Origin of the sequence: Sphingomonas sp. HMP9, assembly GCF_013374115.1 — a bacterium.
Lineage (GTDB): Bacteria > Pseudomonadota > Alphaproteobacteria > Sphingomonadales > Sphingomonadaceae > Sphingomonas.
The window spans coordinates 3,679,794-3,735,878 of sequence record NZ_AP022673.1; the positions used below are offsets into that span (position 1 = coordinate 3,679,794).

General features: G+C 64.4%; 60 protein-coding genes (2 of these 60 running past the window's edge). 34 read left to right on the forward strand and 26 right to left on the reverse strand.

Going from position 1 to position 56,085, the window contains the following annotated elements; genetic code table 11:
• Together HMP09_RS16620 and HMP09_RS16625 are read right to left on the reverse strand one after the other, a co-directional pair.
• Positions 1–63, reverse strand: the beginning of a protein-coding gene (locus HMP09_RS16620) for a methyl-accepting chemotaxis protein (RefSeq protein ID WP_232090440.1). 1,305 nt of this gene lie to the left of the window's left edge; only the first 63 of its 1,368 coding nucleotides appear in the window; its start codon is at positions 61–63; its stop codon lies off the left edge, out of view.
• Between the two features lie 11 nt (positions 64–74).
• Entirely contained in the window at positions 75–1,418 is a 1,344-nt protein-coding gene (locus HMP09_RS16625) for a methyl-accepting chemotaxis protein (RefSeq protein ID WP_176501855.1), read from the reverse strand.
• 320 nt (positions 1,419–1,738) lie between these two features.
• On the opposite strand from HMP09_RS16625, the gene sdhC reads away from it, so the two are divergent.
• From sdhC to HMP09_RS16645, 4 genes are read left to right on the forward strand one after another with little or no spacing between them, the layout of a single operon-like run.
• Complete coding sequence (sdhC, locus tag HMP09_RS16630; RefSeq protein ID WP_232090901.1) at positions 1,739–2,083, forward strand: succinate dehydrogenase, cytochrome b556 subunit; 345 nt, start codon at positions 1,739–1,741, stop codon at positions 2,081–2,083.
• Positions 2,083–2,469, forward strand: a complete 387-nt coding sequence (gene sdhD, locus HMP09_RS16635; RefSeq protein ID WP_176501263.1) for a succinate dehydrogenase, hydrophobic membrane anchor protein — start codon at positions 2,083–2,085, stop codon at positions 2,467–2,469. Before sdhC ends, sdhD begins: the two co-directional genes overlap by 1 nt.
• The gene (sdhA, locus tag HMP09_RS16640) at positions 2,469–4,271 is read left to right on the forward strand and encodes a succinate dehydrogenase flavoprotein subunit (protein ID WP_176501264.1); all 1,803 of its coding nucleotides are present in this window, start codon (positions 2,469–2,471) and stop codon (positions 4,269–4,271) included. The genes sdhD and sdhA overlap by 1 nt, the downstream gene beginning before the upstream one ends.
• A 16-nt stretch (positions 4,272–4,287) precedes the next feature.
• Entirely contained in the window at positions 4,288–4,563 is a 276-nt protein-coding gene (locus HMP09_RS16645) for a hypothetical protein (protein ID WP_176501265.1), read from the forward strand.
• 101 nt (positions 4,564–4,664) lie between these two features.
• On the opposite strand, the gene HMP09_RS16650 is transcribed toward HMP09_RS16645, so the two are convergent.
• Genes HMP09_RS16650 through HMP09_RS16660 form a run of 3 tightly spaced genes read right to left on the reverse strand, consistent with a single transcriptional unit; the run spans position 4,665 to position 5,546 of the window.
• Positions 4,665–4,958: a type II toxin-antitoxin system RelE family toxin gene (locus HMP09_RS16650; RefSeq protein WP_232090442.1), complete on the reverse strand. Its 294-nt coding sequence runs from the start codon at positions 4,956–4,958 to the stop codon at positions 4,665–4,667.
• 41 nt (positions 4,959–4,999) lie between these two features.
• Positions 5,000–5,293: a type II toxin-antitoxin system BrnA family antitoxin gene (gene brnA, locus HMP09_RS16655; RefSeq protein ID WP_197942442.1), complete on the reverse strand. Its 294-nt coding sequence runs from the start codon at positions 5,291–5,293 to the stop codon at positions 5,000–5,002.
• Positions 5,271–5,546, reverse strand: coding sequence for a BrnT family toxin (locus HMP09_RS16660; protein WP_176501267.1), 276 nt, complete (start codon positions 5,544–5,546; stop codon positions 5,271–5,273). The genes brnA and HMP09_RS16660 overlap by 23 nt, the downstream gene beginning before the upstream one ends.
• A gap of 97 nt (positions 5,547–5,643) precedes the next feature.
• Between HMP09_RS16660 and HMP09_RS16665 the strand changes: the two genes are divergently transcribed.
• The 13 genes from HMP09_RS16665 to HMP09_RS16725 all read left to right on the forward strand — a co-directional run bounded on the left by HMP09_RS16665 (position 5,644) and on the right by HMP09_RS16725 (position 20,413).
• A complete protein-coding gene (locus tag HMP09_RS16665) occupies positions 5,644–6,225 on the forward strand; it encodes a ClpP family protease (RefSeq protein ID WP_176501268.1) in 582 nt (193 codons plus the stop codon).
• Positions 6,226–6,387: 162 nt separating this feature from the next.
• Positions 6,388–7,170, forward strand: a complete 783-nt coding sequence (locus HMP09_RS16670; RefSeq protein WP_176501269.1) for a succinate dehydrogenase iron-sulfur subunit — start codon at positions 6,388–6,390, stop codon at positions 7,168–7,170.
• 151 nt (positions 7,171–7,321) lie between these two features.
• Positions 7,322–7,777 carry a PaaI family thioesterase gene (locus HMP09_RS16675; RefSeq protein WP_176501270.1) on the forward strand — a complete coding sequence of 152 codons (456 nt, stop codon included), beginning with the start codon at positions 7,322–7,324 and terminating at the stop codon, positions 7,775–7,777.
• 129 nt (positions 7,778–7,906) lie between these two features.
• Complete coding sequence (gene zapE / locus HMP09_RS16680) at positions 7,907–9,001, forward strand: cell division protein ZapE (protein WP_176501271.1); 1,095 nt, start codon at positions 7,907–7,909, stop codon at positions 8,999–9,001.
• Between the two features lie 249 nt (positions 9,002–9,250).
• On the forward strand, positions 9,251–10,213 hold the full coding sequence (mdh, locus tag HMP09_RS16685; protein WP_176501272.1) for a malate dehydrogenase: 963 nt from the start codon (positions 9,251–9,253) through the stop codon (positions 10,211–10,213).
• A 66-nt stretch (positions 10,214–10,279) separates the two neighbouring features.
• Positions 10,280–10,576, forward strand: a complete 297-nt coding sequence (locus HMP09_RS16690; protein WP_176501273.1) for a GIY-YIG nuclease family protein — start codon at positions 10,280–10,282, stop codon at positions 10,574–10,576.
• 54 nt (positions 10,577–10,630) lie between these two features.
• Entirely contained in the window at positions 10,631–11,515 is an 885-nt protein-coding gene (sucD, locus tag HMP09_RS16695; RefSeq protein ID WP_176501274.1) for a succinate--CoA ligase subunit alpha, read from the forward strand.
• 116 nt (positions 11,516–11,631) lie between these two features.
• Complete coding sequence (locus tag HMP09_RS16700) at positions 11,632–14,568, forward strand: 2-oxoglutarate dehydrogenase E1 component (protein ID WP_176501275.1); 2,937 nt, start codon at positions 11,632–11,634, stop codon at positions 14,566–14,568.
• Positions 14,569–14,731: 163 nt separating this feature from the next.
• Positions 14,732–15,979 (forward strand): 2-oxoglutarate dehydrogenase complex dihydrolipoyllysine-residue succinyltransferase, encoded by a 1,248-nt coding sequence (gene odhB, locus HMP09_RS16705; protein WP_176501276.1) that lies wholly within the window; start codon positions 14,732–14,734, stop codon positions 15,977–15,979.
• 118 nt (positions 15,980–16,097) lie between these two features.
• On the forward strand, positions 16,098–16,361 hold the full coding sequence (locus tag HMP09_RS16710) for a GIY-YIG nuclease family protein (protein WP_176501857.1): 264 nt from the start codon (positions 16,098–16,100) through the stop codon (positions 16,359–16,361).
• Positions 16,362–16,456: 95 nt separating this feature from the next.
• A complete protein-coding gene (lpdA, locus tag HMP09_RS16715; protein WP_176501277.1) occupies positions 16,457–17,851 on the forward strand; it encodes a dihydrolipoyl dehydrogenase in 1,395 nt (464 codons plus the stop codon).
• A gap of 685 nt (positions 17,852–18,536) precedes the next feature.
• Positions 18,537–19,481, forward strand: coding sequence for a retron St85 family effector protein (locus HMP09_RS16720; protein WP_176501278.1), 945 nt, complete (start codon positions 18,537–18,539; stop codon positions 19,479–19,481).
• Positions 19,478–20,413, forward strand: coding sequence for a retron St85 family RNA-directed DNA polymerase (locus tag HMP09_RS16725; protein WP_176501279.1), 936 nt, complete (start codon positions 19,478–19,480; stop codon positions 20,411–20,413). The genes HMP09_RS16720 and HMP09_RS16725 overlap by 4 nt, the downstream gene beginning before the upstream one ends.
• Before the next feature lie 522 nt (positions 20,414–20,935).
• Here the strand turns inward: HMP09_RS16725 and HMP09_RS16730 are convergent.
• On the reverse strand, positions 20,936–21,379 hold the full coding sequence (locus tag HMP09_RS16730) for a hypothetical protein (RefSeq protein WP_176501280.1): 444 nt from the start codon (positions 21,377–21,379) through the stop codon (positions 20,936–20,938).
• Between the two features lie 155 nt (positions 21,380–21,534).
• Between HMP09_RS16730 and uvrA the strand changes: the two genes are divergently transcribed.
• Positions 21,535–24,522: an excinuclease ABC subunit UvrA gene (uvrA, locus tag HMP09_RS16735; RefSeq protein ID WP_176501281.1), complete on the forward strand. Its 2,988-nt coding sequence runs from the start codon at positions 21,535–21,537 to the stop codon at positions 24,520–24,522.
• 543 nt (positions 24,523–25,065) lie between these two features.
• Here the strand turns inward: uvrA and HMP09_RS16740 are convergent.
• Positions 25,066–25,725 (reverse strand): hypothetical protein, encoded by a 660-nt coding sequence (locus tag HMP09_RS16740; protein WP_176501282.1) that lies wholly within the window; start codon positions 25,723–25,725, stop codon positions 25,066–25,068.
• A gap of 175 nt (positions 25,726–25,900) precedes the next feature.
• Here HMP09_RS16740 and relB point away from each other — a divergent pair, with 175 nt between their 5' ends.
• On the forward strand, positions 25,901–26,077 hold the full coding sequence (gene relB, locus HMP09_RS16745) for a type II toxin-antitoxin system RelB family antitoxin (RefSeq protein ID WP_176501283.1): 177 nt from the start codon (positions 25,901–25,903) through the stop codon (positions 26,075–26,077).
• A complete protein-coding gene (locus HMP09_RS16750) occupies positions 26,074–26,349 on the forward strand; it encodes a type II toxin-antitoxin system RelE/ParE family toxin (protein WP_176501284.1) in 276 nt (91 codons plus the stop codon). The genes relB and HMP09_RS16750 overlap by 4 nt, the downstream gene beginning before the upstream one ends.
• Here the strand turns inward: HMP09_RS16750 and HMP09_RS16755 are convergent.
• A complete protein-coding gene (locus HMP09_RS16755) occupies positions 26,340–26,609 on the reverse strand; it encodes a BrnA antitoxin family protein (RefSeq protein ID WP_232090443.1) in 270 nt (89 codons plus the stop codon). The genes HMP09_RS16750 and HMP09_RS16755 overlap by 10 nt on opposite strands.
• Complete coding sequence (locus HMP09_RS16760) at positions 26,602–26,874, reverse strand: BrnT family toxin (RefSeq protein ID WP_176501286.1); 273 nt, start codon at positions 26,872–26,874, stop codon at positions 26,602–26,604. The genes HMP09_RS16755 and HMP09_RS16760 overlap by 8 nt, the downstream gene beginning before the upstream one ends.
• A 165-nt stretch (positions 26,875–27,039) precedes the next feature.
• Here HMP09_RS16760 and HMP09_RS16765 point away from each other — a divergent pair, with 165 nt between their 5' ends.
• From HMP09_RS16765 to HMP09_RS16795, 7 genes are all read left to right on the forward strand, one after another.
• Positions 27,040–27,372, forward strand: coding sequence for a hypothetical protein (locus HMP09_RS16765; protein ID WP_176498641.1), 333 nt, complete (start codon positions 27,040–27,042; stop codon positions 27,370–27,372).
• A gap of 288 nt (positions 27,373–27,660) precedes the next feature.
• Positions 27,661–27,948 (forward strand): hypothetical protein, encoded by a 288-nt coding sequence (locus HMP09_RS16770; RefSeq protein WP_176501287.1) that lies wholly within the window; start codon positions 27,661–27,663, stop codon positions 27,946–27,948.
• The gene (locus tag HMP09_RS16775) at positions 27,945–29,429 is read left to right on the forward strand and encodes a hypothetical protein (RefSeq protein ID WP_176501288.1); all 1,485 of its coding nucleotides are present in this window, start codon (positions 27,945–27,947) and stop codon (positions 29,427–29,429) included. Before HMP09_RS16770 ends, HMP09_RS16775 begins: the two co-directional genes overlap by 4 nt.
• Positions 29,389–29,829, forward strand: coding sequence for a DUF3597 domain-containing protein (locus HMP09_RS16780; protein ID WP_176501289.1), 441 nt, complete (start codon positions 29,389–29,391; stop codon positions 29,827–29,829). Before HMP09_RS16775 ends, HMP09_RS16780 begins: the two co-directional genes overlap by 41 nt.
• A gap of 77 nt (positions 29,830–29,906) precedes the next feature.
• On the forward strand, positions 29,907–30,320 hold the full coding sequence (locus HMP09_RS16785; RefSeq protein WP_176501290.1) for a glycine zipper 2TM domain-containing protein: 414 nt from the start codon (positions 29,907–29,909) through the stop codon (positions 30,318–30,320).
• Positions 30,321–30,598: 278 nt separating this feature from the next.
• Positions 30,599–30,811 (forward strand): cold-shock protein, encoded by a 213-nt coding sequence (locus HMP09_RS16790; RefSeq protein WP_031394996.1) that lies wholly within the window; start codon positions 30,599–30,601, stop codon positions 30,809–30,811.
• A 102-nt stretch (positions 30,812–30,913) separates the two neighbouring features.
• Complete coding sequence (locus HMP09_RS16795; protein ID WP_176501291.1) at positions 30,914–31,144, forward strand: hypothetical protein; 231 nt, start codon at positions 30,914–30,916, stop codon at positions 31,142–31,144.
• Positions 31,145–31,267: 123 nt separating this feature from the next.
• On the opposite strand, the gene HMP09_RS16800 is transcribed toward HMP09_RS16795, so the two are convergent.
• From HMP09_RS16800 to HMP09_RS16865, 14 genes are all read right to left on the reverse strand, one after another.
• Positions 31,268–32,242: a cell wall hydrolase gene (locus HMP09_RS16800; protein ID WP_176501292.1), complete on the reverse strand. Its 975-nt coding sequence runs from the start codon at positions 32,240–32,242 to the stop codon at positions 31,268–31,270.
• Between the two features lie 156 nt (positions 32,243–32,398).
• Entirely contained in the window at positions 32,399–35,242 is a 2,844-nt protein-coding gene (locus HMP09_RS16805; protein ID WP_176501293.1) for a M16 family metallopeptidase, read from the reverse strand.
• A gap of 8 nt (positions 35,243–35,250) precedes the next feature.
• Positions 35,251–35,448 carry a hypothetical protein gene (locus HMP09_RS16810; RefSeq protein WP_197978314.1) on the reverse strand — a complete coding sequence of 66 codons (198 nt, stop codon included), beginning with the start codon at positions 35,446–35,448 and terminating at the stop codon, positions 35,251–35,253.
• Entirely contained in the window at positions 35,445–36,608 is a 1,164-nt protein-coding gene (gene tgt / locus HMP09_RS16815) for a tRNA guanosine(34) transglycosylase Tgt (protein WP_232090444.1), read from the reverse strand. Before tgt ends, HMP09_RS16810 begins: the two co-directional genes overlap by 4 nt.
• Before the next feature lie 3 nt (positions 36,609–36,611).
• Positions 36,612–37,067 carry an EF-hand domain-containing protein gene (locus HMP09_RS16820; protein WP_176501294.1) on the reverse strand — a complete coding sequence of 152 codons (456 nt, stop codon included), beginning with the start codon at positions 37,065–37,067 and terminating at the stop codon, positions 36,612–36,614.
• Positions 37,068–37,075: 8 nt separating this feature from the next.
• Positions 37,076–38,101 carry a tRNA preQ1(34) S-adenosylmethionine ribosyltransferase-isomerase QueA gene (gene queA, locus HMP09_RS16825; protein WP_176501295.1) on the reverse strand — a complete coding sequence of 342 codons (1,026 nt, stop codon included), beginning with the start codon at positions 38,099–38,101 and terminating at the stop codon, positions 37,076–37,078.
• A gap of 7 nt (positions 38,102–38,108) precedes the next feature.
• Positions 38,109–38,834, reverse strand: coding sequence for a peptidylprolyl isomerase (locus HMP09_RS16830; protein WP_176501296.1), 726 nt, complete (start codon positions 38,832–38,834; stop codon positions 38,109–38,111).
• Positions 38,835–38,980: 146 nt separating this feature from the next.
• Positions 38,981–39,487, reverse strand: coding sequence for a pantetheine-phosphate adenylyltransferase (coaD, locus tag HMP09_RS16835; RefSeq protein WP_176501297.1), 507 nt, complete (start codon positions 39,485–39,487; stop codon positions 38,981–38,983).
• Between the two features lie 9 nt (positions 39,488–39,496).
• On the reverse strand, positions 39,497–40,387 hold the full coding sequence (locus HMP09_RS16840; protein ID WP_176501298.1) for a polyprenyl synthetase family protein: 891 nt from the start codon (positions 40,385–40,387) through the stop codon (positions 39,497–39,499).
• 13 nt (positions 40,388–40,400) lie between these two features.
• Positions 40,401–40,640: an exodeoxyribonuclease VII small subunit gene (locus HMP09_RS16845; RefSeq protein WP_056060585.1), complete on the reverse strand. Its 240-nt coding sequence runs from the start codon at positions 40,638–40,640 to the stop codon at positions 40,401–40,403.
• Between the two features lie 73 nt (positions 40,641–40,713).
• Positions 40,714–40,911: a hypothetical protein gene (locus HMP09_RS16850; RefSeq protein WP_176501299.1), complete on the reverse strand. Its 198-nt coding sequence runs from the start codon at positions 40,909–40,911 to the stop codon at positions 40,714–40,716.
• A 77-nt stretch (positions 40,912–40,988) separates the two neighbouring features.
• Positions 40,989–42,674 carry a GGDEF domain-containing protein gene (locus HMP09_RS16855; RefSeq protein ID WP_176501300.1) on the reverse strand — a complete coding sequence of 562 codons (1,686 nt, stop codon included), beginning with the start codon at positions 42,672–42,674 and terminating at the stop codon, positions 40,989–40,991.
• Between the two features lie 334 nt (positions 42,675–43,008).
• Positions 43,009–45,327: an ATP-dependent Clp protease ATP-binding subunit ClpA gene (gene clpA, locus HMP09_RS16860; protein WP_176501301.1), complete on the reverse strand. Its 2,319-nt coding sequence runs from the start codon at positions 45,325–45,327 to the stop codon at positions 43,009–43,011.
• Positions 45,328–45,470: 143 nt separating this feature from the next.
• Complete coding sequence (locus HMP09_RS16865) at positions 45,471–45,665, reverse strand: DUF1192 domain-containing protein (RefSeq protein ID WP_176501302.1); 195 nt, start codon at positions 45,663–45,665, stop codon at positions 45,471–45,473.
• A 123-nt stretch (positions 45,666–45,788) separates the two neighbouring features.
• Here HMP09_RS16865 and HMP09_RS16870 point away from each other — a divergent pair, with 123 nt between their 5' ends.
• The 7 genes from HMP09_RS16870 (at position 45,789) to HMP09_RS16900 (ending at position 53,026) form a co-directional block, all read left to right on the forward strand.
• Entirely contained in the window at positions 45,789–46,769 is a 981-nt protein-coding gene (locus HMP09_RS16870; protein WP_176501303.1) for an NAD(P)H-quinone oxidoreductase, read from the forward strand.
• A gap of 302 nt (positions 46,770–47,071) precedes the next feature.
• On the forward strand, positions 47,072–47,956 hold the full coding sequence (locus HMP09_RS16875) for a UDP-2,3-diacylglucosamine diphosphatase (RefSeq protein WP_176501304.1): 885 nt from the start codon (positions 47,072–47,074) through the stop codon (positions 47,954–47,956).
• A 162-nt stretch (positions 47,957–48,118) separates the two neighbouring features.
• Positions 48,119–49,141: a glycosyltransferase family 4 protein gene (locus HMP09_RS16880; RefSeq protein ID WP_176501305.1), complete on the forward strand. Its 1,023-nt coding sequence runs from the start codon at positions 48,119–48,121 to the stop codon at positions 49,139–49,141.
• Positions 49,142–49,240: 99 nt separating this feature from the next.
• Positions 49,241–49,918 carry a DUF1013 domain-containing protein gene (locus HMP09_RS16885; RefSeq protein ID WP_055873545.1) on the forward strand — a complete coding sequence of 226 codons (678 nt, stop codon included), beginning with the start codon at positions 49,241–49,243 and terminating at the stop codon, positions 49,916–49,918.
• 330 nt (positions 49,919–50,248) lie between these two features.
• Positions 50,249–51,313 carry an MBL fold metallo-hydrolase gene (locus tag HMP09_RS16890; protein ID WP_176501306.1) on the forward strand — a complete coding sequence of 355 codons (1,065 nt, stop codon included), beginning with the start codon at positions 50,249–50,251 and terminating at the stop codon, positions 51,311–51,313.
• 34 nt (positions 51,314–51,347) lie between these two features.
• Positions 51,348–52,217, forward strand: a complete 870-nt coding sequence (locus HMP09_RS16895) for a dienelactone hydrolase family protein (protein ID WP_176501307.1) — start codon at positions 51,348–51,350, stop codon at positions 52,215–52,217.
• Positions 52,218–52,411: 194 nt separating this feature from the next.
• Complete coding sequence (locus HMP09_RS16900) at positions 52,412–53,026, forward strand: glutathione S-transferase family protein (RefSeq protein WP_176501308.1); 615 nt, start codon at positions 52,412–52,414, stop codon at positions 53,024–53,026.
• A 454-nt stretch (positions 53,027–53,480) separates the two neighbouring features.
• Here HMP09_RS16900 and HMP09_RS16905 read toward each other — a convergent pair whose 3' ends face one another.
• From HMP09_RS16905 to HMP09_RS16915, 3 genes are all read right to left on the reverse strand, one after another.
• Positions 53,481–54,005, reverse strand: coding sequence for a thioredoxin family protein (locus HMP09_RS16905; protein ID WP_176501859.1), 525 nt, complete (start codon positions 54,003–54,005; stop codon positions 53,481–53,483).
• Entirely contained in the window at positions 54,005–55,648 is a 1,644-nt protein-coding gene (locus HMP09_RS16910; RefSeq protein ID WP_176501309.1) for a DEAD/DEAH box helicase, read from the reverse strand. Before HMP09_RS16910 ends, HMP09_RS16905 begins: the two co-directional genes overlap by 1 nt.
• Positions 55,649–55,917: 269 nt before the next feature.
• Positions 55,918–56,085, reverse strand: partial view of a hypothetical protein gene (locus HMP09_RS16915; RefSeq protein WP_176501310.1) — the 3' end only. Its footprint extends 300 nt past the window's final position; 168 of the gene's 468 nt are visible here — the last part of the coding sequence; its start codon lies off the right edge, out of view; it ends in the stop codon at positions 55,918–55,920.

The following is a 56,085-nucleotide window of genomic DNA, read 5'->3' on the forward strand; positions in this document are numbered from 1 at the left end:
GCGGTCGCGCAACGATCGCTCCGCTCGTGCCGGCATGACCGGGACGTCCGTAAAACCCGTCATCCGTCGCGCGCTTACGCAGCGACTTTGGCAACGAAGTCGCCCGCGCTGGTCTTCAGATTGCCCAGGCGCGTGTCGAGCACGTCGAACCCGCGGCCGACGCCGTCGATCTCGGTCGCAACCGTTTCGGTATCCTCGCGGATCGCCGCGATCGTGGTCGACATCGAATCCGCCGCCAGCGCGGTCTCGTCGACCGCTGCGGTGATCGCGGTCACAGTCTGCGCCTGCGCCTCCATCGCATAGCGGATCCGGTCGGCGCTCTCCTGCACTTCGGCCACCGTCGACTTGATCGACGCATTGGTATCGACGGTCGAGCGCGTCGCCGACTGGATCGCGGCGATCTTCGCGGCGATGTCGTCGGTCGCCCGCGCGGTCTGGTTGGCCAGACTCTTCACCTCCTGCGCCACGACGGCGAAGCCGCGCCCGGCATCCCCCGCGCGCGCCGCCTCGATCGTGGCGTTCAGCGCCAACAGGTTGGTCTGCCCGGCAATATCGCGGATCAGGCCGAGGATCGACTCGATCGACTTCGCATGATCGCTCAGCGTCTCCGACATGCCGACTGCCTGGCTGGCCTGAGTCGAGGCGCGATTGGCGATCTCGGCGGCGGCCTCCACTTCGGTGCGCGCATCCTCGATCGCGCGGATCAGCCCGGCGGCGGTCTGCGCGGCCTCCCGCATCGCCACGGCGGATTGCTCGGCGGCGGCGGCGACTTCGCTCGCCTTGCCCAGCACCGCGCGCGTCGACGCCGAACTCCGCAGCGCCTGTTCGCGCAGCATATGCCCCTCGTCCGTCGCGGTCTCGACCATCGCCGCTATGCCGTCGCGGAACTCGGCCGCCAGCGTATCGCGCGCGATCCGAGCCGAGTGCGTCCGGTACGAATTATAGATCGCGACGGTGATCTCGCCCTCCAGCGCGGACAGGCGCATCAGCGTGTCGATGAAGACCGGCAGCTTGGGATCGGACCGGTCCACGCGCCGCATCAGCACCTCGAGCGCCGCACGATCGCTGGCGCTGATCATCGACAGCAGCGCCATCGGCGAGACGTCCGCGACATACGCTGCCGCCACGGACCGTTCGACCGACTCGATCCACGCCCGTCCGCTCGTGTCGAGGAAGCGATTGCGCAGGAACGTGCAGCCGACTTCGATCATCTGGTCGGTCTCGTGCGGCGCCCAGATCCGTTCGTCGGAAAAGCACCGCAGCCACTGTTCCCAATAGGCCTTAGACACATGCGTGATCTCGGGTGCGAGCGCCGTCCAGACTTCGCGGCTCGCGCCGGTCAGCGATCCGTCGAAGTCGAACACGCGCAGCCGTGCCATCAGGTCGACAGAGGCCGCGATCGCGCCGGGGGCCGGCAGGTCGGTGGTGGTCAAGACGGTGGACTCCGGATCGAATGTGCCAGGCCGACGCTACACCCCATGTCTTAAAGGCTGGTTAGGGATCGACGGCACGCGACGTGCGTGATCGATCGCGTCGCGCCCGGTGTCATGGGTTACCGGACCGGCCCCAATGGGTTGCATCGCAGCACGCGGTGGCTAATAGGTCGCCCGATCTCTATATTGTGGACCAAGATCATTTTGGTCCGTCATCTTCTGGTTCGAGGACTCCGCCCTTGGCATCGCGCAACCCGGCACGCCCGCTTTCTCCCCATCTGCAGGTCTATAAATGGGGCCCGCACATGCTGGTCTCGATCCTGCACCGCGCGACCGGCAGCGGGATGGCGACCGTCGGCAGCCTGCTGCTCGTCTGGTGGCTCGCCGCCATCGCGTCGGGCGATCAGGCCTATGCCACTTTCGTCGACGTGTTCACCACCGACGCGGGCGGCCTCAACATCCTCGGCTATATCATCGCGGTCGGCCTGACGCTGTCGCTGTTCCAGCACATGATGACCGGCATCCGTCACATGGTGCTCGATATCGGCGCGGGCTACGAACTGAAGCGGAACAAGATGGGCGCGATCGCGACGATGGTCGCCTCGGTCGCGCTGACGATCGTGTTCTGGCTCTACATGGGGATCAAGTAATGGGTAGCGGTACGGCAGTCGGTCGCGTCCGCGGCCTTGGCAGCGCCAAGCACGGCACGCTTCACTGGTGGCGGCAGCGGCTGACCGCGGGCTCGAACCTGTTCCTGATGCTCTGGCTGATGATCTCGGTCGCGCGGATGCCGGGCTATGATTACGCTGCGGTCCATCTGTGGCTGCAATCGGCCTGGGTCGCGGTGCCAATGGCATTGCTGATCGCATCGGTCTTCTATCATTTCCGTCTCGGTCTTCAGGTCGTGATCGAGGATTACCAGCATGGCGAAAGCCGTGTCGTGGCGATGATCCTCCTCAACCTGTTCACCTTCACGCTGGGCGGCATCGCCCTCTTCGCGATCCTGAAGGTCGCCTTCACTGGAGCCCCGGCATAATGTCTGCTGCCTATAAGATCATCGATCATACCTATGATGCGGTCGTCGTCGGTGCCGGCGGCTCGGGCCTCCGCGCCACGATGGGCATCGCCGAGAGCGGCCTGAAGACCGCGTGCATCACCAAGGTCTTCCCGACCCGGTCGCACACCGTCGCAGCCCAGGGCGGCATCGCCGCGTCGCTCGGCAACAACTCGCCGGATCACTGGACCTGGCACATGTTCGACACCGTCAAGGGTTCCGACTGGCTCGGCGACCAGGACGCGATCGAGTATCTCTGCCGCGAAGCGCCGCAGGCGGTCTACGAGCTCGAACATGCCGGTATGCCGTTCAGCCGTAACGAGAACGGCACGATCTATCAGCGTCCGTTCGGCGGCCACATGCAGAACATGGGCGAGGGGCCTCCGGTCCAGCGCACTGCCGCCGCCGCCGATCGTACCGGTCACGCGATGCTCCACGCGCTGTATCAGCAGAGCCTGAAGTACAACACGGACTTCTTCGTCGAGTATTTCGCGCTCGACCTGATCATGGAAAACGGTGTCTGCCGCGGCGTCATCGCTTTGTGCATGGAAGACGGTTCGATCCACCGCTTCCGCAGCCACCAGACCGTGCTCGCCACCGGCGGTTACGGCCGCGTCTATTATTCGGCGACCTCGGCGCACACCTGCACCGGCGACGGCAACGCGATGGTGCTCCGCGCCGGCCTGCCGCTGCAGGACATGGAGTTCGTCCAGTTCCACCCGACCGGCATCTACGGTGCGGGCGTGCTCATCACCGAGGGCGCACGCGGTGAAGGCGGCTATTTGACCAACTCCGAGGGCGAGCGCTTCATGGAGCGCTATGCCCCGTCGGCCAAGGACCTCGCCTCGCGCGACGTCGTCAGCCGCTCGATGGCGCTCGAAATGCGCGAAGGCCGTGGTGTCGGGAAGAACGGCGACCACATCTTCCTGCACCTCGATCACATCGATCCCAAGGTGCTCGCCGAGCGCCTGCCCGGCATCACCGAGACCGGCAAGGTCTTCGCCGGCGTCGATCTCACGCGCCAGCCTTTGCCCGTCACGCCGACCGTGCATTACAACATGGGCGGTATCCCGACCAACTTCCACGGCGAGGTCGTCAACCTCGTCGCCGGCAACCCCGACACGGTCGTCCCCGGCCTGTTCGCGGTCGGTGAAGCGGCGTGCGTGTCGGTCCACGGCGCCAACCGCCTGGGTTCGAACAGCCTGATCGATCTCGTGGTGTTCGGCCGCGCGACCGGCCTGCGCATCAAGGACACGCTGAAGCCCGGCACGGCGCACGCGCCGCTGCCCAAGGGTTCGGAAGACCTCGCGCTCACGCGTCTCGATCACTTCCGCAACGCGAGCGGCGGGTCGCCGACCGCGCAGATCCGTCTCGACATGCAGCAGACCATGCAGAAGCATTGCGCCGTCTTCCGCGACACCGAATTGCTCAACCAGGGCGTCGAGAAGATGGCCGGGATCTACAACCGGATGACCGACGTCGGCGTGAAGGATCGCAGCATGATCTGGAACACCGATCTGGTCGAGACGATGGAGCTCGACAATCTGATCGGCCAGGCGGTCGTGACGATGAACTCGGCCGCCAACCGCACCGAGTCGCGCGGCGCGCACATGCACGAGGATTTCCCCGAGCGTGACGATGCCAACTGGATGAAGCACACCATCACCACCTTCGACGGCTGGGGCGGCAAGGGCGGCGAGACCAAGATCGATTTCCGCCCGGTGCACGACTACACGCTCACCGACGACGTCGACTACATCAAGCCCAAGAAGCGGGTATATTGATGAAGCGGGTAAGCTGATGATTTGGGCCATCATCGCGATCGGGTTCCTCGTGCCCGTCGCGGTGGGGCTTCTCACGCGCTTCCCGCCGATGATCGCCGGCTTTCTCTGGCCGGCGGTCGTCGCGATCCTGACCGCGATCTACGTGTTCGGGATAGAAACCCCCGGCGTCGGCGAAGAGCCGCAAAAGATCGCGATCACCTTCTACGCGCTCTTCTCGCTCGTCGGCGGTGTCCCCGGCGGCCTGGTAGGCTGGATCCTCCAGCACAAACGCACGAACAAGCACCCAGGCTAATCCGTTCTCCTGCGAACGCAGGAGCCCAGGATCCCAAACGCCGCGTCCCGTGACCCTGGCCTCCTGCGTTCGCAGGAGAACCGCCGGCTGCGACGCGATGCCTACCGCTCCAACCGCCCCGCCGCGATCTTGTACACCAGATTGCGATCCCGCCGCCCGACGGGAACGAAGACGACCGTCACCAGCCCATCGTCGACCCGGTACACCAACCGATAGCCGGCTGCCCGCAGCTTGATCTTGTAGCATCCAGGCATGCCGCTCAGCCGAGCGCCCGCAATGTGCGGTTCGTTCAACCGCTCGACCAACTGAGGCTTGAACTGCTCCCGGACGTTGGCGCCGAGTTTCTCCCAGTCCTTGAGAGCGCTCGGCAGGAAAGCGAGGCTATAGGTCGCCAAGCGACACCGCGACCGGCACCTCATCGGCGCGCGCGCACCAGTTAGGACAGTTCGACGTCCTCGAGCCGATCCCCCGCCGCTTCCAGCCGATCCGCCAGCCACATCTTGATAAGTGCCTGACGCGTCACGCCGCGCTTGCGGGCTTGGACGTCGAGGCTCCGCACCATCCATACGGGAAAATCGACGTTTACGCGCTTGGCCTCCAGCGCAGCCTTGCGGGGCGTAGACCAGTCGAAATAGCCACTGACGTCTTCGCCGTCATCGAACCGACGATCAAGTTCCTCGGAAGAGATAGCTTCGGGCAATTCTGCCTTAACGGATGCGGGCGCGTTCATAAGCCAACTCCTCATAATCCCTCGCGCGACGGACCGATATGATCCGGGTCGCCATGCCGCGGTGAGTGATGATCGCCGTCCAAAGACGATCGTCGATCCGACCGATCACCAATTGCCGGTCTTCGCCCACATGGCGTTGCGCCGACTCTATGACAATTCGCTCATCGTCTCGCCACAACGCTTGAGCATCGACGAAATCGATACCGTGCTTTGCCGCGTTGGCGGCGCTCTTGCCCGGATCGAAGTCGAACATGGGGGACTATAGCGCAAAAATGGTATAAAACCTATACCGGCGACAATCCGCGGACGAGCACTCGGAACCCACGGGCACCTCGTCGGTTTGCCCGCGCATGACCGACACATCCCCCGCTTCGAACGCCCGCAACTACCCGTTGCTCGCCGCTCCGCACGTCCACCTCCACGGCCCGGTCGACGACGCGATGTACGACAATTTCAAATCGCAGCTCGCCGCCGCGCCCGCCGAAGGCCCGCTCGTCGTGTCGATCACCACGCTCGGCGGCGATCCCGAGGTCGCGCGCGCGATGGGCGACAACATCCGCCTGCTCCGCGAATATACCGGCCGCGAGACGCTGTTCCTCGGCAAGGTCGCGGTCTATTCGGCGGGTGCGACGTTCATGTCCGCCTTCCCCGTCGACAGCCGCTTCCTCACCCGCGGCAGCCGCATCATGATCCACGAGCGCCAGATGCAGAGCACGATCCAGCTCAACGGCCCGCTCAACACGCTGCGCTACGCGCTCGAGGCCAAGCTCAACGAGATCGAGGATTCGATCAACATCCAGGAGGAGGGATTCCGCGCGCTGGTCGAGGGATCGAAGGTCGAGATCGAGGCCCTCAAGGCCAAGGCGCCGTCCAACTGGTATATCGAAGCCGAAGAGGCGCGCGATCTCGGGCTGATCCTCGACATCATCTGACCCGCCCGATCTGACCCGCCCGATCTGAGCCGTCCGCTCTCCGGCCAGGTGCCGCATACGTAAACGCATGTTGCACCCGCGAAGCTAAGCATTTGCGGGCGGGGCCACTGTCATGTATCGGCTCTGACAACCTATCATCACACCACGGACGGACCGCTCGCAATGGCCGAATTCTCGCTCCCGAAAAACAGCGTCGTCGAGAAGGGCGTCAAGCATGCGTCCGCGAGCGGGGGCAAGCGTCTGAAATCGTTCAAGGTCTATCGCTACGATCCGGACTCGGGCGAGAACCCGCGCTACGACACGTTCGCGCTTGATCTCGACGAGACCGGCCCGATGGTGCTCGACGCGCTGATCAAGATGAAGAGCGAGCAAGATTCCTCGCTCACCTTCCGCCGTTCGTGCCGCGAGGGGATTTGCGGCTCCTGCTCGATGAACATCAACGGCAAGAACGGCTTGGCCTGCACGACCGCGATCGAGGATTGCAAGGGCGAGGTCCAGATCACCCCGCTGCCGCACATGGACGTGATCAAGGACCTGGTACCTGATTTCACGCATTTCTACGCGCAATATTCGTCGATCAAGCCCTGGCTTCAAACCGTCACCCCGCCGCCCTCGGGCAAGGAGCGTCTCCAGTCGCCCGCGGACCGCTCGAAGCTCGACGGCCTGTACGAGTGCATCCTGTGCGCGTGTTGCTCGACGTCCTGCCCGAGCTATTGGTGGAACAGCGACAAGTTCCTCGGCCCGGCGATCCTGTTGCAGGCCTATCGCTGGCTCGCCGACAGCCGTGACGAGATGACCGGCGAGCGGCTCGACGAGCTCGAGGATCCGTTCCGCCTCTATCGCTGCCACACGATCATGAACTGCGCGAACGCGTGCCCCAAGGGTCTCAACCCTGCCAAGGCGATCGCCGAGATCAAGAAGATGGAAGCCGAACGGGTCGTCTGATCCTGGGGAACACGGGGGTTGGCATGAGCCCTCTCCCCACTCCGTTCGTCCCGAGTAGCCATCGAGCTTGTCGAGATGGCGTATCGAAGGACATGTACCTCGATACGAGCCCTCCACTTCGCTCGGTCTCTACTCGGCACGAACGGCAATCATGACTGACAAACCCCACTTCATCGAAGCCGAAGACCCCGCCAACCCAGGCTGGCGCAGCTGGTCACTCTCCGACCCGACCCGCTTCAACACGCTCCTCGGCCCCATGCTCTACCGCGTCGACGGCCACATCGTCCGCGTCCGCATTACCCCCGAGCATCGCCACTCGAACCTCCAGAACAACGTCCACGGCGGCGCGCTCCTGGCCTTCATCGACGTCGCCTTGTTCGCGGCCGCGCGAGGCTTCGGCCTGATCACCGCCGGCACCGCGGTCACGCTCGATCTCAGCACGCAGTTCATCGGCGGCGGAAAGGTCGGCGCCCCGATCGAGGCGCAGGTCGAAGTGCTCAAGGAAACCGGCCGCCTCTTGTTCCTGCGGGGCCTCGTGGTGCAAGGCGACGACGAAGCCAAGATCGCCGCCTTCTCTGCGACGATCCGCAAGCCGTCCAAGGGCTGATACCGCCCGCACCCACCACCCCGGCGAAGGCCGGGGCCCAATTGGGACACGAACATTGTCGAAGCGCACCGCCCCGTCACTGATGCCTTGCCAATTGGGCCCCGGCCTCCGCCGGGGTGGTAAAGCGCAATGACCGTCATCAAAGCCTATGACGCGCTGATCGCCTCGGGCGAGCTCCGCCCCGACCCCGAACAGGCCGCCGCCGCCTTGCGCCTGAACGCGCTCGCCACCGAACTCGCCGCCCCCAAGGCGACCGGCTTCTTCGCCCGCCTCACCGGCAAAAAGCCCGATCCCCGCGGCGTCTATCTCTGGGGCGGCGTCGGTCGCGGCAAGTCGATGCTGATGGACCTGTTCTACGAGAACGCCGCGGTCGAGAAGAAGCGCCGCGTCCATTTCGGCGAGTTCATGCTCGAGGTTCACGCGCGCATCGCCGCCGAACGCCGCAAGGAGATCGGCGACCCGATCGCCCCCGTCGCCGCCGCGATCGCCGACGAAACGCGCCTGCTCGCGTTCGACGAGATGATGGTCACCAACAGCCCCGACGCGATGATCCTGTCGCGGCTCGTCACGTCGCTGCTCGACGCCGGTGTGACGATCGTCACCACCTCGAACCGCCCGCCGTCCGATCTCTACAAGAACGGCCTCAACCGCGAGCATTTCCTCCCCTTCATCGCGACGATCGAACAGCGTCTCGACGTGCTGCCCCTCAACGGCCCGGTCGATTACCGCCGCGACCGGCTCGGCCAGCAGGACACCTGGCTCGTCCCCAACGGTCCCGAGGCGACCGCGCAATTGTCCGCCGCGTTCTTCCGCCTCACCGATTTCTCGACCGACGACAGCGAGCACGTCCCCGCCGAGGACCTGATCGTCCAGGGGCGCACGCTCCGCGTCCCCAAGTCGCTCAAGGGCGTCGCGGTCTTCAGTTTCAAGAAGCTGTGCGGGGAGGCGAGGGGGGTGGCCGATTACCTCGCCATCGCGCGCAAATTCCACACGATCATCCTCGTCGGCATCCCCAAGCTCGGCCCCGACAGCCGCAACGAGGCCGCAAGGTTCGTGGCGCTGATCGACGCGCTGTACGAGCACAAGGTGAAGCTGCTCGCGGCGGCGGATGCCGAGCCCGGCGACCTCTACGAGACCGGCGACGGCCGCTTCGAATTCGACCGCACGATCAGTCGGCTGGAAGAGATGCGCTCCGAGGACTATCTGGCGGAAGGGCATATCTGAGCCGAACTCGGCACGATCAAACCCCCTCCGTCATCCTGACGAAAGTCAGGATCCAGAGCCACAAAGGGCAACGCGCGTTACTCTGGATCCTGACTTTCGTCAGGATGACGAACTAGCGAGCCGTTATTGCACATGCGAACGAGTTGCAATAAGCACGTCGCTTTTCCCGATTAACGGTTGCCGCGAGCCCATAATGCGCGTAGTCGGCGTCACCAATCACCCCGCACATACAGACGGAGACGGATTGGAATGGCTCGCAAGAAGATCGCGCTGATCGGCGCCGGTAACATCGGCGGCACGCTCGCGCACCTCGCAGCACTCAAGGGCCTGGGCGATATCGTCCTGTTCGACGTCGCCGAGGGCATCCCCCAGGGCAAGGCGCTCGATCTGTCGCAGTGCAGCCCGGTCGAAGGCTTCGACTCGACGATCACCGGTTCGAACGATTACGCGGACATCGCCGGCGCGGACGTCATCATCGTGACGGCGGGCGTCGCGCGGAAACCCGGCATGAGCCGCGACGACCTGCTCGGCATCAACCTGAAGGTCATGAAGGCGGTCGGCGAGGGCATCAAGGCCAACGCACCGAACGCGTTCGTGATCTGCATCACCAACCCGCTCGACGCGATGGTGTGGGCGCTCCGTGAGTTCTCGGGTCTGCCGCACCACATGGTCGTCGGCATGGCCGGCGTGCTCGATTCGTCGCGCTTCAGCCATTTCCTCGCCGACGAGTTCAAGGTCTCGGTCAAGGACGTCACCAGCTTCGTGCTCGGCGGCCACGGCGACACGATGGTCCCGGTCATCTCCTATTCGACGGTGTCGGGCATCCCGGTCCCCGATCTCATCGCGATGGGCATGTCCACGCAGGAGAAGATCGACGCGATCGTCAAGCGCACGCGCGGCGGCGGCGGCGAGATCGTCGCGCTGCTGAAGACCGGCTCGGCCTATTACGCGCCTGCCACCAGCGGCATCGCGATGGCCGAAGCGTATCTGTACGACCAGAAGCGCGTCCTCCCGGCGGCGGCCTACGTCTCGGGCGAATACGGCCTGACCGACCTGTACGTCGGCGTGCCGGTGATGATCGGTGCCGGCGGCGTCGAGAAGATCGTCGAGATCAAGCTTGACGACGAAGCCAAGGGCAACCTCCAGGTCTCGGTCGACGCGGTCAAGGAACTGATCGTGGCCTGCAAGGGTATCGATGGTTCGCTGAACTGATTTGAGGTGAGGTAACGATCGTACCACCCTGGCGAAGGCCGGGGCCCAATTGGGAAGGCCCCCGTGATGGAAGACCAAGCGTGCGTCTACATCATGGCCAGCGGGTTTAACGGTACGCTCTATCTCGGTTCGACGGTGAATTTGGCCAAACGCGTGTGGGAACACCGCAACGTTGTGGTCGCCGGGTTCACGAAGAAATACGACTGCAAGCTCCTCGTCTGGTACGAGTTGTCAGGCAGTTGGGAAGCCGCCCGGCAGCGAGAGCTGCAGATGAAGGAGTGGAAGCGGGACTGGAAATTGCGAGAGATCAACGGTTTCAATCCCGCGTGGGACGACCTTTACGATCGCATCGCACTGCCATGACCGCTTTCCCAATTGGGCCCCGGCCTTCGCCGGGGTGGTAAGGAACGAGACAAGATGAGCATCCTCGTCGACAAGAACACCAAGGTCATCACGCAAGGCATGACCGGCGAAACCGGCAGTTTCCACACCAAGATGGCGCTGGAATACGGAACGCAGATGGTCGGCGGCGTCACGCCTGGCAAGGGCGGCACGACGCATCTCGACCTCCCCGTCTACAACACCGTCGCCGAAGCCAAGGCGATGACCGGCGCGACCGCGTCGGTCATCTACGTGCCGCCCCCCTTCGCTGCGGATTCGATCCTCGAGGCGATCGACGCGAACATCGAGCTGATCGTCGCGATCACCGAGGGCATTCCGGTGCTCGACATGGTCAAGGTCAAGCGCGCGCTGTCGGGCTCCAAGTCGCGCCTCATCGGCCCGAACTGCCCGGGCGTGCTGACCCCCGGCGAGTGCAAGATCGGCATCATGCCCGGTTCGATCTTCAAGAAGGGCTCGGTCGGCGTTGTCAGCCGTTCAGGCACGCTCACCTATGAGGCGGTCTTCCAGACGTCGAACGCAGGCCTTGGTCAGACGACCGCGGTCGGCATCGGTGGCGATCCGGTCAACGGCACGAACTTCATCGACGTGCTCGAGCTGTTCCTCGCCGACGACGCGACCCAGTCGATCATCATGATCGGCGAAATCGGCGGCGACGCCGAGGAGCAGGCCGCGCAGTTCCTGATCGACGAGGCCAAGCGTGGCCGCAAGAAGCCGATGGCCGGCTTCATCGCGGGCCGCACCGCGCCTCCGGGTCGTCGCATGGGCCATGCCGGTGCGATCGTCTCGGGCGGCAAGGGCGATGCCGAGAGCAAGATCGCGGCGATGGAAGCTGCCGGGATCCGCGTTTCGGAGAGCCCCAGCCTGCTCGGCGAGACGCTGCTGAGCGTGTTGAAGGGTTGAACATATCGTCATCCCGGGCTTGACCCGGGATCCAGGGTCGCCAGCGCGCCGCCCGTAACTCTGGGTCCCGGGTCGAGCCCGGGATGACGAAATTCTTAGCGGCTAGGACGAGAACGATGGGCTACGAAGGCCAGGATTTCAGCGATATCGCAGCCGGCGTCAGCCCGGCGTTCGTGGAGACGCTCTATGCGAAGTTCGCGAGCGACCCGTCCTCGGTCGAGGCCGGGTGGCGTGAGTTCTTCGAGGGTCTCGAAGGCTCTGCACAGGGCCCGAGCTGGGAAAGCGCGCGCTGGCCGCTGACCACCACCGACGACCTGACCTCGGCACTCGATCCGACCCAGATGGAGCCTGCGCCCAAGCCCGCGAAAGGCGGCAAGCCCGCTCCCGCCGCGGCAGCCCCCGCCGCGCCCTCCAAGGAAGACATCGCCAAGGCCGCTGCCGACGCGATCCGCGCGCAGCTGCTCGTCCGCACCTACCGCGTCCGTGGCCATCTCGCCGCCAATCTCGATCCTCTCGGCCTGTCCAAGCGCGAGATGCCCGAGGATCTGAAGACCGAATATCACGGCTTCTCCGACTCCGATATCGACCGCAAGGTGTACCTCGGCGGCACGATGGGGTTCGAATGGGTTTCGATCCGCGAGCTCGTCGACACGTTGCGCAAGAATTATTGCGGCAATGTCGGCCTCGAATACATGCACATCGTCGATGTCGAGGAGCGCCGCTTCCTCCAGGAGCGCATGGAGGGCCAGGACAAGGCGATCGAATTCTCCACCGACGGCAAGAAGGCGATCCTCACCAAGGTGATCCAGGCCGAGCAGTGGGAGAAGTTCCTCGGCAAGAAGTATGTCGGCACGAAGAGGTTTGGCCTCGACGGCGGTGAATCGATGATCCCCGCGCTCGAGAGCGTGATCAAATACGGCGGCCAGATGGGCGTGCGCGAGCTCGTCATCGGCATGGCGCATCGCGGTCGCTTGAACGTGCTCGCCAACGTGATGGCCAAGCCCTTGCGCGTGATCTTCCACGAATTCGCGGGCGGCTCGGCCAACCCCGACGACATCGGCGGGTCGGGCGACGTGAAATATCACCTCGGCACCAGCACCGATCGTGAGTTCGACGGCCACAAGGTCCACATGAGCCTCGTCGCCAACCCGTCGCATCTCGAGGCCGCCGATCCGGTCGTGCTCGGCAAGACCCGCGCGATCCAGACCATCGCCGGCGATCTCAAGGACCATGTCGCCTCGCTCCCCGTGCTGATCCACGGCGATGCGGCGTTCGCAGGGCAGGGGATCGTCTGGGAGTGCCTCGGCTTCTCCGGCATCCGCGGCTACAACACCGGCGGCTGCGTCCACTTCATCATCAACAACCAGGTCGGCTTCACGACCTCGCCGCAGTTCGCGCGCTCGTCGCCCTACCCGTCGGACGTCGCCAAGGGCGTCCAGGCGCCGGTCTTCCACGTCAACGGCGACGATCCCGAGGCGGTCACCTTCGCGACCAAGATGGCGATGGAATTCCGCCAGAAATTCCACCGCGACATCGTCATCGACATGTGGTGCTATCGCCGCTTCGGCCACAACGAGGGCGACGAGCCGTCCTTCACGCAGCCGCTGATGTACGACATCATCCGCAAGCACCCCGGCGTCTCGTCGGTGTATGGCGATCGCCTGATCAAGGAAGGCGTGATCGATCAGCCCTGGATCGACGAGAATGTGAAGGAGTTCACGCTCCGTCTCGAAGGCGAGTTCGAGGCCGGCGCATCGTACAAGCCGAACAAGGCCGACTGGTTCGGCGGTCGCTGGAAGGGGCTCAGCGCACCGACCGACGGCGGCTCGGCGCGGCGCAACGTCGAGACGGGTCTGACGACGAAGCTGTTCGACTCGCTCGGCCGCACGCTGACCACGGTCCCGGACAGCGTGAAGATCCACAAGACGCTCGCGCGCGTGATCGATGCCAAGCGCGAGATGTTCAAGTCGGGCAAGAATTTCGACTGGGCGACCGGCGAAGCGCTCGCGTTCGGCGGCCTGCTCTCGGAAGGATACGGCGTCCGCCTCTCGGGGCAGGATTCGGGCCGCGGCACTTTCTCGCAGCGTCATGCCGTCTGGGTCGACCAGACCGACGAGCATAAGTACGTGCCGCTCCAGGAAATCGAGCACGGCAATTTCGAGGTGCTCGACAGCCCGCTGTCCGAGTACGGCGTGCTCGGCTTCGAATATGGCTATGCGCTCGCCGACCCGAAGACTCTGGTCCTCTGGGAGGCGCAGTTCGGCGATTTCGTCAACGGCGCGCAGATCATGATCGATCAGTTCATCACGTCGGGCGAGTCGAAGTGGCTCCGCGCCAACGGCCTCGTGATGCTGCTCCCGCACGGCTATGAAGGGCAGGGGCCTGAGCATAGCTCGGCACGTCCCGAGCGCTTCCTCCAGTCGTGCGCCGACGACAATATCCAGGTCGCGAACTGCACCAGCCCGGCGAACTATTTCCACCTGCTCCGCCGGCAGATGCATCGCAACTTCCGCAAGCCCCTGATCGTGATGACGCCCAAGTCGTTGCTGCGCCACAAGCTCGCGGTGTCGAGCGCCGAGGATTTCCAGGCCGACAGCCACTTCCGCCGTCTCCTGTCGGATACCAATCCGGCCGCCGATATCGATACGAAGCGGCTCGTGCTCTGCACCGGGAAGGTCGCGTACGACCTGATCGAGGCGCGCGATGCGCACGGCGACACCGACACGCAGATCGTCCGCGTCGAACAGCTTTATCCCTTCCCCGGCGATCCGATCGCCGAGCGCGTCGCCAAGATGCCGAACCTGGAAGAGATCGTCTGGGCGCAGGAAGAGCCGAAGAACAACGGCTATTGGTTCTTCGTCGAGCCGCTGATCGAGGAGGCGCTGGCGACGGTCGACTCCAAGGTGAAGCGCGCGCGCTACGCCGGGCGGTCCGCCTCGGCCTCGCCCGCGACCGGCCTGATGAAGCGTCACCAGGCCGAGCAGGGCGCACTCGTCGCCGATGCGCTCGGCCACAGCGTCCGCGACGAAATCCGCCGCACCCGCGCGAATTGAACCTTTTCTACCACCCCGGCGGAGGGGCACCCATCAAAGTAATACTTTGATGGGACCCACGCCGGGGCCCAGTTGGGATGGTAGATGTAATTGAGCGAAACGCCGGCCAATCAGCGTTTCGTAACTGGACCCCGGCCTACGCCGGGGTGGAGGAACCGAGAAAATGGCAACCGAAGTCACCGTCCCCGTCCTGGGTGAATCGATCACCGAAGCCACCCTCGGCGAGTGGCTGAAGCAGCCCGGCGAGCCCGTCGCGGTCGACGAGCCGATCGCCAGCCTCGAAACCGACAAGGTCTCGGTCGAGGTCCCGTCGCCGGTCGCCGGTGTCATGGGCCAGCACGCGGTCGCGGTCGGCGACACCGTCCAGGTCGGCGCGATGCTCGCCACGATCGACGCCGGTGACGGCTCGGCAGCCGCTCCCGCCAAGGCCCCCGAGCCCGCCGCGACGGCAACGCCCGCCGCACCCGCCAAGGACGAGTCCGGCGCAGGCTATGGCGACCAGCCCGGCGCAGGCACCAGCGACTCCCCCGCCGCGCTCTCGCCGTCGGTTCGCCGCGCGGTGCTCGAGCACGGCGTCGACCCGGCGACCGTCAAGGGCACCGGCCGCGACGGTCGCATCACCAAGGAAGACGTGACCGCCGCCGCCTCAAGCAAGCCCGCTCCCGCAGTGGCACCTGCGCCTGCACCGGCCGCCGCGCCGGCCGCCTCAGGCCGCGGCGAAGAGCGCGTCCGCATGACGCGCTTGCGCCAGACGATCGCCAAGCGCCTCAAGGAAGCGCAGAACACCGCCGCGATGCTCACGACGTTCAACGACGTCGACATGACCGCGGTGATCGCGGCGCGCGCCAAGTACAAGGACCTGTTCGAGAAGAAGCACGGTGTCCGCCTGGGCTTCATGGGCTTCTTCGTGAAGGCCGCCACCATGGCGCTGCGCGATATCCCGTCGGTCAACGCGTCGATCGACGGCGACGACATCGTCTATCACGATTACGCCGACATCTCGGTCGCGGTCTCGTCGCCGGGCGGCCTCGTCGTCCCCGTGATCCGCGATGCCGACCAGATGTCGGTCGCGACGATCGAGAAGACGATCGGCGACTTCGGCAAGCGCGCCAAGGAAGGCGCGCTCAAGATGGACGAGATGAAGGGCGGCACGTTCACCATCTCGAACGGCGGCGTGTTCGGCTCGCTGATGTCGACCCCGATCATCAACCCGCCACAGTCGGCGGTCCTCGGCCTCCACCGCATCGAGGAGCGCCCGGTCGTCGTGAACGGCGAGATCGTCATCCGCCCGATGATGTACCTCGCGCTCAGCTACGACCACCGCCTGATCGACGGCCGCGAAGCCGTGACGTTCCTCGTCGCGCTCAAGAACGCGATCGAAGACCCGACCCGTATCCTGATCGACCTCTGACCCACCGGAGCGCCTCGTTCTCCTGCGAAAGCAGGAGCCCAGGGTCACAAGCACCGCGCTCCGTGACCCTGGATTCCTGCGTACGCAGGAAAACATGAGGCCTGGTTTCGTCTACCTGATGGCGAGCAGCCGCAACGGAACGCTCTATCTCGGCGTCACCAGCGACCTGCTCGCCCGAGCCTACCAACACCGCAACCGCCTGATAGACGGCTTCTCCAAGGAGCATGGTTGCGCCCTCCTTGTGTGGTTCGAAGCCAGTGACGACATACAGTCTGCACGACAGCGCAAGCCGCAGATGAAGAAATGGAAGCGGGCCTGGAAGATCGACCTGATCGAACAGACCAACCCGCACTGGAAGGAATTGTACGAGACGCTCGTCTAACCCGTTCTCCTGCGAACGCAGGAGTCCAGGGCCACGAACGGCGCCTCCCGTAACCCTGGGCTCCTGCGTTCGCAGGAGAACGACGGAGATGAAGAATGGCTGACTACGACTATGACGTCCTCGTGATCGGTGCGGGCCCCGGCGGTTACGTCGCGGCGATCCGCGCCGCGCAGCTCGGCCTGCGCACCGCTTGCGCCGAGTCCCGCGAGACGCTTGGCGGCACCTGCCTCAACGTAGGCTGCATCCCGTCCAAGGCGCTGCTGCATTCGTCCGAGCTGTACGAAGAGGCCAAGGGCGGTCACATGACCAAGTTCGGCGTCGAGTTCACCGGCGTCACGCTGAACCTCGACCAGATGCACGCCGAGAAGGCCAAGGCCGTCAAGGAACTGACCGGCGGCGTCGAATTCCTGTTCAAGAAGAACAAGGTCACCTGGCTCAAGGGCAAGGCCGCGTTCCGGGACGCGCACACCGTCGACGTGAACGGCCAGACGGTCACCGCGAGGAACATCGTCATCGCCACCGGCTCCAGCGTCATGCCGCTCCCCGGCGTCACGGTCGACCAGAAGACCGTCGTCGACAGCACCGGCGCGCTCGAAATCCCCAAGGTCCCCGAGCACATGGTCGTCATCGGCGGCGGCGTGATCGGCCTCGAACTGGGCAGCGTCTGGCGTCGTCTCGGCGCCAAGGTCACGGTCGTCGAATTCGTCGACCAGATCCTCCCCGGCTTCGACGGCGAAGTACGCCGCGAGAGCGCCAAGCTCTTCAAGAAGCAGGGCATGGAGCTCAAGCTCTCGACCAAGGTCACCGGCGTGACCGTCGACAACGGCGTCGCGACCGTCACCGTCGAGCCCGCCGCCGGTGGCGCGTCCGAGACGATGACCGCCGACGCGGTGCTCGTCTCGATCGGGCGGAAAGCGAACGTCGACGGCCTCAACCTGGAGGCGATCGGCCTCGACCTCAACAAGCGCGGCCAGATCGAAACCGATCACAGCTTCCGTACCAAGGTCGATGGCGTCTGGGCGATCGGCGACTGCGTCCCCGGCCTGATGCTCGCGCACAAGGCGGAGGACGAGGGCGTCGCGGTGGCGGAAAACATCGCCGGCCAGACCGGGATTATCAACGAGGACGTCATTCCCAGCGTCGTCTACACGATGCCCGAGATCGCCGGCGTCGGCCTCACCGAGGAAGCCGCCAAGGATCTGACCGAGATCAAGGTCGGCAAGTTCCCGTTCGCCGCGAACAGCCGCGCCAAGACCAACCGCGACACCGACGGCTTTGTGAAGATTATCGCCGACGCCAAGACCGACCGCGTCCTCGGCGTCTGGATCGTCTCGAGCCTCGCGGGCACGTTGATCGCCGAAGCCGCCATCGCGATGGAATTCGGCGCGACCAGCGAAGACATCGCCTATACCTGCCACGCGCATCCCACGCATGCCGAGGCGATGAAAGAGGCGGCGATGGCGGTTCAGGGCAAGCCGATCCATATCTAGTACGACCGCGCAAAGGCCGTAGCGCAAGCTACGGCCGAGCAACCAGCGGTCGGACCGGTCGGCGCGGCCAAAAGCCGCGTCCGACGACAGGGGCTTTGGCCCTGTCCGGCCCAGCCCGCGACGCCAAGCGTCTGCTGAAGGGCACCACACACCCGCCCGCACCCCGCGCGTCCTGTCCTCCCGCGAAGGCGGGAGCCCAGTCTGGGTCCCCGCCTTCGCGGGGAAACATGCCGCGGTCGTTTCAAAATGCGGCGTCACCGAAACACGATGCGTATCCGCGCTATAGTCCGCCACGAACCGCGCAACTGATAGTCTGCCCGAAGCAGCGGACGTGCCCCGCGGCCTCTTCCCGGAACGGCAGGCCATCGATAGTCGGCGATGACACGGCTCGCAGGATGGGCGTCGATCCGTCGAATTCAGCGAGGAAGATTGTCGCTATGAGCGCGATCGCCGGGCATTGTTTACCAGGGTTGTGCACGCATCAGTTGGAATCGCCTTGACGATAGACTCCACCGTCGTATGGTTCCGTACCATTTACGCGTTAAGCCCCTCGTTGGGGTGTCTGGCGTTTCGCTGGACGTAATTCGATTGCCGAGTTTTATCGGTGCGAAAGAGGGTGATGTCTCATCGCCTTCGGCCGCTACGCTCGATAAGACATCACCCTCTTTCTCACCTTCACAGGTAAATGGCTACTTTCCATCCAGACGACCTGCTGGCGAGCATGAAACCCGAGAGTCTTCGGGTTCATGCTCCTAATCAAGTGGTGTTTTTGTGTGGCGGCGCTATCGACAGCGACCTTGTTGCGCCAATAATGTTACGTGACGCCTTTCATCGAGCAGTCGTCGCCCTTGGAGCGCCGTACAGTATCGTTTTGGCAGAGGCCGCCGAACCCCTTACTACCGATGCTGGCTACAAAGACTTACTAAGCTTCGAGTCTGACATTGCTCAGGTTGTAGGCTTGGTTCTGCTGTTCGCGGAAAGTGCGGGAAGTCTGGCCGAGTTGGGAGCCTTCGCTGCGCTGGGCACAATTGCACCGAGCCTATTAGCCGTTTTAGACGAATACTACTATAATCAAGTCTCGTTTATCAGAAATGGCCCGGTCAAGTATTTAGAACATCGATACGGAGACGAATGGGTACACGTTTTAGATCGTCTCGAAGTCGGGATCGATGACAATGGCGGCATATCTGGGATCAATAGTGTAAAATTCACTGCTAGCATAATGCCGGCTGTCCAGTCTCGGTTAGACTCGCAACCTAAGTGGGCTAAGCTTGACCCTGAAAACAGCGGGCATTCTATATTGCTAATGGTGGGGTTGTGTAGGGAGTTTGGGGCATTAACCCAAACCGAGATAAAGAAAAACCTGGGAAGGTTTGGTGTCAAGGACATAAGGTTCGAGAACTTCTACTATTGTGCTAACTTATTGGGTTGGCTCGGCAAAGTTCGAAAAGGCAATCATATCTTCTATGTTGCGACCGGCGGCAGCAGCGCTGTCGACTACGTCTTAGCTGATAGCGCCCCATTCAGAGAAAAGCTCCGCTGGCGGAACGATATTCGCGCGTACTGGAAGAGTAACGACTCTCCGCGCTTCAATGCCATCGTACAATTAACACCGATCCCCAAGCTATGAGTCAACTCTTGCCACTGTTCGTAGCTGAGAGCGGGATGGACCCGCATGATATCGTACGTATCATTAGAACGGCTCCCCGCCGCTATAAAGTCTTCTTTATTCCTAAGCGGTCCGGCGAGCCTAGGGAGATTGCTCAACCTGCTCGAGAGCTAAAGGTTCTTCAACGAATCCTGGTCGACAAAGTCTTGTGTAAGCTTCCCGTTCACGATGCAGCAACGGCTTATCGGAAAGGGTTGTCTATCCTAGATAATTCTGATCCGCATAGTGGGTCGACGCCGATACTAAAACTAGACTTCGAGAACTTCTTTCCCTCTATTACTGAATCCGACTGGCTACGGTATTGTCGAGAAAACTCTATCTTGCGAGAAGATGATAGGGAAATTGCAGCTCGTATTCTCTTTAGACGAGCGAAGGGTGAACGGACCTTGAAGCTTTCGATCGGGGCACCATCATCGCCTATGTTATCGAACATTCTTTTATATCGGTTCGATTCGTTGGTCGAGGCGGCCGCATTGAAGCGAGGCTTAAAATATACTCGCTATGCGGACGATATGAGCTTCTCCGGGCAAAGAGCAGGTATGTTGAAGGACATGATTAAGGAGGTGGCAGAGGCCGCACGGATCGCGCGCTACCCGCGTCTAAAGCTGAACAAATCTAAGACTACTTTTGTTACCACTGCAACGAGACGGTCCGTTACAGGCGTGATTCTGTCTAACGACGGCACAGTCGGAATTGGTCATGGTAGAAAGAGGTTGATCTCTTCTAAGGTCCATCACGCGATGCTAAATAAGCTAAGTGTGGACGAAGTTCGACAGCTTGCTGGAGAGCTTGCATTTGTGAATGTCGTAGAACCGATATTCCTTGCTTGGCTTAGAAACAAATACGGTGAGCAAACGATCGATAACATTAAGCGCCTAATCCTACCTATCTGACGCTCCTGTCTTTGGCATCGATCGATGACACTTTTTACCTGTGCAGCGCTCCATGCGCGCTTCTGGGCGCTGTAATGCCTTATGCTGTAAGAGTCGCTGGGATGCCCTTAATGATAGTGTACCATTTCCCTTCGCATGATCGACCGACTCAAGAATGTCATGCGCACGTTGTTCTGCCATCGCAGCACGAACCTTAGCACTCGCTGCCGCCGCCGCCTTTTATGCAAGCATGCGACCTCACGCGCTACGTAGCAAGCTAGCCCGAACACGGTCGCTTACGATACGGCCCCGCATTAGCCCGCGCACTACGTTATCAAGCCCGTCGATATGCTCGGGTTTACGAGCGCCCCTTTCCATACGGCAGAAGCTAACAATCAAGCAAAGCCGACCAACGCTACTCCGGCGATGCGAGATTGACGGCGGTAGCTAAAATATTGAGCCGTGGCCGGTGAGCCAATTCCCACGCTCTATCACTATACCCCCCCGGCCTCCGCCGGGGAGGTACACTCCGCGCGGCCTCGCTCACTTCCCCAGCTTGCCCCCGAACACGCGCTTCAACGCCGCCTCCGCCGCAGTGCCGATCGCGTCGAGCACCTGGTCGATATTCTGCGGGTTCTGCGTACCGAGCTCGCCGCAAGCCTTGGGACCATTTCCAGCCGCGGCACCCCGGGCCGCATCCGCAGCAGGCGAGGGGGCCGCCTTCGCATCGGCCGTCGCGTCGGCCGCCGAGGGAGCGGCCGGTGCAGGGGCGGGGGCCGCAGCTGGCTCGGGCGCGGGTGCCTTCGCCGCCTGCGACCGCGCCGCCATCGCCGCCGTCGCGAACATCGCCATGCCCGACGCGATCACTTGCCGACCCTCGGGCGAGTTCGCCTTCTCCAGCAATGCATTGCCCGTCTTGCGCAACTCCTTGGGCAGCTTCACCCCGCCGATCGTCTTCGGGATCTTGATCGTCTTCGCCTTGGCCATATCGCCCTCCGCTATCGTGTGTCGTAAAGATAAGACACCGCACCCCTTAGACAAGAACCGGCACTATGACGGGCACAACCGGGCTGGCGGTTCGTACTACGCATTCCTATCTCCCGCACTGGCATCTGGCCCAGAACAGAAGTAGAACTCATCTCATGCTGACCAAGATTTCCGTACGCGGCGCGCGCGAGCACAACCTCAAGGACGTCGACATCGACATCCCCCGCGACACGCTGACGGTGATCACCGGGCTTTCGGGCTCGGGCAAGTCCTCACTCGCGTTCGACACGATCTACGCCGAGGGCCAGCGCCGCTACGTCGAGAGCCTCAGCGCCTATGCGCGCCAGTTCCTCGAACTGATGCAGAAGCCCGACGTCGACCATATCGAGGGCCTCAGCCCCGCGATCTCGATCGAGCAGAAGACGACCTCGCGCAACCCGCGCTCGACCGTCGCAACCGTCACCGAGATCTACGACTATATGCGCCTGCTCTGGGCGCGCGTCGGTACGCCGTATTCCCCCGCGACCGGCGAACCGATCGCCGCGCAGACCGTCAGCCAGATGGTCGACCGCGTCATGGCGCTCCCCGAGGGCACGCGGCTCTACCTGCTCGCCCCCGTCGTCCGCGGCCGCAAGGGCGAATATCGCAAGGAACTCGCCGAGTGGCAGAAGGCGGGCTTCGCGCGCGTCCGCATCGACGGCATGATCCACGACATCGACGAGGCCCCCGCGCTCGACAAGAAGTACAAGCACGACATCGAGGTCGTCGTCGACCGCCTCGTCGTCGGCGGCGAGATCGCCACGCGTCTGGCCGAAAGCTTCGAAACCGCGCTGAAGCTCGCCGAGGGCCTCGCCTATGTCGACCCCGCCGAATCCCCCTCCCGCTTGCGGGATGGGCTAGGGGAGGGCGTGTCCGCAGACGGCGCGCCCGGCGACAGTCCCTCCCCCGACCCCTCCCGCAAGCGGGAGGGGAGCATTGTCGAACCCCGCACGCCTAAATCGGTGATCCTTGGCGACAATGCGCCTCCTGGCCGCATCGTGTTCAGCGAGAAATTCGCCTGCCCGGTCAGCGGCTTCACCATCTCCGAGATCGAGCCGCGCCTGTTCTCGTTCAACGCCCCCCAGGGCGCGTGCCCGGCCTGCGACGGCCTCGGCGAGAAGCTGCTGTTCGACGAAGACCTCGTCGTCCCCAACCACATGCTCAGCATCAAGAAGGGCGCGGTCGTCCCCTGGGCGAAATCCAACCCGCCGTCGCCCTATTATATGCAGGTCCTCGGCAGCCTCGCGCGCGAATACAAGTTCGACATCGAGACCCCCTGGGGCGACCTCCCCGAGGACGTCCGGAACGTCATCCTGCACGGCTCGAAGGGCAAGCCCGTCACGCTCACATTCATCGACGGCAAGAAGAAATACGACGTGTCGAAGCCGTTCGAGGGCGTCATCGGCAACCTCAACCGCCGCCTGCTCCAGACCGAGAGCGCGTGGATGCGCGAGGAGCTGAACAAATACCAGTCCGCCGCCCCGTGCGAGGTCTGCGGCGGCGCGCGCCTGAAACCCGAGGCGCTCGCGGTCAAGATCGCGATGAAGGACATCTCCTACGCCACGCATCTCTCGGTGGTCGACGCGCTCCAGTTCTTCACCGACATGCCGCAGCATCTCGGCGACCAGCAGAACGCGATCGCCGAACGCATCCTGAAGGAAATCGTCGAACGCCTCGGCTTCCTCAACAATGTCGGCCTCGACTATCTCAACCTCGACCGCACCTCGGGCACGCTCAGCGGCGGCGAAAGCCAGCGCATCCGTCTCGCGTCACAGATCGGCAGCGGCCTCTCCGGCGTGCTCTACGTCCTCGACGAGCCGTCGATCGGCCTGCACCAGCGCGACAACGACATGCTGCTGAAAACGCTGCGTCGTCTGCGCGATCTCGGCAACACCGTGCTCGTCGTCGAGCATGACGAGGACGCGATCCGCACCGCCGACTATATCATCGACATGGGCCCCGGCGCGGGCGTCCGCGGTGGCCAGGTCGTCGCCCAGGGCACGCTCAAGCAGATCCTGAAGTCAAAGGGCAGCATCACCGCCGACTATCTCAACGGCACGCGCGAAGTGCCCGTCCCGGCCACGCGGCGCAAAGGCAACGGCAAGAAGCTCACCGTCCACAACGCCACCGCGAACAATCTGACGGGCGTCACCGCGAGCATCCCGCTCGGCACCTTCACCTGCGTCACCGGCGTGTCGGGGTCGGGCAAGTCGAGCTTCACGATCGACACGCTCTACGCCGCCGCCGCGCGCGAGCTGAACGGCGCGCGCATCGTGCAGGGGAAACACGACAAGATCACCGGCCTGCAATATCTCGACAAGGTCATCGACATCGACCAGTCGCCGATCGGCCGCACCCCGCGCAGCAACCCCGCCACCTACACCGGCAGCTTCACGCAGATCCGCGACTGGTTCGCCGGCCTGCCGGAAAGCCAGGCGCGCGGCTACAAGCCCGGCCGCTTCAGCTTCAACGTCAAGGGCGGCCGCTGCGAGGCGTGCCAGGGCGACGGCGTGCTCAAGATCGAGATGCACTTCCTCCCCGACGTCTATGTGCAGTGCGACGTCTGCCACGGCGCGCGCTACAATCGCGAGACGCTCGAGGTGAAGTTCAAGGGCCACAGCATCGCCGACGTGCTCGACATGACGGTCGAGGACGCTGCCGAGTTCTTCAAGGCGGTCCCCCCGATCCGCGACAAGATGGCGATGCTGGTCGAGGTGGGCCTGGGCTATGTCAAGGTCGGCCAGCAGGCGACGACGCTCTCGGGCGGCGAAGCGCAACGCGTCAAGCTCGCCAAGGAACTCTCCCGCCGCGCCACCGGCAACACGCTGTATATCCTCGACGAACCCACCACCGGCCTCCATTTCGAGGACGTCCGCAAGTTGCTCGAAGTCCTCCACGCGCTGGTCGAGCAAGGCAACACGGTCGTCGTGATCGAACACAATCTCGACGTCATCAAGACCGCCGACTGGGTGCTGGATCTAGGGCCGGAAGGCGGCGTCAAGGGCGGCGAGATCGTCGCCGAAGGCACACCGGAGAAGGTGGCAAAGGCCAAGGGCAGTTTCACTGGCAAGTACCTCGCACCCTTGTTAGTTAAGAGGACTTAGGCGTGAAGCTCGCCGCGGAATAGGAGGCTGCGTTGATCGTTCAGTCGGGAGTAAAGGCTGGCCTGAGTACACAGGAGCTCTTCCTTAAAGAGCCCGACTGGGTTCAGTTTTTTGTCGCTAGAAATCCCGATTCGAAGCTTACGAAGGAATTCTCTCGTCATAGTCGCAGTCTAAATTCGAAACCGTTTGTTGAGAAATGTTTCAGATGTAGTCACGAAGCAAAACTTATGACGGCTTACGCTGGTAATGCAGAAAGTGTTATGCTCTGGTGTGAGAAATGCGATCCCTACTCACAAGCTGCCAGCTTGGGCAAGTTGAGCGAGATTATAACGATGGATCAGGTGTGCAGATTTGTAGACAGCACTTGCTCGGGACGTCGATCAGATAAGAAAAGGTTGATGCGAAAGCTCGCCGAATCCAAAGGCATGCCCAAGCGAGTGGGTCAATTGCAAGCTATTCAGTTCTTGCTATAAATTAAAAACTTTGAATGTTGGCCGATAATTTTGTCGGTTCTGGCTTATATCGTCTATTTGGTGCAAAAAACTAAGAAAAATGCTCCCGCCATTCCCGTAATATGCTTCGGTAACGCAATCGAAAAATCTCCTCTTCGTTACCAATCAATGGAAATTTATCGACGGAATAGGCTTCGCCACGTAGAACGTCCAATATTCTCATATCGGTAATGTCGTAATCCGGCAGAGCTTGGCTCATAAGCCATAGTCCCAAGCGCGCTGCCTCTGGTGTAAGTAGGGGCTTCTCCGCGAAGTAGGGATAGACATAGCGGAATCTGTCTTCACCCAAGCGTAAAGACAGCAGGTTCTCGACTTTTACGACACCGTCGATATCTACAAAGCCAAAGCTAGATTTTATTGCCTTTGGGAGTGTACTTATTGCTTCGTTGATCCAGCGTCGCTTTTCATTCCACCATGCCAGAAATCCCTCGGCAAGTTTTGGATAGAGCTTCTCTCGTCGCCAATTTTTGTCAACTTGCTCTGTGGTGGCCTCGCGTAGGTCTCGTCCGCCAGCAGCATGGGCCTTCGCGTCACTCCAAAAAGGCACATGAAAATCACCACCAGGGGACGACCCCTCGTCGCGTTTTTTCATTGTCGCTTGGGCGTCCGCCCGGATTGCTGTGGATCGGACACTATCTTTCATAAGAAATAACTTAAGAAGCTTGCGTAGATGAACTCGATCCAGGGCCATAGAATGTCCTCGCAGTCAGACCTCATCTATAGCGGCGAACATACCATGGTCTAGCAATCTACTTTCGAGAGCGCTAAAATTGGCGTCCCCTTTCGATACATCTGGACTGCCCCATATTCAGGCGGGCGATTGGCCGCGCTTCCATATGTAAGCTCCAACAGGTACGCTCTAGTATATGTCGGAGCTAAACCCCATCGAGTCGGAGTTCGCGACCAGTGAGGATGCCGCCGCGTACGACGCGTGGTTCCGCGCCAAGGTCGAGCGTGCGATGACGTCGGATGCACCCAGCATTCCACACGCTGAAGTGATGGCAATGGCGCAGGATATCCTCGACAAATACAAGCCGCGTTGACGCTGCCGCTCGTCTGGACGGACGATGCGGCAAGCGACCTACTGAACATTCTCGACTATATTGGCGCGCGGAACTTCGCGGCCGCGGAGCGGCTGAACGCCGCGATTGTGCATGCGGCGGAGAACCTGCCCGATCATCCTTACATCTACCGCTCCGGAAGACTGGCCGGAACCCGCGAGGCGGTGGTCCATCCGAACTACCTGCTGGTCTACCGGGTCGCCGAGACGATCGAGATCCTCGCCATCCTCCACGCCCGCCAGCGTTACCCCTGAAGCCCCACCGCCGCCCGCAACGCCGCATTGATCCGCCCCTGCCACCCCGGCCCTCCCTCGCGAAACTTCGCCAGCACGTCCGGATCGAGCCGCAACGTCACCTGCTGCTTCGCCGCATCCCCCAACGGCGGCCGCCCGGCCCGCGTCAGCGTTCCGTTCGCAGGACGCAAAACCTTCCCGCCGACTGCCAACTCTGCCCGGTCGACCTGATCATCGGTCCATTCCGGCGTATCCTCGTCAGGGAAAATGGGGTCATCCAAGACGGGGGGCGATGCGGCGGCTTTCCTTGTCATGACAGTTCCTCATCGAAATCACGCGGACACCCGCGTCGGTCGGCGTCCACACCACCAGCACGATCCGCCCGTCGAGCCGGCCATAGGTCTGGAAGCGCGGCTCCGGATACACGTCCCGATCGTCTTCCTGCGTCAGCGTCGTCCCGGCGAACACCCGTTCGGCGTCGGCAAAATCGAGCTGTCGCTCCGCCATCGTCCAGTCGCGTTTCACGGGATCGAAGCTGATCTCCACATCCACCCTTTATGTAACTACGTTAATCGCAGCGTCAAGCTGACGGTGGGGTTTGGTTAGGGAAGGGACAACGGCAATCTGATCGACTTCGAACGCGCCTTACCCGGAACACCCCAGCGCCCCGACCCGTTGAACCTCACGAACCAACAACACCGGACGCACCCCATGCCCAAATTCGACCATCGCCACCCCGACCAGCATACCCGGAAGCCCAAGCCCAAGACGTTCGGCCTCTCCGCGCTCTCGCTCGGCGCCGCGGCGATCGGGCTTGGCGGGGCGTTGCTCGCGGTCTTCCTGCGCTCCAGGAAGAACCCCGCCGAGCATGCCGCGCCCGATCTCGCGCTCGACAAGCCCCGCCCCGGTGCGGACGACCGCGCACCCGAGGCTTTCCGCCCCGATCCCACCGCCGTCCCGACAAAGGCCGAACGCGAGTCGCTCCGCCCCGCCACCGGCCCCGCGCCGTCGTTCGCGGCCGATCGCGGCTCGACGCTCGGTTGAGCTAGCCGGTCCACGCAGCGTCTCCTCCTACGGCTACCTGTTCTCCCGCGAAGGCGGGAGCCCAGGATCAAGCAGGACGACGATCGTGGCGCCTGGGTCCCCGCCTTCGCGGGGGAACCAGAGGGAGCAAACCGCAGCGTTGCGTGTCCGCCCCCTCCGACGCCTGCGGCGCCACCTCCGCCTGGCTGGGGAGGATCAGAAAGCGGCCACCCCGTTAAAAACCGCTGTCCTACACACCCCGACCCGGCATATCTGATCGGTCCTCTTCGCACAGCAGGAGGATCGATCATGGCGAACGCACCCACTCCGGCCGACCCGCAGCCGCCCCGCGCGCAAACCGCGCCGCCGATCCCTGCGCCGCCACCCCCGCCGACGCTCCAGCCAGCGCCGCCACCGACACCCCCACGCGCGCCCGAACGACCGATCCCCGATCACGTCGCCGATGAGATCCGCCACGTCCTCGCCTGGATGGCGCATGTCGACGCGGGTCGGATCGGCAACCGCATCCCGGTCTCGCCCGAGATCGCCGCCAACCGCGATTCCTCGACCGCGCTCTTCCGGCGCCTGCGCAAGTGACCGCCCCCCTCGCACCCCTCGCCGCCAGCGACGCGCCCCCGCACGCCACCCCCGCGCCCCCGCAAACCGCCGCCCATCCCGAAAACGCCCCGCAAGAAGCCGCGCCCCCGCACGACTACGCCCCGGCCACGCCCGCCCGCTACACGCAACGCAGCGACGGCTGGACGCCCGATCGCCAGCGCGGCTTCCTCGAACGCATCGCCGAAGGCGCCACCGTCGACGAGGCCAGCACCAGCGTCGGACTCTCGCCCGGCGCGGCCTACTCGCTCCGCCGCCGCGCGGTGGGGGCGGCGTTCGCGCTCGGCTGGGATGCGGCCAAGCTGGTCGCGCGGCCGATCGTCGCCGAAACGCTATTCCTCCGCGCGATCGCCGGCCAGACCGAGCGCGTCACGAGGCCCGATGGCGCAGTGATCGAGCGCCACCGCTATGACAACCGCCTCGCCATGTCGCTACTCAACCGGCTCGATCGCCACGCCGACACCGCGGAAACCGCCAACGCCGCCACCCGCATGGTCGCCGCCGAATTCGACGCCTTTCTCGACATCATCGCGCGCGACGCCGGTCCCGCGCGCGCCGGCCTGTTCCTCGGCGAACGGCTCGAAACCGACGCGACGGGGTTGGGGGCAGGGCCGGGGACGGGGGCAGGGCCGGGGGGAGCGGAAGCAGCGATGGCGCCGATCCTCGCGCTCGCCCGCGCGGACCGTTGGTTGCGCAGTGCCGCCGGCGTCGCCTCCGGGATCGACATCGCCGATCTCGATCCCGCCGCCCGCGCCGACTGGACCGCGGAGCAATGGTCGCGCGCCGAGGCTGCCGGCCTGCTCCGTCTGGCCCCCGCACCCGCGCCGGAATACGCGCCCCGATCGGCACCCGAACCCGCATCCGCCCCCGGCTTCGACCCCGATACAGAAACCGCACCAGCGTCTGCACTTTCTATACTTCACTCGGATTTGCAGGACGGCCGCGATCCCGATTGCCCGGTCTGGTACGATCACATCGCGGAGGGCTGGCGCACCCGCTTTCCCCCGCCACCTGAGTATTTCGGCACCGAAGACGGTGTGTTCGGGGACGATGACTATAGCCGCGAATGTTCGGACGACGAGGCGATCATCCTCGAAGCCCCGCGCGAGCGCGAGATCGCCGAGCGCGTCGTGTCCGAGGGCGCGGACCGCGACTTGTGGTTCGTCGGCTATGCGATCGACTGCGGGCTCATCGACGAGGCGAGCGTCGCGGCGGCGGGCATGACCGATGCGGACCGCGTCGCCAGGCTCGCCGGAACGTTCGATCCGCTTCAGGTGCCCCCGCCGATCGCCGAGCCCGAACCCGGACCCGGACAGCCGACGCTGCAGGCGGACGGTTCATCGCCACGGCCTCCTGACGCTGCACCCAATTCCCCAATCGGGCGTTCTCCCGCCGTCACACTCTTAGACGACAGGAATTTCCATGAGCATCTTCAGCAAGATCAAGTCCGCCATCTTCGGTGAGAAGGGTCCGCTCGGCGGCGGCCATTTCGGCACGCCCAAGGCAGCGCCCGCACCCGCGCCGCAGACCACCGCCGCCCAGCCCACGCCGATTCCGACGTCTGCGGCACCGACTCCGCAGGCCGCGCCCGCCGCGCCCGCCCAGGCGGTCGATGTCGAAGCCGTCCTCTCGGGTATCGCGTCGAAGAAGGGCTCGGATCTCAACTGGCGCACCTCGATCGTCGACCTGATGAAGCTGCTCGATCTCGATTCGAGCCTGGACAACCGCAAGGAGCTCGCCACCGAGCTCGGCTATACCGGCGCCAAGGACGGCAGCGCGGAGATGAACATGTGGCTGATCAAGGCCGTGATGCGGGAGCTCGCCAAGAACGGCGGCACCGTGCCTGCCAACCTCAAGGATTGATGCTGGATCGGCGTCGGCAACCAATTGTCGGCGCCGATCATTACGTATTCAGTATCAACCCTTTGGAAGGACTCGAAATGCGCGTTGCGATGCTGGGCCTGTTGGCCGCCTCCACCTTGGTTGCCGGTTGCGTCGGCGACGGCGGCAGCCGCTACGGCGTCGACCCGCGCTATCGCTCCTACGACTATAACCGGGTCGATCCCGCTTATGGTGGCTATGATGCCGGCCGCTATTATCGCGACGACCGTCGCTACCGCGAGCGTCGCCTGTCGCGCAACGACCGCGTCTATCGTGGCAATGACGGCCGTTACTATTGCCGCCGCAACGACGGCACCACCGGGCTGATCGTCGGCGGAGTTGCGGGCGGCGTGCTCGGCAACGTCATCGCCCCCGGCGGTTCGGGCTTGCTCGGAACCGTGCTCGGCGCCGCTGGCGGTGCACTCGCCGGTCGTGCGATCGATCGCTCCAGCAACGAGACCCGCTGCCGGTAAATTCCTCGACCGGCGCCGAAATATCGGCGCCGGTCGTTTTAAATCCTGGCGGCATACCGTGGTGGGCGCAAAAAATATTATTGCGTAAATCGGGGCAGTTCTTGACCCATTTTACCGGCAAGATTTGCAATTCCGGCGATCTTGGCCCATATAGCGATCAGCTACAGTCGCATATCGACGGTTCTTGGCGCTTTGCGGCACCTTTCTCCTTCTTTCCCTGCTCCGCGGCACGGGTCACCCGAACGTCGGGTTACTCTCTACTAAGAAGGAGCCATCTCATGGCTATCACCGGAACCGTCAAGTTTTTCAACGCCGACAAGGGCTATGGCTTCATCGCGCCGGATGGCGGCGGCAACGATGCATTCGTGCACATCACCGCGGTTGAGCGCGCCGGCATGCCGACGCTGAACCAGAACCAGCGCGTCACCTACGAGCTCGAGCCCGACAAGCGTGGCAAGCAGTCGGCCGTGAACCTCCAGCCAGCCGATTGATCGTACTGGCGATGTGATGTCGCCAGTCTGATCTCGGTTGCGGTGCGGCGGTCCTCGGATCGCCGCACCACCCCCTTCCAGTTTCCGCAGGAGCGCACCAGCATGGCCGATAATCCAGAATTTTACCGGGCCCGTGCGGAAGAAGAGCGTCGCAACGGCGATGCCGCCCTCCTCGACAATGTTCGTGATCGCTGCCGCCGCGCCGAAAAGGCTTGGGACGACATGGCATCGCGCGCCGAACGCACCCAAATTCTCCGCGCTGCCCGCGAAGCTGCGCCTCCCGGCGGCGAGCGTATGATGATCGGCACCCCGTCGATGGTCCCCGCCGAATAGGCCGGATCTCCGCATTCCGATTCAGATCGAAAGAGCCTGGCTACAGCAATGCAGCCGGGCTCTTTTGTGTCCCACGATGAGTTACTGTCGCACTCAGACGCGGAAAACGTAGTACTTCGACCGCTACTTCAGCGGTTTGCCCGAGTCCTTCCACCGGTCGAGGATCTGCGACTCCGGCGGCGGCATGTCGGCCGCCGCCGGCGCCGGTGCTACCGAAACAACGGGCTTAGCCTGCGCCAAGGCGACCCCCGCCGTAGTCGGCACCGGAACAGCAACCGCTCCAGCCGTGGCAGCCGCGATCATCTGCGGCGTCGGCGGTGCGGTCAGTGCCACCGCCCTATGCGGCCCCGGAACCGGTTCGCCGCCAGCATAACGCTGGTTGACTGCTGCCGACGTGCCCCAATATCCCTTCCACCGATGGAAGAAATGCGCGCCGACGACGTCGGTCATCACCATGCTCCGGTTCCACGCCGGCGTCACCGCATAGGTATGATAATGCGTCGCCAACCCTACCGGCGCATAGACATAGCCAGCCAGCGCCATGCCGCCCGCCCGTGCCGCACGGATCCACGCGGCGCGCGCCGGCACCCGCATCATGGCACCGTCGCAGGCGAAGCTGAACTGGCAGCCGGCATGTTCGGAGCCTTGGTACACCACGCCGCACACGGTCGCCGGAAAGGCTGGATGTCGGGCACGGTTGAGAATCACCTGGGCAACGGCCTGTTGGCCCGCATCGGGTTCCGATGCCGCTTCATAGTAGATCGCCGCCGTGAGGCATTGCAGCGCACGGTCGCGGTCCAGCGCCGACACGCCAGCCATTGAGAACGGCCGCGCAGGGACGATGCCCGCGTCAAGTGTAGCGCCCGCCGGGATCGGCAGGTCGGGGAGGTCGATGGTGCCCGTAACCCCGGCCGCGGGCGCGGCGATCTCCTGACTGGGGAGCGCGGGAGAAGGGGCGGATACCCGTACCGCAATTGCGGCGTTCGCCCGGTCCTTGGCCGCGCTACGCGCCGACATCGCGCGGAGTGCGGCGTGTGCCGAGATACCGGCGCCGACGACCAGCACCATGACGACCATCGCCGCCCAAATGCGCTTCATCAACCGAACCGTCTGCAACCGAACGCGCAACCGCTTTCCTCGTACCTGCCCTGCCAAGCATGCCCAACGCCCGGCATAGCCGATTGGCCCGGACCGATCGCGCACGGATTCCACTCGTCCCAGCGCGGGACGAGCGGTCATCGTAACGACCAGGGTTTACCGTAAGGTTGCGGTGTCGAGCTTTAGTGCGGCTTCGGGGATGACCTCAACGTTTGGATAGGCCTTGCGCAGCGGCCCGATGAACTGCTTGGCATCACCGACCACGACAATGCTCGCTGCGTTAGGGTCGAGCAGCGCGGTCGCCGCTGCCTGCACGGCCGCGGGATCGACGGCGCCCACCGCCCCGGTGTATCGCTGAAGCTCATCCAGCGGCACGCCGTTCTGCACATACGCACCGAGGATTCCGGCGACGCCGGACGTCGTCTCGATCCCGCGTCCGAAATTGCCGACAAGCACGGCTTTGCGCGTGTCGAGTTCTGCGGCAGGCACGAGGGACGCACCCATCCGCGTCATCTCGGCGGCGATCAGCGTTACCACTTCAGCCGCCGTCGGATTCTTGGTCTGCGTCCGCGCCGCGACGGTGCCCTGGGTCTTCCCCGCATCCAGGCCGCTGCCCGCACCGTATGCGAGTCCGCGTTTGATCCGGATTTCCTGGTTCAACCGCGACGAGAAGCCGCCGCCCAGGACCGTGTTGCCGACTGCGAGCGGGTAATAGCGCGCGTCCGACCGTGCAATCGCGGGCCTTGCAACCACGACACCCGCCTGACCCGCCTCCGGCATGTCGACGACGATCACGCGCGGCTTCGGGTACGTGACCTGCGGCGCCATGGCAACTGCGGCGACGCCCGACTTCCACCCGCCGAACTGCGCCTCCGCCAACGCCTTTGCCCGTGCCGCGGTGACGTCGCCGACCATGATCAGCGTCGCCTGACTCGGCCGGAAGCTGCGGGCATACGCCGCGGTGATGTCAGCTCGCGTAATCGCCTTCAGCGACAGCGGCGTACCCCCGGTCGGCGCGCCGTAAGGCGACGCGCCCAACACCGCCCGGTCCGCAACAAGCCCGGCAACCTGCGCCGGATCCTTCAGGGCTAGCGTCACCGCATCGACCTGCTGCGTCCGCGCACGCTCGATCTCTTCTGGCGCGAAGACCGGGTTGATCGCCACGTCGGCAAGGATCGCCATGGCCGGCGCAAGCTGGTCGGACTTCACGGTCACGTCGACCGATGCGCCATCGCTTCCCGACGAACTGCCGATCGCTCCGCCAAGCCCCTCGACCGCTCGCGCGATCTGCGTGGCCGACCGCGTCTTCGTGCCCTTGGTGAGCAGTTCCGCCGACAGACTACTGACACCGGCACGGTTCGCGGGATCGGTCGCCGCGCCGCCCGCGGTCACCAGATACGCCGTCACGATCGGCAGGTCGTGCCGCTCCACCGTCACCAACCGCATGCCGTTTGCAAGGCGCGTTTCGACGGGTTGCGGGATCGTCGGCGATACCGGCGCGCTGGGCGCGGGCGGCTGGACGCGCTGCCCTTCGGGAGCGGGCGTGACGATCTCTATGTTCGCTGGCGCCTTCAGGTCGGCTACCTGCACGCTCGGCGCAACTGCGATCGTATCGGCGACACCGCCGGCAGGCTTTGCCGCAACCGGCATATAGCGGATCGTCGCCGACTGATTATCGCCCAGATATTTGCGCGCGACCCGCTGGATATCCGCCGCCGTCACCCGCGAGATCGCCGCCAGCTGCTGGTCAGCCGCCTGCGGATCGCCGTCGATCAGCACCGCCGCCGCCAGCGTGCTCGCCTTGCCTTCAGCAGTCTCCCGCGACTGAATCGACTGGGTCAAGATCTCGTTCTTCGCCTCGGCCAGTTCGGCCGCCGTCACCGGCGCATCGCGGAACCGTGCGACTTCGCGCTTCAACGCGGTTTCGCCCGCCTCCACAGTCTTGCCGCCAGCCAGGATCGCATAGACGACCAGGTTGCCCGTCGCCTGCTTGGTATCAAGGAACGCCTCCGCCGACTGTGCGAGCTGGTCGCGGTATACGACGGTCTCGTACAGCCTCGAACTCTCTCCCGTCGCGAGCACCGCCTTCAGTACCGTCAGCGCGGCGCTGTCGGCATCCCGATCTGCCGGCACATGATAACTGACCAGCACTGCCGGCAACGGCGTGTTCGGCTCGTACACGGTGCGCGTCACCGCAGTCGTCCGCGCCGGCTCGGCAACGGTCACGCGAGGGATAGCGGCAGACGGCTTCTTGATTCCCGCAAAATACTGGTCGACCCACGCGTTCAACTGGGCGGGATCGAAATTCCCCGCTACCACCAGAATTGCGTTGTCCGGCCGATAATAGGTCGCATGGAACGCGCGGACGTCGTCGATGCCGGCCGCCTCGAGGTTCTCCAGGCTACCGATCGTCCCGCGGGCATAGGGATGCGCGGCATAGGCGAGCGCCGGGTAATAGACCGAGAAAAGCTTTCCGTACGGCCGCGCAAGCGTGCTCTGGCGCAGCTCCTCCTTCACCACGTCGCGCTCCGACTCGAAGCTCTTCGGCTCGACGACGAGGCTCGCCATCCGGTCGGCCTCGGCGAACAGCAGTCGTTGGAGGTGATTAGCCGGGATCACCTCGTAATAATTCGTATAGTCGTCGTTGGTCGACGCGTTGTTATAGCCGCCGACATCCTCGGTCAGCCGGTCCATCTGCTCCGACACCAGGTTGCGCGTCGACTTGAACATGAGGTGTTCGAACATGTGCGCGAACCCGGACTTGCCCTTGGGATCGTCCTTGGAGCCGACGTCGTACCAGACCTGTACCGAGACGTTCGGCGTGCCGGTGTCACGGATGGCATACACGCGAAGGCCATTGCGCAAGGTGCGCTCGGTATAGGCGATCGGCTTGACGCCTACCTGCGAGGCCCCCTGCGTGGGGGCAGGTGCGGTCTGCGCCACCGCCGCTACGGGAAGACATGCTGCAGTGAGCAGCAGAGCGGAGCGGAGGAGGCGCATCGAGGTCCTTACTTGTTGCGGTTCGCGAACAGCACGGCGCCCGCGATCGCCGCCGAGCCGATGCCGACGCCCAGTCCGATCTTCGCAAGCGGCCAGCTCTTGGCCTTTTCGGCGGCGTTGTGCGCGGCGGCTTCGGCCTGCAGCTTGGCTTCCTTCGCGGCGGCGAGGATCTCGTTCGGCGTGTCGCTGTCGATCTTGATGGTCACTTGGGTTCTCCTTCACTCTTCCGGGCATACATCGCGCGGAAATCATTCGCGAACTGCGTCAGCGTGCCCGAGGCGATCGCCGCCCGCAGATCCGCCATCAGCGTTTCGTAGAACCAGATGTTATGCTCCGTCATGAGCATTGCGCCAAGCATTTCGCCCGATCGGACGAGGTGATGCAGATACGCCCGGCCCCAGGTCGCGCAGACCGGGCATGGGCAGGCGGGGTCGAGTGGCCCCATATCCTCGGCGAACTTCGCATTGCGGATGTTGATCGGGCCGGTCCGCGTGAAGGCCTGGCCGGTCCGCCCTGAGCGCGTCGGCATCACGCAATCGAACATGTCGATCCCGCGCTCGACTGCGCCGACGATGTCGTCGGGCTTGCCCACCCCCATCAGATAGCGCGGCTTTTCGACCGGCAACTGGTCTGGCGCGAAGTCGAGGCAGCCGAACATCGCCTCCTGGCCCTCGCCGACCGCGAGCCCACCGACCGCATAGCCATCGAAGCCGATATCGATCAGCGCATCCGCCGACGACTTCCGGAAGCCCTCGTTCAGTGCCCCCTGCTGGATGCCGAAGATCGCGTTGTTCTCGGCATGCGCCTCGCCCGCGTCGAACGCCGCGCGCGACCGCTTCGCCCAGCGCATCGATCGCTCCATCGCCGCCGCCTGCACGTCGCGCGTTGAGGTCGTCGGCACGAGCTCGTCGAACGCCATGACGATGTTTGAACCCAGCAGCCGCTGGATCTCGATAGATCGCTCGGGACTCAGCAGGTGCCGCGTCCCGTCGAGATGCGACTTGAACGACACACCCTCTTCGGACCGCTTGGTCAGGTCTGCGAGACTCATCACCTGATAGCCGCCGGAATCGGTCAGGATCGGCTTCGACCAGCCGGAGAATGCGTGCAGCCCGCCAAGCCGTGCGACCCGTTCCGCACCGGGCCGCAGCATCAGATGATAGGTGTTGCCGAGGATGATGTCTGCGCCCGCGCCCACGACGTCGGCGGGCTTCATCCCCTTGACGGTCGCCGCTGTGCCGACCGGCATGAAGGCGGGCGTGCGGATGTCGCCACGCTGCATCGCGATGACACCGGTGCGCGCCTTGCCGTCGGTGGCGGATATGGTGAAGTCAAAGCGGGGGCGGTTGGTCGGCATGCTAGTCATAGATCAACGCTTCTTGCGGATGCCGTAGCGATCGCCGGCCGGCGCGCCGCGGATGGTGATGAGTTCGGTGCGGGTCAGCACGCCGTCCTTGTCGCGGTCGAACCGCGCGAAGAACTGCGCGAACCGCGTCTGAAGTTCGGGTAGCGTGATCCGGTTGTCGCCGTCTCGATCGACCTCGAACGGGCTCGGCAATGCGTTGCGATCACCTAGCCATGATTGCGCCCAGTCGGCAAAGGCGATGTACCCGATCGACCCGGTCGCCGCACCCTCGGCGCTTGCGTAACTGCGCGCGACGCACGGGGTCAGCTCGACCTGCGTCACGCGCCCATCGCCGTTGGCGTCGCACGCCGCGATGAACAGCGCGGCCGGCTCGGCGAAGATCGTCGCGGGCGGCTGCGGCGTGCCCGCGGGCGGCGGCGCGGCGGTGATGGCCTGGAGCATAGCGAGTGCGAGCAGCATGCTGCCTGTCATGGCAGCAGAAGCGAGGCGTCGCCATAGCTGTAGAAGCGATACTTTCCAGCGACCGCATGCGCATATGCCGCTTGCATCCGCTCGCGCCCCATCAGCGCGGAGACGAGCATGAACAAGGTCGAGCGCGGTAGATGGAAATTGGTCATCAACCCGTCGATTCCGCGAAACCGGTAGCCGGGCGTGATGAAGATCGCGGTGTCGCCGTCAAACGGACGGATCACGTCGTCCTCGCCGGTCGCACTCTCGATCAGCCGCAGCGACGTCGTACCGACAGCAATCACTCGACCACCGGCGGCGCGCACTGCGTTGAGGCGATCCGCGGTCGCTGCATCGATCCGGCCCCACTCGGCGTGCATCCGGTGCTCGGTCGTGTCGGTCGCCTTTACCGGCAGGAACGTCCCCGCACCGACATGGAGCGTCAGCGTCGCATGACCGATCCCGGCCGTATCTAGCGCAGCCATCAGCTTCGGCGTGAAATGCAGCGCTGCCGTAGGAGCCGCAACCGCGCCTGGCTCGGACGCGAACATCGTCTGGTAATCATCCGCATCGCGTTCGTCGGTCGGGCGCTTGCCGGCGATATAGGGGGGCAGGGGCATGTGGCCCGCGCGTTCCAGCAGCAGCTCGACCGGCTCGTCGCCCGCGAACACTAGCGCGTAGCTGCCGTCATCCTCGCGATCGACTGCCGCTGCGCTGACGCCGTTACCGAACTCGATGACGTCACCGTCGCGCAGTCGCCGCGCGTTGCGGATGAACGCACGCCACCGTCGCGGCCCCTCGCGCTTGTGCAGCGTCGCGCCGATCTTCGCATCGCCGCGCCGCCCGTCGAGCTGCGCTGGTATAACGCGCGTATCGTTGAACACGAGCATGTCGCCGCGCCGTAGCGACGACGGCAGGTCCGCGACACCCGCATCGCGCGTGGCGTCACCTTCGAGCACCAGCATCCGTGCAGCATCGCGCGGCGCCGCGGGGCGGAGCGCGATGTTGTCGGTCGGCAGGTCGAAGTCGAAAAGGTCGACGTTCAACGTGAGGTCACTTCTTTGCAGGAGCCTTCTTCACCGGTGCCTTGCGAGCGGCCGGCGCGAGCTTCGGCTTGGCCGCATCCGGGCCCGACGCCGTACCCGGCAAGGTCACCGGTGCACCGAGCGCCGGCGCGGGGGGACCCGCGACATACGCCGGCGGATTGTCCGCTGCGATATACGCATGGACGATCCGCGACGGGTTCGCGGGCGGCTCGCCACGCTCGATCGCGTCGACATACTGCATCCCGTCGAGGACGCGACCGAACACGGTGTATTTCTTATCGAGGCTGAGGCGCGGTTGGAAGACGATGAAGAACTGGCTGTTCGCGCTGTCCTCCTTGTCCGACCGCGCCGCCGATACGGCGCCGCGGACGTGCGGCAGATAGTTGAACTCTGCCTTTACGTCAGGGAGCGTCGATCCACCGGTGCCATCGCCCTTGGGGTCGCCGCCCTGCGCCATGAACCCGTCGATCACGCGGTGGAACGCCAAGCCGTCGTAGAAATGCTGGCGGGTGAGCGTCTTGATCCGCTCGACCATCAGCGGCGCGACGTCAGGACGCAGCCAGATCGTCACGCGCCCGCCGGTCGACAGGTCGAGCAGCAGCAGGTTCTGGGTATCCGTGGTCAGCGGTGGGGTCGCGCGAACGGCCGGCGCCGCGACTTCCTTTTTCTGCGCTGCAGCCGGCACCGTGACAAGGCACCCGAGCAACGCGAACATTCCGACGAAAAAGCGCATCAAATTCCCACTCGCAAGAGGCCCGGCGCAACCAGGCTGCCGCCACTTAGAGCAAATCCCCGCTTGCGCCAATCTGAACGTGAGGGGCGGCGCGCAGCCGCCACCCAAGACACACCGTCATCCCGACGAAAGCGTGCACAGGGTCCTCAGCTCCCCTTGCGGCCGATCTTCTCGACCCGCGCGATCACCTCGGCACACACCGCGCCCGGCACGAACTTGGCAATATTCCCCCCGTACAGGGCAATTTCCTTTACCAGTCGGCTTGCGATCGGCTGCAACGCGACGTCGGCCATCAGGAACACCGTCTCCACGCGCGGATTGATCTGCTGGTTCATCCCCGCCATCTGATACTCGTATTCGAAATCGGCGACGGCACGAAGCCCACGGACGATAACCTTCGCTCCTTGTCGCTCGGCAAAGTCCATCAGCAGCGAATCGAACGCCACGACTTCGATATCGCCATCGACGTCCGCCACCTCGCGGCGGACCGTTGCCATCCGCTCCTCGATCGTGAACATCGGCGACTTTGACGGGTTGGTCGTCACCCCGATCACCAGCCGGTCGACCAGCTTCGCGCCACGCCGGATGATGTCCATGTGGCCCAATGTGACCGGATCGAACGTACCCGGGTAAACGCCAATCCGTGCGGTCATGCTGATCTCCTAGCGGTTGCGTTCGAGCACGAAGCGGGCGATGTCCCGTAGCAGGTCGGCTTCCTTGCCGTAGCTGTGCAGATGAGCAATCGCCTGATCCACGAGCATCCGCGCCTGTTCGCGCGCGCGCTCGGGTCCGAGCAGCGACAGGAACGTTTCCTTGCCCGCGCCTTCGTCCTTGCGCAATTTCTTGCCCGCGACCGCCTCGTCGCCCTCGGCATCGAGCAGGTCGTCGGCGATCTGAAACGCAAGCCCAAGGTCATGCGCATAGCCACGCAAGCCGACGCGTCCCTCAGGCGGCAATCGCCCCAAGATCGCCCCTGCCTCGACCGACGCCGAGATCAGCGCGCCCGTCTTCATCTGCTGCAACCGCGTGACGGTATTGAGGTCGAACCGCGTAGCCTCAGCCTCGATGTCCATGATCTGGCCGCCCGCCATGCCGTTCGGGCCGGCCGCGCGGGCCAGGTCCAGCACCAGTTCGATCCGCACGAACGGGTCGGCATGAGTCGCCGGATCCGCCAGCACCTCGAACGCCAGCGCGTGGAGGCAATCGCCCGCCAGGATCGCCGTCGCCTCGTCGAAGAGCTTGTGCACGGTCGGTTTGCCGCGCCGCATGTCGTCGTCGTCCATCGACGGCAGATCGTCATGGATCAGCGAATAGACGTGGATCGCCTCGATCGCGGTCGCCACGCGTGCCGAGCAATCGCGCGCGACATCGAACAGGTTCGCCGTCGCAAACACCAGCAACGGCCGCAGACGCTTGCCCCCGCCGATCGCGGCATGCCGCATGGCGCGGTACAGGTCGCCGCGCGGATCATCGGGGATCGCCAGCAACTGGTCGAACTGCCGATCGATCTCGGCCGAGACATCCGCGAGCGCGGCATGGAGCGTAAGGGGCATCCCGCTCACCGCGTCAGCCTGCGGCAAACGGGCGGACGCCCGCCGGCTTGCCATCGCCATCGAGCCGGATCGCCTCGATCCGCGCCTGCGCCGCATCGAGCCGGTCGGCGCAACGCTGGCGCAGTTTGTTGCCGCGCTCGTACAGCTCGATCGCCTGCTGAAGCGGCGTGTCACCACTCTCCAGCTTACCCACGATGAGTTCGAGTTCTTTTAGTGCATCCTCGAACGCGAGGTCTTCGATCGGCGTGTCCATGGCCGCCGCTATGGCGCAGGCACGCGATGGGGGTCAAGGATGCGCGATCGGCCACCGGATGGGTGGCACGCACTTACCGCAGGCGGCTGACGGTCCAGGTGTACAATACCGAGACCCCGACCAGCCCGAAATCGACGACGGCCTGCATGCGGTGCGGCGAGGGGTCGCTCTTTTCGTGCGTGATCAGCTGGAATTTCGCAGTGGGATGACGCACCGCGAGAGCCACGAGTGCAAGTCCCGCCACTGCCAGCACAAGTTTCCGGTTCCGCATCGTCGATCTCCCAGATCTGCGATCATGTCTCAGACGTCGCAGTTTCGCAAGCGAACCGCCCGCGAACCCCCGCGGCCCTACGCAGCGATCGGAGTCATGCCCGCATCGCGCGACCGATCGCGTCCGGCGCTCTTCGCCGCAAACAAGGCGCGGTCGGCGCTGCGATACAACGCCTTCCAGTCGGATTCACGCAACAACGGCCCCGTACAACACCCGATGCTCGCTGTGATCGCCATGTCGAACGGCATGCGCTGGCTGCGCAGTCGTTCGAGGATCGCGTCGGCGCGCATGGGTGTCGTCGCATCGATCAGGATGGCGAATTCCTCGCCACCGATCCGGGCGACCAGCGCATCCGGCGGAACCGAATTTCGCAATACCCGTGCCACGACCCGCAGGACTTCGTCGCCGCCATCATGGCCGATCGTCTCGTTGACGTGCTTGAAGTGATCGACGTCCGCGATCAGCAGCATCTGATCGCCCGACCGTCCGATCGCGCGATCGAGGAATGCACGGCGATTGAGCAGTCCGGTCAGCGGTTCAGTATCCGCAAGCAACCGCGCCGCGATCTCCTGTTCGCGCGCATCGTCGCGTTCGACGCTGAGCAGGCGGATCCGGTATGCGATCGCCAGGCTGGAGAGCAGCGCCTCCAGCATCATCGATATCATCGTCGAATTGTCGATCCAGAAGCTCCAGGGCATCAGTCCCAGCGAACCGGCGATACGCAGGGTGGCAAACGCGATGGGTGCCCCCCAAGCGAGCGTGAACATCCAAAGATAGTTACTGCGGACCCGCCACGCGCGGTACAGGACCGTCGGGACCAGCGCGATCAACGGGAGGTAGCTGAGCGTCAGCAGCCGATCGAGCCAGTAGATCTGCCACGGCGCCAGGATCGCGAAGGCGATGCCGGCCGTGGCGAGTATTGCAAGCGCGACGTTGCTGGCGGGGCGGGGCCAGCCGTCGAACACGGCGCGCTCGAAAAATGCACGCGCGAAGATCAGGACCATGCCTGCGCACACCGCGAGCAAGAAGACGTTGAGTTTTAGGCGAACATTGTTGTCGAGCGACGGCACGAGTTGGCCCAATGCCGCCGATGACGAAAAGGCGTAGCCGAGCAAGCATAGCACCAGCAGGCAATAGACTGGCTGGAACGGCTGACGAAGCGCACCCCATAAAGCGAGATTATAGACGATCAACGCGATCGCCATCCCGCCGAAGCTTGCATACAGCGCCGACAGCAGTATCTCGCTTTCCGCGGCTTCGGCGGCAGTCGCGAGCGTCGGGCCCAGCACGACGCCGCGTAGATTGGCCGACCCCTCGACATGCCAAAGCAAGCGGACGGGGGGTGCATTGTGCGACGGCAGCGTCAGCGACAGAGTCGCGCCGATCATGAGGTGCCGGCCGGATGTGCGGCTGGTGAACCCGGTGCGGCGGATCGAGCCGTCCGCATACAGCACGAAGAGCGTGACTCGGTCCTGCCAGACGCTGGCGGTTCGCGCGCGTAAATCGGGGACTCGCGTAAGGTCCGTCGGCAGGACCTGCGACAGGACCCAGAAATCTCCGGACCCATAGTGAGACTGTGGCGTAGTGCAGTCGAAACGTGCTGGTGTTCGAAACAAGGCAGGTGCCGATAGACCCGGGGTTGCCCGCATCACGCAAACCGCAAGCGACTGCCCCGTCCGTGCCTCTGCTGAGGTCGCATCGAACACCACGAACGCCATGGCAACGATGCCGATGAGCCAAGTGATGCGAAACCCGAACGTCATGCAAACACCGTTAAGCTGTCTTCGCCAATTAAAGGTAAATAGGCGGTGGTGTCGCGGACGATATGGTTGAGTTCAATCCGTCATGGCTTCATTGAGCCTGACATATGCTAGTAACTGTCGAAATTGATGCGAGATGATGGCGATGCTAATGTTGGAATATTTTGTCGGCGACACAACTTTTGAGCGTATTAGGCTTCTTCAGGCGATGGAATTCAAGATTTGGATCTCAATTATCGCAACTAGCAGCGGTTGTCGAGGCGTCGGTTAGAGATCACAACCTGCCGGAATTACATCAAACCTGACCTGGGACCATCCCAGGTCAGGTAGATAGTCCTCAGCCGGCGTCGACCGTTTCGGTCTTGCCCTTCTTCTTGGGCTTCTTCGGTGCGGCGGGTTCGATCGCGAACGACAGCGCGCCGTCCTTCATCTTCACCGTGACTTCGCCGCCATGGACCAGCTTGCCGAACAGCAGTTCCTCGGCGAGCGGCTGCTTGATCTTCTCCTGGATCAGGCGACCCATCGGCCGTGCGCCGTACAGCTTGTCATAGCCCTTGGTGGTCAGCCACGCCTTCGACTCCTCGTCGAGCAGGATGTGCACGCCGCGGTCCGCCAGCTGCAGTTCGAGCTGGAGGATGAACTTGTCGACGACCCGCGCCACCACTTCGGTCGGCAGATAGCCGAACGGCACGACCGCATCGAGACGGTTGCGGAACTCGGGCGTGAACATCTTCTGCACCGCCTGCTCGTCCTCGCCCTCACGCGTGAGGTTGCCGAAGCCGACCGTCTCGCGCGCCATGTCGCTCGCGCCCGCATTGGTCGTCATGATCAGGATGACGTTGCGGAAGTCGACCGACTTGCCGTGCTGGTCGGTCAGTCGCCCGTTATCCATCACCTGCAACAAGATGTTGAACAGGTCGGGATGCGCCTTCTCGATCTCGTCGAGCAGCAGCACGCAGTGCGGGTTCTGATCGACCGCATCGGTCAGCAGACCGCCCTGGTCGAACCCGACATAGCCCGGCGGCGCACCGATCAGACGGCTGACCGAATGTCGCTCCATATATTCCGACATGTCAAAACGCTGGAGCGGAATGCCGAGGATCGTCGACAGCTGCTTGGCGACTTCGGTCTTGCCGACGCCCGTGGGCCCGGTGAACAGATAGTTGCCGATCGGCTTCTCCGGCTCGCGCAGGCCCGCCCGCGCCAGCTTGATCGCCGACGACAGCTTCTCGATCGCCGCATTCTGCCCGAACACCACGCGCTTGAGGTCGGTCTCGAGCGTAGCCAGAGCCAGCTTGTCGTCGGTTGAGACCGACTTCGGCGGGATCCGTGCCATCGTCGCGATGACCTGCTCGATCTCCTTGGGAGTGATCGTCTTCTTGCGCTTGTTCGGCGGCACCAGCATCTGCATCGCGCCGACTTCGTCGATCACGTCGATCGCCTTGTCGGGCAGCTTGCGGTCGTTGATGTACCGCGCCGACAGCTCCACCGCCGACTTGATCGCGTCGGGGGTGTACTTCACGTTGTGGTGATCCTCGAACGCCGACCGCAGCCCAGCGAGAATCTTGATGGTGTCCTCGATCGTCGGCTCGTTTACGTCGATCTTCTGGAAGCGCCGCAGCAGCGCGCGGTCCTTCTCGAAGTGGTTGCGGAACTCCTTGTACGTCGTCGAGCCGATGCAGCGGATCGTGCCGCCGCTGAGTGCCGGCTTCAAAAGGTTCGACGCATCCATCGCGCCGCCGCTCGTCGCGCCGGCACCGATCACGGTGTGGATTTCGTCAATGAACAGCACCGCGTCAGGCAGCTTCTCAAGCTCGTTGACGACCGCCTTCAGCCGCTCCTCGAAATCGCCGCGATACCGCGTACCGGCCAGCAACGCGCCCATGTCGAGCGAGTAGATGATCGCGGGCAACAGCACGTCGGGCACATCGCCCTCGACGATCTTGCGCGCGAGGCCCTCGGCGATGGCGGTTTTTCCGACGCCGGGATCGCCTACATAGAGCGGGTTGTTCTTCGACCGGCGGCACAGGATCTGGATCGTGCGATCCACCTCCGGTCCGCGCCCGATCAGGGGATCGACCTTGCCCGCCTTGGCCTTCTCGTTGAGGTCGACCGTGAATTGCTTGAGCGCACTTTCCGTCTTGCCCTTCTCCTGTCCCTTGGCCGGCTTCTCGTCGTCCGCACCCTTTGGCGTCGAGGCTTCGGTCGGCTGCTGGCCGCCCTTGCCGACGCCGTGGCTGATGAAGCTCACCGCATCGAGGCGGCTCATGTCCTGCTGCTGCAGGAAATACACCGCATAGCTCTCGCGCTCACTGAACAGCGCGACGAGCACGTTCGCGCCCGTCACTTCGTCACGGCCCGACGACTGGACATGAAGGATCGCGCGCTGGACGACTCGCTGGAACCCGCTGGTCGGCGACGGATCGGTCGCCGCATCGACCTTCAGCGCGTCGAGTTCGCTATCAAGATAATGCGCTACGGTATTCTTCAGCTCGCCGATCTCGACGTTGCACGCGGTCATGACCTTGGACGCATGTTCGTCGTCGATCAGCGCGAGCAGCAGATGCTCCAACGTCGCATATTCGTGGCGCCGAGCCGATGCCGCCTCGAGCGCCTTGTGCAGCGTGGTCTCGAGGGCGGGTGCAAATGATGGCATTTACATTACTCCTGTCGGGCCGCGAAACCGCACGCCCTTTGCCACTATGTCGGAATTGATATCGATCGCATCAAGCACTTGAACCCCGCTCCGTCCGTTCCTGCGCTGCCAAAATACAGCGGTAGTGGAGGCGGGGAGGGCGGTCACCGCCTGAACAGGTCGTCGGCGATGGCACGATGACTGACTGCGCGGTCCTTCTTGACCTGGCAGCGCGCGATCTCGCCCTGCAGCACGGTGATCCGCGCATCGAGCTCTGCGACCGACAACGGATCGAGGTCCTGCCGCACCAGTGCGTCAAGCAGATCGTCGGGACGGGAGGGGGCGTCTTCCAGGTCCATCGTGGATGCAACGTTGACCCGCACCAGAGTGATGTCAATAAGGCGCGGAAATCTAAAGGGACGTGACGAGCAATGACCGCGATACCCGGCACCGCATCGAGTAACTTAAATGTACCTGACGTCATGAAGGCGATTGATCCGGAACAGCCTGGCGGTCCCGAAGTCCTGGTGCTCGTCGACCGCCCTGTGCCCCAGCCTGGGCCTGGCGAGGTCTTGGTCAAGGTCGCTGCTGCCGGGGTCAACCGTCCCGAGGTCATGCAGCGGCAGGGCAAGTATCCGCCCCCGCCCGGCGCCCCCTCGATCCTGGGCATGGAAATCTCCGGCACGATCGTCGCAATTGGCGAGGGCGTCGGCGACGAACAGATCGGCCAATTGGTCTGCGCGCTGATCTCCGGCGGCGCCTATGCGGAATATGCGGTTGCGCCGTTCGGCCAGTGCCTGCCCGTCCCCGAGGCGCTGACGATGGTCGAGGCGGCGGCGATGCCCGAGACGCTTTTCACCGTCTGGACCAATTTGTTCGAGCGCGCCTACGCAATGGAGGGCGACACCGTCCTCGTCCACGGCGGCACCAGCGGCATCGGCACGATGGCGATCGGCCTCTGCAACGTCTTCGGCATCGACATCATCGTCACCGCCGGCTCGAAGGCGAAGTGCGAGGCGGCCCTGAGCCTCGGCGCAACGCACGCGATCGACTATAAATCTGAAGATTACGTCGAGCGCGTGAAGCAGATTACCAACGGCAAGGGCGTTGCCGCGGTGCTCGACATGGTCGGCGGCGACTACGTCCCCCGCAACCTGCAATGCCTCGCGGACGACGGCCGGCACGTGTCGATCGCGGTAATGGGCGGCGCGACGGCGACCGTCCCCCTGTTCGAGATCATGCGCCGTCGCCTGACGCTGACAGGCTCTACGCTCCGTCCCCGCGATACCGCGTTCAAGTCACTGGTGGCGGACGAGTTGGCGCGGACGGTGTGGCCGCACGTCGAGGCTGGGAAGCTGAAACCGGTCATCGACCGCACCTTTGCCTTCGCCGACGCCCCCGCGGCGCACGCGCGGATGGAGGCGGGCGATCATGTCGGGAAGATCGTGCTGACGATGGCGTGAAGGTCACCCACACCCACCCCGGCGAAGGCCGGGGCCCAGTTGGGAACGTTGATTAAGGACGCGACGCCCTTCGTTATTGTCTCCTCTCCAACTAGGCCCCGGCCCTCGCCGAGGTTGTACACTTCAAGCGTCACCCGACAGAACTTGTCTGCCCGCGAACGCTAAAGCCTAGTCAGAATGTCCGCGCCGCCGCGAAACACTCTATACTGGACGCTGACTTGGAACAGTCACCGGACTGCGACCACCCTGTAACAATGCCCAGCTAATACTCGCGACAAGGATAGTTTTGCGGGGGCAGGCTCATGAACGCCGTTACGACGTTTTCGCCATCGCGCATCTTGGGCGCCGACATCACCGATATCGCCGACTTCATCCACTCCCGGCCCGCCGTGCCGGAGCCGGTCGTCGAACGGCGCCAGTATCGCACGATCTGGATATCCGACGTCCATCTCGGCACGCGTGGCTGCAACGCCGGGATGCTCAACGACTTTCTCGACCACGTCGACAGCGAGACGATGTACCTCGTCGGCGACATGATCGACGGCTGGCGGCTCAAGAAGAAATTCTACTGGCCCGCCGCGCACAACGACGTGATCTGGCGCCTGCTCAAGCGCGCCAAGCGCGGCACCCGCGTCGTCTACATCCCCGGCAACCACGACGAGGTGTTCCGGCAATATTCCGGTCTTGACCTGGGGGGTATCTCGATCCGTCGGAACGCGATCCACGAGACGGCGGACGGTCGTCGCCTGCTGGTCCTCCACGGCGACGAGTTCGATGCGATCACGCTCGCGCATCGCTGGGTCGCGCACATCGGCGACGCCGCCTACACGATGCTGATGGGCCTCAACCGCTGGGTCAACGCCGCGCGCCGCCGGATGGGCATGCCCTATTGGTCGCTATCGAAGCATGCGAAGGCCAAGGTCAAGAACGCGGTCGCCTTCATCTCGCACTTCGAGGAAGTGGTCGCGCACGCGGCCGGTGTCCGCGGCGTCGAAGGCGTCGTCTGCGGTCACATCCACACCGCCGAAATGCGCGAGATCGCCGGCATCGCCTATTACAACGACGGCGACTGGGTCGAAGGCTGCACCGCCTTGGTCGAGCATTTCGATGGCAGCATGGAGTTGCTCCACTGGGGCGACGAAATCGCTGCTCGCGAACGCGACAAGGTCATCGCCCTAGCCGCCTGACGTAAAGCCCTCTCCCCCGCAGGGGGAGAGGGTAAGCCGAGCAGTGGCGAGGGTGAGGGCACGGTCCCCAACGGCGTTCAGCGCGTGCCTTCACTCTCCCACCGCAAGTGCGGCGGGCCCCTCCCTCTCCCAACGGGAGAGGGGCAAAACGGAGATAAGCCGATGCGTATCGCAATCGTGACCGACGCCTGGAGCCCGCAAGTCAACGGTGTCGTCCGGACCCTCCAGTCGGTCCAGCGCGAACTCGAATCGATCGGGCATGAGGTGCTGGTCGTTTCCCCCGAACGCTTCGCTTCGATGCCGTGCCCGACCTACCCCGAGATCCGCCTCGCCTTTGCTCGCTCGGGCGCCGTCGGTCGCATGCTTGCCGCGTTCGGCGCCGACGCGATCCACCTCGCTACCGAGGGGCCGGTCTGTCTCGCTGCCCGCAACTGGTGCCTTGCCCGCGGGCTCCCGTTCACCAGCGCGTATCACACGCAGTTCCCCGACTATATCGCCGCCCGCACCGGCGCGAATCCCGACTGGATCTGGCGCTACATCCGCTGGTTCCACCGCCCCGCCCAGTCGATCCTCGTCTCCACGCCTTCGGTCGCGGCAACGCTCGCAGCCCAGGGTCTACATCAGGTTCGCGAATGGGGCAGGGGCGTCGACTTCGCGCAGTTCGGCCTCGATGGCGCGCGCGATCCCGAGATGGCGGCGCTCCCTGGACCGATCCTGCTCTATGTCGGTCGGGTCGCGGTCGAAAAGAATATCGAGGCGTTCCTGTCCTCCGCGCATCCCGGTACCAAGGTCGTCGTCGGCGACGGCCCCGCCCGCGCCACGCTAGCTCGCCGATTTCCGCACGCCGTCTTCCTCGGCCAGCGCTCGGGGCTCGATCTCGCCGCCGCATACCGCACGGCGGACGTGCTGGTCTTTCCGAGCCGCACCGATACCTTCGGGCTCGTCATGATCGAAGCCCTAGCCTGCGGCACGCCAGTCGCCGCCTACCCGGTAACCGGTCCGATCGACGTCCTTGATGACCGCGTCGGCGCCATGAACAAAGACCTCGATATCGCGATCGCCACCGCGCTGACCCGCGACAGCGTAACCTGTGCGGCCTATGCCGCGCGCTACAGTTGGCCCGCCAGCGCGCGTCAGTTCCTCCACGCGCTCGTCCCCCTCGAAGGAAAGCTCATGGCCGCCTGAGCTTGCGCGCTTGCCTGTTGCCCCGGCGCGCACTAAGTCTCTTGCATGTCAGGCCGCTCCGAAAGGGGCGGCCCTTTCTATTTTTACGGAGTTCTCGCCGTGGCCCAGCCGCTCATGCCCCATGCGACCGCCGCCTGGATGGTCGACAATACCGCGCTCAGCTTCGAGCAGATCGCGGACTTCTGCGGCCTGCACATCCTCGAGATCCAGGCGATCGCAGACGACACCACCTCGACCAAGCTCACCGGTCGCGATCCGGTCCGCGCGCACGAAGTGACGCAGGACGAGATCGACAAGGGTGCCGCCGATCCCGACTACCAGCTCAAGATGATCAAGGGCCCCGAGCAGGTCCGCCGCACCAAGGGGCCGCGCTACACGCCGGTCTCGAAGCGCCAGGACAAGCCCGATGGCATCTCGTGGATCATCCGCAATCACCCGGAGATCACCGACGGCGCGATTTCGCTGCTGATCGGCACGACCCGCACGACGATCGCCGCGATCCGCGACCGCAGCCACTGGAACATTGCCAACATTACGCCAAAGGATCCGGTCACACTCGGCCTGACCTCGCAGCGCGAACTCGACGCGGCGGTGGCCAAGGCAGCCAAGGCCGCCGGCATGGAAGCTCCGACCGACACCCGCCTCGAAGGCGACCGCGAAGTGTTGCTCCAGCAGCTTCGCGCCGAGCGCACGCAGGCGGCCGCGGATGCACAGTTCGTAGCAGACGGCGGTGTCCTCCCCGTCAAGCCGCTCTTCGACGACCCCTTCAAGCGCTGATTTTATTTCTCGGTATCACCGGGGGAAAAATACAAAAAAGGGCGCTGCCGAAAGGTGCCGCCCTTTTTCGTCTGGAGCGCAGCGTCCTCCTCTTCCACCTCCCCGGCGGAGCCGGGGCCCAGTTGGGGGACGATCATGGCGATGGCGGCGCGCCGTCACCTCAACCCTTCCAACTGGACCCCGGCCTCCGCCGGGGAGGTGGCCGATGGTATATGAGTTACCTATCCCCCCGTCCGACGCCTTCGTCGTCACCTCCGCCTGACGGGGCGGATTGGGTAGCGGCAGCCGGGCCCCCTATCTCCCGCGCCGTCCAGTTGCTAACCGCAACCTATGGCCACCCAACCCGACACCGCGTTCGCGCCCACCAGCCACAAGGGCCTGACCTACCCGTTCGGCGGCGCAGAGCCCGCAAGCGGCGGCACGATGCAGGTCGCGCCCGGTATCGACTGGGTCCGCCTCCACATCCCCGGCCCGCTGAAGCACGTGAACTGCTGGCTCCTTGCCGACACCGACGGCGATGCCCTCGTCGACACCGGCATGAACACTGCCCCCGCGCGCGACGCCTGGAAGGCCGTGTTCGCAGGACCCAAGTCCGGCGTCCGAGTCACACGGATGATCGGCACGCACTTCCATCCCGATCACATCGGTCTCGCCGGCTGGATGTGCGATCACCACGCCGCGCCGCTCGTCATGACCCGCGCCGAATGGCTCACCGCGCGCATGCTCGCCGCCGACGCGCGCGACTCGGTTCCGTCCGAGATGCTCGCCTTCTGGCACGCCGCCGGCTGGGACGCCGCGCAAATCGACCACGCTACCGCCAAGGGCTGGGCCGGCTTTCGGAAAATCATAACGCCGCTGCCGCTCGGCTACACCCGCATCGAGGACGGCGACACGCTCACCATCGGCGCGCGCGACTGGCGGATCGTCACTGGCTCCGGGCACAGCCCCGAACATGCGTGCCTGCTCGACGAGGTCGGCGGCATCCTGATTGCCGGCGACCAGGTCCTCCCGCGCATCAGTCCCAACGTCTCGCTCGGCGTCACCGAACCGGGCGCAGACCCCTTGGGCGAATGGTTCGCCTCGATCGCCAAGCTGAAGACGCTGCCCGGTGGCCTGCTCGTCCTCCCCGGCCACGGCGACCCGTTCACCGGCCTCCACACGCGGCTGGATGCGATGGACCGCGAACACCGCGAGCGACTCGACGAACTCGCCGTCTTCCTCGCCGAACCCCGCCGCGCGGTCGATTGTTTCGGCCGCCTGTTCCGCCGCGCGATCGGCCCCGACGTTCTCGGCATGGCGACCGGCGAAGCGCTCGCGCATCTTCGCCGCCTCGAAGTCGAAGGCCGCGCGGCCCGCGAAACGCACGATGGCGTGTGGTGGTGGCACGCGACCTGAGCTAGCATCCTACAAAACACCGAGAGGACAGCCCATGTGCGACGAGCATACCGCAGACGATAACGAAGCCTATCTGGCGGGCGTCTCGCGTCGCCAGTTCGGGGTGATGACCGGCGCGATGGGGCTGACGATGCTGCTGCCCGCCCCCGCCAATGCCGCGGTCATCAAGGGCCGCGATGTGTCGATCATCACCCCCGACGGCAAGGCCGACGCCTATTTCGTCACGCCCGCCACCGGCAAGCACCCCGGCGTGCTCGTCTGGCCCGACGTGATGGGCCTGCGCCCCGCTTTCCGGCAGATGGCCGACCGGCTCGCGCAATCGGGCTATGCGGTGCTCGTCGTCAACCAGTTCTACCGCTCGACCAGGGCCCCGTTCCTGAAGCCCGGCGAATCCTACGACCAGCCCGCCGTCCGCGCGCGCATCGCGCCGTTCCGCGACGCGCTCACCGCCGACGGCACGGTCCGTGACGCGAAGGCCTTCACCGCCTTCATCGACGCGCAACCACAGACCGATCGCAAGCGCGGGCTGGCCACCACCGGCTATTGCATGGGCGGCCCGATGGTCATGCGCACCGCAGCGGCGGTCCCGACCCGCGTCCGGGCCGCGGCGACTTTCCACGGCGGCGGCTTCGTCACCGACACGCCCGACAGCCCGCATCTGCTGATCCCGCAGATGAAAGCGCACTACCTCATCGCGATCGCCGCCAACGACGACGCGCGCGCGCCCACCGAGAAGGACACGCTGCGCACCGCGTTCGCCGCCGCCAAGCTGCCCGCCGAGATCGAGGTCTATGCCGGCACGATGCACGGCTGGTGCCCGCCCGACTCGAAGGTCTACAACGCGGCCCAGGCGGACAAGGCCTGGGCGCGCATGCTGGCCCTGTTCGACAAGGCGCTGGTGTAAGGCTTGCGCCTCTAAAACGGTCATCCTGACGAAAGTCAGGATCCGAAGCAAAGCGCGGTATCGTTCGTGGCTCTGGATCCTGGGTGGTGTCCAGGAAGACGGACGTTGCGATATAGGCTTCAGCCGCGCGCGATCTTGACCACGGCCTCTCTCCATGAGACCATCGTTCACGATCCGTTCTCAAGGAGAGTCGCATGACGTTGACCCTGTACACCAACCCGATGTCGCGAGGTCGGATAGCGCGGTGGATGCTCGAAGAGGTCGGCGCCGGGTATGAAACCGTCATCCTCGACTATGACACGACGATGAAGGCCGAGCCGTATCTGTCGATCAACCCGATGGCCAAGGTTCCGGCGATCGTCCACAGCCACAAGACCGTAACCGAATGCGCCGCGATCTGCGCATATCTCGCCGAGGCGTTCCCCGACGCCGAACTCGCGCCCCGCGACGAGGAACGCGCCGATTATTATCGCTGGCTGTTCTATGCCGCCGGCCCGGTCGAGGCCGCGACCGGCAACCGCGCGCTCGGTGTGGTGCCCGACGCTGCCCAACAACGGATGATCGGCTATGGCAGCTTCGAGCGTGTGATCGACGTGCTCGAACAGGCGGCCGCCGCAAACCCCTACATCGCCGGTGCGCGGTTCACCGCCGCCGACGTCTATGTCGGATCGCAGGTGATCTGGGGCATGCAGTTCGGTTGGCTCCCAAAGCGCGACGCGTTCGTAGCATACGCCGCAAGCCTGACGAACCGCGCACCCTATCTCCGCGCCGCCGCCCTCGATGACGCACTGCTGGCAACAGCTGCCTAGGGCGTACGGGCAAGGCTAATTGGGTGAGTGGCCACAGTCCGGACGGGTACCCGGTAAGTGCCGCTACGCCAGCTCCAATCAACCCCGTCATCCTGACGAAAGTCAGGACCCAGAGCCACGCGCGTAGACGGCTGGTACCCTGGGTCCTGACATTCATCAGGATCACGGGAGGTGAGGGGTGGCGTACCGGGTGTACCGGCGATCAGCCGACGCGAAACGCACGAGTGCAACGCGGCGCAAGCAAACATACCCAGCCGAGCCACCCGCCTATCGGCGGCCACGACGCGAGCCCCACCCAACCACGTCATCCTGACGAACGTCAGCATCCAGAGCCACGTGCGCAGACGGCGGGTATCCTAAGTCCTGACGTTCGTCAGGATGACGGCAGCTGGGGTATCGAACCCGCGTGCAGAGCCGTCCCAAAGCCCGCTCCGCACTCGTCAGCAAACCCCGATTAGGCCGCCCATTTCGCCAACCAGTCGGCCAAAGCCTGTGGTCCCATCGAGCGCGCATCCGCCAGCTCGGTCTCATGCCCCGCGTTCAGCAACCGGTTGCTGCGCGGATCGACCACCAGCACCGCGGGAACGCCCTTCAGCCGCCCCTTGACGCCATAGCGAGCCGCGATCTGGCCGTTCTTGTCGAACCGGCCGATATCGACCGTGACGACCACGAACTTGCTGTCGACGAACCGCTTCATCTCGGGAAGGTCGATCGTCCCCGCAAGCAGCCGGCAATCGAGGCACCAGTTGCCGCCGAGATCGATCAGCAACCGCCTGTGCGATTTCACCGCACGCGCCCGCGCCGCCGCGACCTGCGCATCGGCATTCGCCTTCTCGTTATAGGGCAGCGGCAGCGGCGTCGGCAGCCGGTCGAAGCTCGTCGCGCTGATCCGCGGTGCCGAGACCGCGCCGCGTGGCGCAGCAGGCGCTGCAACGGCGGTCGCGAGCAGCGCGAGCGTGGCAAGGCACTTGATCGACATCATTCATATCCTCCGATGACGGCATTGAGGAAGCTCGGGAATGGCCCGTTCCAGCCGTTATCGGCCGCCGGATTGACCGGCTCGCGACCGCCACGGTTCGCTTCACTCTGCGGCGCACGTACAGGCTCGGCACGCGGCGCGTCCTGCGGCGCGGCCTTGGGGCGTACCGGCTCGGCGGGCACCGTCACGAAGCGCTGCGTTGCAACCGGAGCGGGGGCGGGAGCAGCGGCAGGCGCAGGCGCGACCCAAACCGGCTCCACCGGAACCGCGGCGGGCGCCGCCGCGGTACGCGCCGGCACGATCGCCGCGACCGGCTCGTCGATCGGCGTACGCTGCCACCGCGAGCGTTTCACCTCCGGCACGGGCTCGACGGCAACCGGCTCGGCCGCCGCGGCCAGCACTTCGGCGACGATCGCCGGCGCGACCGTATCCGCGCGCGGTGCACGACGGTGCCGCGACCGCTCGCGACGAGGCGCCTGTGCGTCGTCCTCGACGACGGGCTCAGGGATCGCGGTCTTGGACTCGCCGCCCGTGCTCAGCCGCTCGATCGTCTGGCCGGTCAGCTTCTCGATATTCTGGATGTTTTCCGAATCGTCGGGCGCGACGAACGTGTACGCGGTGCCGCTCGCACCCGCGCGGCCCGTGCGGCCGATCCGGTGGACATAATCGTCGGGATGCCACGGCGCATCATAGTTGAACACCGTCGACACGCCCTTGATGTCGAGCCCGCGTGCCGCGACGTCCGACGCGACGAGGATGGTCACCGCGCCCGTCTTGAACAGCTCGAGCTCGGCGAGCCGCTGCGGCTGCTCCATGTCGCCATGGATCTCGCCCGACTTGTAGCCCGCCTGTTTCAGCACCTTGTTCAGGTCGCGCACCGTCGTCTTGCGGTTGCAGAAGATGATCGCGTTGGTCACCTCGTCCTGCGCGAGGATGCGGCGCAACGTCTCGCGCTTGGCAGTCTGGCTCGGCACCGGCACCAGATACTGCTTGATGTTGAGGTTGGTCGACGCCGGGCGCGACACCTCGATCATCTTGGGATTGGTCAGGAACTTGTCCGCCAGCTTCTTGATCGGCGGCGGCATCGTCGCCGAGAACAGCAGCGTCTGGCGCTGCTTGGGCAGCTTGGTGCAGATTTCCTCGATGTCGGGGATGAAGCCCATGTCGAGCATCCGGTCCGCCTCGTCGATCACCAGCAGCGAACAGCCGTTGAGCATGATCTTGCCGCGCCCGAACAGGTCCATCAGCCGGCCCGGCGTCGCGATCAGGACGTCGACGCCCTTCTCCAGCGCGGCGAGCTGGTCGCCCATCGACACGCCGCCGATCAGCAACGCCATCGAAAGGTTCGAATTGACCCCGTATTTCTCGAAATTCTCCGCCACCTGCGCGGCGAGTTCGCGAGTCGGCTCGAGGATCAGCGAGCGCGGCATCCGCGCGCGGCTGCGGCCATGCGCCAGGATGTCGATCATCGGCAGCACGAACGACGCCGTCTTGCCGGTGCCCGTCTGGGCGATGCCGATGATGTCGCGCATCATCAGCACGGACGGGATCGCACCGGCCTGGATCGGGGTCGGCTCGGTATAGCCGGAGTCGGTGACTGCTTTCAGCAGTTCGTCGGAGAGGCCGAGATCGGCAAAACTCATGCAAATGTCCGGTAAATAGAGGGTGAAATGCACTGCCCTCAAGCGTTCCGGCGCTCGCCGATTTGGCGACAAATGTCAAGGAAACGCGGTGAATTGAGACTGGGGTGGGGGTGTCGGGGCGTAATTTACGCTAAAAACGCGGCGTCCTGACCGAAGTCGGGATCTGAAACCGAGCAGCGTAACGCCGATTAGTCTGGATCCGGACTTTCACTAGGATGGCTGAGCGGGGGAAGACTGCATCCGCCACGCGTGCGGCGGGCTGCATCCGGCTACTTCTTCGCCCGCAAACTCTTGAACCCCTCTATCTCACAGCGCGCACCCGATCGCATCCGGATCGCATCGCGGTCCTTGCAGATCTTCCCGTCTGCGCCCGGCCGCAAATAGAAACCCGAGTAGTAATCGAGCGGCTTGCATTCGCCATCGAGCCGCGCGCGCAA

Excerpts from the sequence above, each read along its gene's own strand:
- HMP09_RS16700 (WP_176501275.1), top strand. The coding sequence starts at position 11,632 with ATGGGCTACGAAGGCCAGGATTTCAGCGATATCGCAGCCGGCGTCAGC.
- sucD (WP_176501274.1), top strand. The coding sequence starts at position 10,631 with ATGAGCATCCTCGTCGACAAGAACACCAAGGTCATCACGCAAGGCATG.
- HMP09_RS16790 (WP_031394996.1), top strand. The coding sequence starts at position 30,599 with ATGGCTATCACCGGAACCGTCAAGTTTTTCAACGCCGACAAGGGCTAT.
- sdhD (WP_176501263.1), top strand. The coding sequence starts at position 2,083 with ATGGGTAGCGGTACGGCAGTCGGTCGCGTCCGCGGCCTTGGCAGCGCC.
- relB (WP_176501283.1), top strand. The coding sequence starts at position 25,901 with ATGTCGGAGCTAAACCCCATCGAGTCGGAGTTCGCGACCAGTGAGGAT.
- HMP09_RS16710 (WP_176501857.1), top strand. The coding sequence starts at position 16,098 with ATGGCGAGCAGCCGCAACGGAACGCTCTATCTCGGCGTCACCAGCGAC.
- HMP09_RS16690 (WP_176501273.1), top strand. The coding sequence starts at position 10,280 with ATGGAAGACCAAGCGTGCGTCTACATCATGGCCAGCGGGTTTAACGGT.
- HMP09_RS16800 (WP_176501292.1), bottom strand. The coding sequence starts at position 32,242 with ATGAAGCGCATTTGGGCGGCGATGGTCGTCATGGTGCTGGTCGTCGGC.
- HMP09_RS16660 (WP_176501267.1), bottom strand. The coding sequence starts at position 5,546 with ATGTTCGACTTCGATCCGGGCAAGAGCGCCGCCAACGCGGCAAAGCAC.
- sdhA (WP_176501264.1), top strand. The coding sequence starts at position 2,469 with ATGTCTGCTGCCTATAAGATCATCGATCATACCTATGATGCGGTCGTC.
- HMP09_RS16765 (WP_176498641.1), top strand. The coding sequence starts at position 27,040 with ATGCCCAAATTCGACCATCGCCACCCCGACCAGCATACCCGGAAGCCC.
- HMP09_RS16675 (WP_176501270.1), top strand. The coding sequence starts at position 7,322 with ATGACTGACAAACCCCACTTCATCGAAGCCGAAGACCCCGCCAACCCA.
- coaD (WP_176501297.1), bottom strand. The coding sequence starts at position 39,487 with ATGACCGCACGGATTGGCGTTTACCCGGGTACGTTCGATCCGGTCACA.
- HMP09_RS16770 (WP_176501287.1), top strand. The coding sequence starts at position 27,661 with ATGGCGAACGCACCCACTCCGGCCGACCCGCAGCCGCCCCGCGCGCAA.
- brnA (WP_197942442.1), bottom strand. The coding sequence starts at position 5,293 with ATGAACGCGCCCGCATCCGTTAAGGCAGAATTGCCCGAAGCTATCTCT.
- mdh (WP_176501272.1), top strand. The coding sequence starts at position 9,251 with ATGGCTCGCAAGAAGATCGCGCTGATCGGCGCCGGTAACATCGGCGGC.
- HMP09_RS16720 (WP_176501278.1), top strand. The coding sequence starts at position 18,537 with ATGGCTACTTTCCATCCAGACGACCTGCTGGCGAGCATGAAACCCGAG.
- HMP09_RS16850 (WP_176501299.1), bottom strand. The coding sequence starts at position 40,911 with ATGCGGAACCGGAAACTTGTGCTGGCAGTGGCGGGACTTGCACTCGTG.
- HMP09_RS16780 (WP_176501289.1), top strand. The coding sequence starts at position 29,389 with ATGAGCATCTTCAGCAAGATCAAGTCCGCCATCTTCGGTGAGAAGGGT.
- HMP09_RS16845 (WP_056060585.1), bottom strand. The coding sequence starts at position 40,640 with ATGGACACGCCGATCGAAGACCTCGCGTTCGAGGATGCACTAAAAGAA.
- HMP09_RS16855 (WP_176501300.1), bottom strand. The coding sequence starts at position 42,674 with ATGACGTTCGGGTTTCGCATCACTTGGCTCATCGGCATCGTTGCCATG.
- HMP09_RS16670 (WP_176501269.1), top strand. The coding sequence starts at position 6,388 with ATGGCCGAATTCTCGCTCCCGAAAAACAGCGTCGTCGAGAAGGGCGTC.
- HMP09_RS16820 (WP_176501294.1), bottom strand. The coding sequence starts at position 37,067 with ATGCTGCTCGCACTCGCTATGCTCCAGGCCATCACCGCCGCGCCGCCG.
- clpA (WP_176501301.1), bottom strand. The coding sequence starts at position 45,327 with ATGCCATCATTTGCACCCGCCCTCGAGACCACGCTGCACAAGGCGCTC.
- odhB (WP_176501276.1), top strand. The coding sequence starts at position 14,732 with ATGGCAACCGAAGTCACCGTCCCCGTCCTGGGTGAATCGATCACCGAA.
- HMP09_RS16795 (WP_176501291.1), top strand. The coding sequence starts at position 30,914 with ATGGCCGATAATCCAGAATTTTACCGGGCCCGTGCGGAAGAAGAGCGT.
- HMP09_RS16805 (WP_176501293.1), bottom strand. The coding sequence starts at position 35,242 with ATGCGCCTCCTCCGCTCCGCTCTGCTGCTCACTGCAGCATGTCTTCCC.
- HMP09_RS16880 (WP_176501305.1), top strand. The coding sequence starts at position 48,119 with ATGCGTATCGCAATCGTGACCGACGCCTGGAGCCCGCAAGTCAACGGT.
- HMP09_RS16740 (WP_176501282.1), bottom strand. The coding sequence starts at position 25,725 with ATGGCCCTGGATCGAGTTCATCTACGCAAGCTTCTTAAGTTATTTCTT.
- HMP09_RS16830 (WP_176501296.1), bottom strand. The coding sequence starts at position 38,834 with ATGCGCTTTTTCGTCGGAATGTTCGCGTTGCTCGGGTGCCTTGTCACG.
- HMP09_RS16890 (WP_176501306.1), top strand. The coding sequence starts at position 50,249 with ATGGCCACCCAACCCGACACCGCGTTCGCGCCCACCAGCCACAAGGGC.
- HMP09_RS16895 (WP_176501307.1), top strand. The coding sequence starts at position 51,348 with ATGTGCGACGAGCATACCGCAGACGATAACGAAGCCTATCTGGCGGGC.
- HMP09_RS16900 (WP_176501308.1), top strand. The coding sequence starts at position 52,412 with ATGACGTTGACCCTGTACACCAACCCGATGTCGCGAGGTCGGATAGCG.
- zapE (WP_176501271.1), top strand. The coding sequence starts at position 7,907 with ATGACCGTCATCAAAGCCTATGACGCGCTGATCGCCTCGGGCGAGCTC.
- uvrA (WP_176501281.1), top strand. The coding sequence starts at position 21,535 with ATGCTGACCAAGATTTCCGTACGCGGCGCGCGCGAGCACAACCTCAAG.
- sdhC (WP_232090901.1), top strand. The coding sequence starts at position 1,739 with ATGCTGGTCTCGATCCTGCACCGCGCGACCGGCAGCGGGATGGCGACC.
- HMP09_RS16865 (WP_176501302.1), bottom strand. The coding sequence starts at position 45,665 with ATGGACCTGGAAGACGCCCCCTCCCGTCCCGACGATCTGCTTGACGCA.
- HMP09_RS16910 (WP_176501309.1), bottom strand. The coding sequence starts at position 55,648 with ATGAGTTTTGCCGATCTCGGCCTCTCCGACGAACTGCTGAAAGCAGTC.
- HMP09_RS16840 (WP_176501298.1), bottom strand. The coding sequence starts at position 40,387 with ATGCCCCTTACGCTCCATGCCGCGCTCGCGGATGTCTCGGCCGAGATC.
- HMP09_RS16645 (WP_176501265.1), top strand. The coding sequence starts at position 4,288 with ATGATTTGGGCCATCATCGCGATCGGGTTCCTCGTGCCCGTCGCGGTG.
- HMP09_RS16730 (WP_176501280.1), bottom strand. The coding sequence starts at position 21,379 with ATGGCCAAGGCGAAGACGATCAAGATCCCGAAGACGATCGGCGGGGTG.
- HMP09_RS16785 (WP_176501290.1), top strand. The coding sequence starts at position 29,907 with ATGCGCGTTGCGATGCTGGGCCTGTTGGCCGCCTCCACCTTGGTTGCC.
- HMP09_RS16870 (WP_176501303.1), top strand. The coding sequence starts at position 45,789 with ATGAAGGCGATTGATCCGGAACAGCCTGGCGGTCCCGAAGTCCTGGTG.
- lpdA (WP_176501277.1), top strand. The coding sequence starts at position 16,457 with ATGGCTGACTACGACTATGACGTCCTCGTGATCGGTGCGGGCCCCGGC.
- HMP09_RS16665 (WP_176501268.1), top strand. The coding sequence starts at position 5,644 with ATGACCGACACATCCCCCGCTTCGAACGCCCGCAACTACCCGTTGCTC.
- tgt (WP_232090444.1), bottom strand. The coding sequence starts at position 36,608 with ATGACTAGCATGCCGACCAACCGCCCCCGCTTTGACTTCACCATATCC.
- HMP09_RS16725 (WP_176501279.1), top strand. The coding sequence starts at position 19,478 with ATGAGTCAACTCTTGCCACTGTTCGTAGCTGAGAGCGGGATGGACCCG.
- HMP09_RS16875 (WP_176501304.1), top strand. The coding sequence starts at position 47,072 with ATGAACGCCGTTACGACGTTTTCGCCATCGCGCATCTTGGGCGCCGAC.
- HMP09_RS16905 (WP_176501859.1), bottom strand. The coding sequence starts at position 54,005 with ATGTCGATCAAGTGCCTTGCCACGCTCGCGCTGCTCGCGACCGCCGTT.